At 45.6% G+C, this 56,992-nt stretch carries 59 protein-coding genes, 1 tRNA gene and 1 pseudogene (2 of these 61 only partly in view); 39 read left to right on the forward strand and 22 right to left on the reverse strand.

What is annotated here, in order from left to right; all coding sequences use genetic code 11:
* The 12 genes from ACVS9P_RS00290 to ACVS9P_RS00345 all read right to left on the reverse strand — a co-directional run.
* Nucleotides 1-617: the 5' portion of a sugar kinase gene (locus ACVS9P_RS00290; RefSeq protein ID WP_452103662.1), read on the reverse strand. Its footprint begins 340 nt before the window's first position; only the first 617 of its 957 coding nucleotides appear in the window; the start codon lies at nt 615-617; its stop codon lies off the left edge, out of view.
* Nucleotides 618-706: 89 nt separating this feature from the next.
* A complete protein-coding gene (gene kduI, locus ACVS9P_RS00295) occupies nt 707-1,549 on the reverse strand; it encodes a 5-dehydro-4-deoxy-D-glucuronate isomerase (RefSeq protein WP_452104650.1) in 843 nt (280 codons plus the stop codon).
* A gap of 22 nt (nt 1,550-1,571) precedes the next feature.
* Nucleotides 1,572-1,931, reverse strand: a complete 360-nt coding sequence (locus ACVS9P_RS00300; protein ID WP_180341800.1) for a VOC family protein — start codon at nt 1,929-1,931, stop codon at nt 1,572-1,574.
* A gap of 12 nt (nt 1,932-1,943) precedes the next feature.
* On the reverse strand, nt 1,944-2,705 hold the full coding sequence (locus tag ACVS9P_RS00305) for an SDR family oxidoreductase (protein WP_452103663.1): 762 nt from the start codon (nt 2,703-2,705) through the stop codon (nt 1,944-1,946).
* 12 nt (nt 2,706-2,717) lie between these two features.
* The gene (locus ACVS9P_RS00310; RefSeq protein WP_452103664.1) at nt 2,718-3,734 is read right to left on the reverse strand and encodes a zinc-dependent alcohol dehydrogenase; all 1,017 of its coding nucleotides are present in this window, start codon (nt 3,732-3,734) and stop codon (nt 2,718-2,720) included.
* A gap of 32 nt (nt 3,735-3,766) precedes the next feature.
* Entirely contained in the window at nt 3,767-4,738 is a 972-nt protein-coding gene (locus tag ACVS9P_RS00315) for a C-terminal binding protein (protein WP_452103665.1), read from the reverse strand.
* Between the two features lie 25 nt (nt 4,739-4,763).
* The gene (locus tag ACVS9P_RS00320; protein WP_452103666.1) at nt 4,764-6,071 is read right to left on the reverse strand and encodes a TRAP transporter large permease; all 1,308 of its coding nucleotides are present in this window, start codon (nt 6,069-6,071) and stop codon (nt 4,764-4,766) included.
* Nucleotides 6,068-6,601, reverse strand: coding sequence for a TRAP transporter small permease (locus tag ACVS9P_RS00325; RefSeq protein WP_452103667.1), 534 nt, complete (start codon nt 6,599-6,601; stop codon nt 6,068-6,070). Before ACVS9P_RS00325 ends, ACVS9P_RS00320 begins: the two co-directional genes overlap by 4 nt.
* An 87-nt stretch (nt 6,602-6,688) precedes the next feature.
* On the reverse strand, nt 6,689-7,774 hold the full coding sequence (locus ACVS9P_RS00330) for a TRAP transporter substrate-binding protein (RefSeq protein ID WP_452103668.1): 1,086 nt from the start codon (nt 7,772-7,774) through the stop codon (nt 6,689-6,691).
* A gap of 130 nt (nt 7,775-7,904) precedes the next feature.
* Nucleotides 7,905-8,984: a LacI family DNA-binding transcriptional regulator gene (locus ACVS9P_RS00335; RefSeq protein WP_452103669.1), complete on the reverse strand. Its 1,080-nt coding sequence runs from the start codon at nt 8,982-8,984 to the stop codon at nt 7,905-7,907.
* Nucleotides 8,985-9,161: 177 nt separating this feature from the next.
* Nucleotides 9,162-9,848: a FadR/GntR family transcriptional regulator gene (locus ACVS9P_RS00340; RefSeq protein ID WP_452103670.1), complete on the reverse strand. Its 687-nt coding sequence runs from the start codon at nt 9,846-9,848 to the stop codon at nt 9,162-9,164.
* Nucleotides 9,849-9,875: 27 nt separating this feature from the next.
* On the reverse strand, nt 9,876-10,565 hold the full coding sequence (locus ACVS9P_RS00345) for a hypothetical protein (RefSeq protein WP_452103671.1): 690 nt from the start codon (nt 10,563-10,565) through the stop codon (nt 9,876-9,878).
* A 259-nt stretch (nt 10,566-10,824) separates the two neighbouring features.
* Between ACVS9P_RS00345 and ACVS9P_RS00350 the strand changes: the two genes are divergently transcribed.
* Both ACVS9P_RS00350 and ACVS9P_RS00355 read left to right on the forward strand, forming a co-directional pair.
* Nucleotides 10,825-11,259, forward strand: a complete 435-nt coding sequence (locus ACVS9P_RS00350; protein ID WP_452103672.1) for a hypothetical protein — start codon at nt 10,825-10,827, stop codon at nt 11,257-11,259.
* Nucleotides 11,260-11,408: 149 nt separating this feature from the next.
* Nucleotides 11,409-11,485: transfer RNA gene (locus ACVS9P_RS00355), tRNA-Arg, on the forward strand.
* 168 nt (nt 11,486-11,653) lie between these two features.
* Here the strand turns inward: ACVS9P_RS00355 and ACVS9P_RS00360 are convergent.
* On the reverse strand, nt 11,654-13,357 hold the full coding sequence (locus ACVS9P_RS00360; RefSeq protein ID WP_452103673.1) for a two-component system response regulator: 1,704 nt from the start codon (nt 13,355-13,357) through the stop codon (nt 11,654-11,656).
* Nucleotides 13,358-13,869: 512 nt separating this feature from the next.
* Here ACVS9P_RS00360 and feoB point away from each other — a divergent pair.
* From feoB to rpe, 8 genes and pseudogenes are all read left to right on the forward strand, one after another.
* Nucleotides 13,870-15,750 (forward strand): annotated as a pseudogene (gene feoB, locus ACVS9P_RS00365) (ferrous iron transport protein B); the annotation flags it as partial.
* 28 nt (nt 15,751-15,778) lie between these two features.
* The gene (locus tag ACVS9P_RS00370; RefSeq protein ID WP_452103674.1) at nt 15,779-15,961 is read left to right on the forward strand and encodes a FeoB-associated Cys-rich membrane protein; all 183 of its coding nucleotides are present in this window, start codon (nt 15,779-15,781) and stop codon (nt 15,959-15,961) included.
* Nucleotides 15,962-16,145: 184 nt separating this feature from the next.
* Nucleotides 16,146-16,361 carry a DUF3793 family protein gene (locus ACVS9P_RS00375; protein ID WP_452103675.1) on the forward strand — a complete coding sequence of 72 codons (216 nt, stop codon included), beginning with the start codon at nt 16,146-16,148 and terminating at the stop codon, nt 16,359-16,361.
* A 407-nt stretch (nt 16,362-16,768) separates the two neighbouring features.
* On the forward strand, nt 16,769-17,197 hold the full coding sequence (rplM, locus tag ACVS9P_RS00380; protein ID WP_452103676.1) for a 50S ribosomal protein L13: 429 nt from the start codon (nt 16,769-16,771) through the stop codon (nt 17,195-17,197).
* 17 nt (nt 17,198-17,214) lie between these two features.
* Entirely contained in the window at nt 17,215-17,616 is a 402-nt protein-coding gene (gene rpsI, locus ACVS9P_RS00385; RefSeq protein WP_452103677.1) for a 30S ribosomal protein S9, read from the forward strand.
* A gap of 1,038 nt (nt 17,617-18,654) precedes the next feature.
* A complete protein-coding gene (locus tag ACVS9P_RS00390; RefSeq protein ID WP_452103678.1) occupies nt 18,655-19,860 on the forward strand; it encodes a G5 domain-containing protein in 1,206 nt (401 codons plus the stop codon).
* A gap of 193 nt (nt 19,861-20,053) precedes the next feature.
* Entirely contained in the window at nt 20,054-20,434 is a 381-nt protein-coding gene (locus ACVS9P_RS00395) for a hypothetical protein (protein ID WP_452103679.1), read from the forward strand.
* A gap of 221 nt (nt 20,435-20,655) precedes the next feature.
* Nucleotides 20,656-21,306, forward strand: coding sequence for a ribulose-phosphate 3-epimerase (gene rpe, locus ACVS9P_RS00400; protein ID WP_452103680.1), 651 nt, complete (start codon nt 20,656-20,658; stop codon nt 21,304-21,306).
* Between the two features lie 120 nt (nt 21,307-21,426).
* Here the strand turns inward: rpe and ACVS9P_RS00405 are convergent, their stop codons facing one another.
* Nucleotides 21,427-21,894 carry a hypothetical protein gene (locus ACVS9P_RS00405; RefSeq protein ID WP_452103681.1) on the reverse strand — a complete coding sequence of 156 codons (468 nt, stop codon included), beginning with the start codon at nt 21,892-21,894 and terminating at the stop codon, nt 21,427-21,429.
* Nucleotides 21,895-22,161: 267 nt separating this feature from the next.
* Between ACVS9P_RS00405 and ACVS9P_RS00410 the strand changes: the two genes are divergently transcribed.
* From ACVS9P_RS00410 to ACVS9P_RS00465, 12 genes are all read left to right on the forward strand, one after another.
* Nucleotides 22,162-22,692 carry a stage V sporulation T C-terminal domain-containing protein gene (locus ACVS9P_RS00410; protein WP_452103682.1) on the forward strand — a complete coding sequence of 177 codons (531 nt, stop codon included), beginning with the start codon at nt 22,162-22,164 and terminating at the stop codon, nt 22,690-22,692.
* Between the two features lie 189 nt (nt 22,693-22,881).
* On the forward strand, nt 22,882-23,370 hold the full coding sequence (locus ACVS9P_RS00415; RefSeq protein WP_452103683.1) for a ribosome maturation factor RimP: 489 nt from the start codon (nt 22,882-22,884) through the stop codon (nt 23,368-23,370).
* Between the two features lie 3 nt (nt 23,371-23,373).
* The gene (nusA, locus tag ACVS9P_RS00420; RefSeq protein ID WP_452103684.1) at nt 23,374-24,474 is read left to right on the forward strand and encodes a transcription termination factor NusA; all 1,101 of its coding nucleotides are present in this window, start codon (nt 23,374-23,376) and stop codon (nt 24,472-24,474) included.
* 54 nt (nt 24,475-24,528) lie between these two features.
* Nucleotides 24,529-24,798 carry an RNase P modulator RnpM gene (gene rnpM, locus ACVS9P_RS00425; protein WP_180341774.1) on the forward strand — a complete coding sequence of 90 codons (270 nt, stop codon included), beginning with the start codon at nt 24,529-24,531 and terminating at the stop codon, nt 24,796-24,798.
* Complete coding sequence (locus ACVS9P_RS00430) at nt 24,791-25,114, forward strand: L7Ae/L30e/S12e/Gadd45 family ribosomal protein (RefSeq protein WP_452103685.1); 324 nt, start codon at nt 24,791-24,793, stop codon at nt 25,112-25,114. Before rnpM ends, ACVS9P_RS00430 begins: the two co-directional genes overlap by 8 nt.
* Nucleotides 25,111-27,684 carry a translation initiation factor IF-2 gene (gene infB / locus ACVS9P_RS00435; RefSeq protein ID WP_452103686.1) on the forward strand — a complete coding sequence of 858 codons (2,574 nt, stop codon included), beginning with the start codon at nt 25,111-25,113 and terminating at the stop codon, nt 27,682-27,684. The genes ACVS9P_RS00430 and infB overlap by 4 nt, the downstream gene beginning before the upstream one ends.
* Nucleotides 27,685-27,776: 92 nt before the next feature.
* A complete protein-coding gene (rbfA, locus tag ACVS9P_RS00440) occupies nt 27,777-28,142 on the forward strand; it encodes a 30S ribosome-binding factor RbfA (RefSeq protein ID WP_452103687.1) in 366 nt (121 codons plus the stop codon).
* Nucleotides 28,123-29,079 (forward strand): DHH family phosphoesterase, encoded by a 957-nt coding sequence (locus tag ACVS9P_RS00445; RefSeq protein WP_452103688.1) that lies wholly within the window; start codon nt 28,123-28,125, stop codon nt 29,077-29,079. Before rbfA ends, ACVS9P_RS00445 begins: the two co-directional genes overlap by 20 nt.
* Complete coding sequence (gene truB, locus ACVS9P_RS00450; RefSeq protein WP_452103689.1) at nt 29,076-29,984, forward strand: tRNA pseudouridine(55) synthase TruB; 909 nt, start codon at nt 29,076-29,078, stop codon at nt 29,982-29,984. The genes ACVS9P_RS00445 and truB overlap by 4 nt, the downstream gene beginning before the upstream one ends.
* On the forward strand, nt 29,981-30,901 hold the full coding sequence (ribF, locus tag ACVS9P_RS00455; RefSeq protein ID WP_452103690.1) for a riboflavin biosynthesis protein RibF: 921 nt from the start codon (nt 29,981-29,983) through the stop codon (nt 30,899-30,901). Before truB ends, ribF begins: the two co-directional genes overlap by 4 nt.
* Before the next feature lie 129 nt (nt 30,902-31,030).
* Nucleotides 31,031-31,294, forward strand: coding sequence for a 30S ribosomal protein S15 (rpsO, locus tag ACVS9P_RS00460; protein ID WP_452103691.1), 264 nt, complete (start codon nt 31,031-31,033; stop codon nt 31,292-31,294).
* Between the two features lie 236 nt (nt 31,295-31,530).
* Nucleotides 31,531-33,741, forward strand: coding sequence for a polyribonucleotide nucleotidyltransferase (locus ACVS9P_RS00465; RefSeq protein ID WP_452103692.1), 2,211 nt, complete (start codon nt 31,531-31,533; stop codon nt 33,739-33,741).
* A gap of 53 nt (nt 33,742-33,794) precedes the next feature.
* On the opposite strand, the gene ACVS9P_RS00470 is transcribed toward ACVS9P_RS00465, so the two are convergent.
* Entirely contained in the window at nt 33,795-34,016 is a 222-nt protein-coding gene (locus ACVS9P_RS00470) for a DUF378 domain-containing protein (RefSeq protein WP_452103693.1), read from the reverse strand.
* 172 nt (nt 34,017-34,188) lie between these two features.
* On the opposite strand from ACVS9P_RS00470, the gene proB reads away from it, so the two are divergent.
* Nucleotides 34,189-34,995, forward strand: coding sequence for a glutamate 5-kinase (proB, locus tag ACVS9P_RS00475; RefSeq protein ID WP_452103694.1), 807 nt, complete (start codon nt 34,189-34,191; stop codon nt 34,993-34,995).
* On the forward strand, nt 34,973-36,238 hold the full coding sequence (locus ACVS9P_RS00480) for a glutamate-5-semialdehyde dehydrogenase (protein ID WP_452103695.1): 1,266 nt from the start codon (nt 34,973-34,975) through the stop codon (nt 36,236-36,238). Before proB ends, ACVS9P_RS00480 begins: the two co-directional genes overlap by 23 nt.
* 4 nt (nt 36,239-36,242) lie before the next feature.
* On the opposite strand, the gene ACVS9P_RS00485 is transcribed toward ACVS9P_RS00480, so the two are convergent.
* The 3 genes from ACVS9P_RS00485 to ACVS9P_RS00495 are packed head-to-tail and all read right to left on the reverse strand — an operon-like array spanning nt 36,243 to nt 37,380.
* Entirely contained in the window at nt 36,243-36,656 is a 414-nt protein-coding gene (locus ACVS9P_RS00485; RefSeq protein WP_452103696.1) for a hypothetical protein, read from the reverse strand.
* 36 nt (nt 36,657-36,692) lie between these two features.
* Nucleotides 36,693-37,169, reverse strand: a complete 477-nt coding sequence (locus tag ACVS9P_RS00490) for a hypothetical protein (RefSeq protein ID WP_452103697.1) — start codon at nt 37,167-37,169, stop codon at nt 36,693-36,695.
* Nucleotide 37,170: 1 nt separating this feature from the next.
* On the reverse strand, nt 37,171-37,380 hold the full coding sequence (locus ACVS9P_RS00495) for a hypothetical protein (RefSeq protein ID WP_452103698.1): 210 nt from the start codon (nt 37,378-37,380) through the stop codon (nt 37,171-37,173).
* A 79-nt stretch (nt 37,381-37,459) separates the two neighbouring features.
* Between ACVS9P_RS00495 and ACVS9P_RS00500 the strand changes: the two genes are divergently transcribed.
* From ACVS9P_RS00500 to ACVS9P_RS00520, 5 genes are all read left to right on the forward strand, one after another.
* Nucleotides 37,460-37,924, forward strand: a complete 465-nt coding sequence (locus ACVS9P_RS00500; RefSeq protein ID WP_452103699.1) for a metallophosphoesterase family protein — start codon at nt 37,460-37,462, stop codon at nt 37,922-37,924.
* A 108-nt stretch (nt 37,925-38,032) separates the two neighbouring features.
* Complete coding sequence (locus ACVS9P_RS00505) at nt 38,033-39,727, forward strand: phospho-sugar mutase (RefSeq protein WP_452103700.1); 1,695 nt, start codon at nt 38,033-38,035, stop codon at nt 39,725-39,727.
* 310 nt (nt 39,728-40,037) lie between these two features.
* Nucleotides 40,038-40,394: a stage V sporulation protein AE gene (gene spoVAE / locus ACVS9P_RS00510; RefSeq protein WP_452103701.1), complete on the forward strand. Its 357-nt coding sequence runs from the start codon at nt 40,038-40,040 to the stop codon at nt 40,392-40,394.
* Between the two features lie 159 nt (nt 40,395-40,553).
* Nucleotides 40,554-41,942 carry a sugar transferase gene (locus ACVS9P_RS00515; RefSeq protein WP_452103702.1) on the forward strand — a complete coding sequence of 463 codons (1,389 nt, stop codon included), beginning with the start codon at nt 40,554-40,556 and terminating at the stop codon, nt 41,940-41,942.
* Nucleotides 41,935-42,978 (forward strand): LCP family protein, encoded by a 1,044-nt coding sequence (locus ACVS9P_RS00520; protein ID WP_452103703.1) that lies wholly within the window; start codon nt 41,935-41,937, stop codon nt 42,976-42,978. The genes ACVS9P_RS00515 and ACVS9P_RS00520 overlap by 8 nt, the downstream gene beginning before the upstream one ends.
* A 128-nt stretch (nt 42,979-43,106) precedes the next feature.
* On the opposite strand, the gene ACVS9P_RS00525 is transcribed toward ACVS9P_RS00520, so the two are convergent.
* Both ACVS9P_RS00525 and rpsT read right to left on the reverse strand, forming a co-directional pair.
* Nucleotides 43,107-43,259 carry a hypothetical protein gene (locus ACVS9P_RS00525; RefSeq protein ID WP_452103704.1) on the reverse strand — a complete coding sequence of 51 codons (153 nt, stop codon included), beginning with the start codon at nt 43,257-43,259 and terminating at the stop codon, nt 43,107-43,109.
* Between the two features lie 135 nt (nt 43,260-43,394).
* Nucleotides 43,395-43,658 carry a 30S ribosomal protein S20 gene (rpsT, locus tag ACVS9P_RS00530; protein WP_266162407.1) on the reverse strand — a complete coding sequence of 88 codons (264 nt, stop codon included), beginning with the start codon at nt 43,656-43,658 and terminating at the stop codon, nt 43,395-43,397.
* 155 nt (nt 43,659-43,813) lie between these two features.
* On the opposite strand from rpsT, the gene gpr reads away from it, so the two are divergent.
* A complete protein-coding gene (gene gpr, locus ACVS9P_RS00535) occupies nt 43,814-44,611 on the forward strand; it encodes a GPR endopeptidase (RefSeq protein WP_452103705.1) in 798 nt (265 codons plus the stop codon).
* A gap of 14 nt (nt 44,612-44,625) precedes the next feature.
* On the opposite strand, the gene spoIIP is transcribed toward gpr, so the two are convergent.
* Nucleotides 44,626-45,696 carry a stage II sporulation protein P gene (gene spoIIP / locus ACVS9P_RS00540; RefSeq protein WP_452103706.1) on the reverse strand — a complete coding sequence of 357 codons (1,071 nt, stop codon included), beginning with the start codon at nt 45,694-45,696 and terminating at the stop codon, nt 44,626-44,628.
* A 74-nt stretch (nt 45,697-45,770) separates the two neighbouring features.
* On the opposite strand from spoIIP, the gene ACVS9P_RS00545 reads away from it, so the two are divergent.
* The 3 genes from ACVS9P_RS00545 (at nt 45,771) to lepA (ending at nt 48,218) form a co-directional block, all read left to right on the forward strand.
* Nucleotides 45,771-46,013 (forward strand): hypothetical protein, encoded by a 243-nt coding sequence (locus tag ACVS9P_RS00545; protein WP_452103707.1) that lies wholly within the window; start codon nt 45,771-45,773, stop codon nt 46,011-46,013.
* A gap of 18 nt (nt 46,014-46,031) precedes the next feature.
* Entirely contained in the window at nt 46,032-46,295 is a 264-nt protein-coding gene (locus ACVS9P_RS00550; RefSeq protein ID WP_452103708.1) for a hypothetical protein, read from the forward strand.
* Between the two features lie 111 nt (nt 46,296-46,406).
* A complete protein-coding gene (lepA, locus tag ACVS9P_RS00555; RefSeq protein ID WP_452103709.1) occupies nt 46,407-48,218 on the forward strand; it encodes a translation elongation factor 4 in 1,812 nt (603 codons plus the stop codon).
* Nucleotides 48,219-48,391: 173 nt separating this feature from the next.
* Here the strand turns inward: lepA and ACVS9P_RS00560 are convergent, their stop codons facing one another.
* The gene (locus ACVS9P_RS00560; RefSeq protein ID WP_452103710.1) at nt 48,392-49,750 is read right to left on the reverse strand and encodes a sodium-dependent transporter; all 1,359 of its coding nucleotides are present in this window, start codon (nt 49,748-49,750) and stop codon (nt 48,392-48,394) included.
* Between the two features lie 144 nt (nt 49,751-49,894).
* On the opposite strand from ACVS9P_RS00560, the gene mfd reads away from it, so the two are divergent.
* The 6 genes from mfd to ACVS9P_RS00590 form a co-directional block, all read left to right on the forward strand.
* Nucleotides 49,895-53,359 carry a transcription-repair coupling factor gene (gene mfd, locus ACVS9P_RS00565; protein WP_452103711.1) on the forward strand — a complete coding sequence of 1,155 codons (3,465 nt, stop codon included), beginning with the start codon at nt 49,895-49,897 and terminating at the stop codon, nt 53,357-53,359.
* A gap of 145 nt (nt 53,360-53,504) precedes the next feature.
* Complete coding sequence (locus ACVS9P_RS00570) at nt 53,505-54,011, forward strand: cell division protein ZapA (RefSeq protein WP_452103712.1); 507 nt, start codon at nt 53,505-53,507, stop codon at nt 54,009-54,011.
* Nucleotides 53,998-56,070 carry a DUF3656 domain-containing U32 family peptidase gene (locus ACVS9P_RS00575; RefSeq protein WP_452103713.1) on the forward strand — a complete coding sequence of 691 codons (2,073 nt, stop codon included), beginning with the start codon at nt 53,998-54,000 and terminating at the stop codon, nt 56,068-56,070. Before ACVS9P_RS00570 ends, ACVS9P_RS00575 begins: the two co-directional genes overlap by 14 nt.
* Nucleotides 56,067-56,507, forward strand: a complete 441-nt coding sequence (gene dut / locus ACVS9P_RS00580; RefSeq protein WP_452103714.1) for a dUTP diphosphatase — start codon at nt 56,067-56,069, stop codon at nt 56,505-56,507. Before ACVS9P_RS00575 ends, dut begins: the two co-directional genes overlap by 4 nt.
* 53 nt (nt 56,508-56,560) lie before the next feature.
* Entirely contained in the window at nt 56,561-56,827 is a 267-nt protein-coding gene (locus ACVS9P_RS00585; RefSeq protein WP_452103715.1) for a DUF4321 domain-containing protein, read from the forward strand.
* A 127-nt stretch (nt 56,828-56,954) separates the two neighbouring features.
* Nucleotides 56,955-56,992: the start of a Maf family protein gene (locus tag ACVS9P_RS00590; protein ID WP_452103716.1), read on the forward strand. It continues 529 nt past the right edge of the window; 38 of the gene's 567 nt are visible here — the first part of the coding sequence; it begins with the start codon at nt 56,955-56,957; its stop codon lies off the right edge, out of view.

A 56,992-nucleotide genomic window follows, 5' to 3' on the forward strand; every position in this document is an offset into this window, starting at 1 on the left:
CTGCCGCAGAGAATTTTCCCCTCATTCTCTCCCGGCATCACATAGTCTGCCATCGAAGCAAGGCGATTGATGCTTTGCACCATTGTTTCACGGTCTTTCCATAGCTGCTCACGCAGATTCGGGTCGAAAAAGATCGGGATACCGGCTTCTTTTGCCTTTTTCATGAGGCAAAGCGTCGTTTGGTGGGCAGATTCCGAAATTGCCGGAAGAATGCCGGTCAAATGGATTGCGTCCCACTCTTTTAAGTCGAGTCCTTTTATGTCGTCAGGGCAGATAGTGGAAGCCGCTGAGTTTTTGCGGTAATAATAAATATCCGGGTCACCATGGATGGTCTTGCTTTTGAGCATAAATCCGGTAGCATGATCGTCCGAAGTTACCGTCAGAGAGGTATCAATGCCGTTCTGATTCATGACTTTGATAATCTGACGGCCAAATGGATCACGGCCGAGCTTTGTAAGATAACCAACGGTATGCCCTAACCTGGTAAGACCTACGGCTACGTTAAATTCCGCACCGGCAACCGATGTGGAAAAATGCCTGACATCTTCAAGAAGCGCTTCTTCCTCGGCGATAAAAAGCCCCATTGGCTCCCCAGAAGTCAGAATTTTTTTGTTCATTCGATGAAAACACCTCACAAGCAGAATCTCAAAAATGAAATGACTGCTTTAAATTGCAGGAAATCGCTTCGTTCTTTTTATCAGAAAAATTATCGCATATCTGGAATCGCAATATCATCCATATCATCGAACGCTTTGTTTTCGCCGCCCATTGCCCAAATAAAGGTATAATTAGAGGTTCCACAGCCAGCGTGAATCGACCATGCGGGAGAGATCACAGCATCATAATTCTGCATGACGATATGGCGGGTTTCCTGCGGCTGTCCCATCATGTGAAAAACGACGTTGTCTTTTGGAATGTTAAAGTAGGTATAAACCTCCATGCGGCGCTCATGCGTATGGGCGGGCATAGTGTTCCAGACACTGCCGGGCGCTAACTGGGTAAGACCCATCGAAAGCTGGCAGGTTTCCAGAACATCAGGATGAATAAACTGATTGATTACGCGCTTGTTGGCAGTTTCTTCACTGCCGCAGGGACGCTTGTTTGCTTGGTCAAAAGAAATAAAAGTTGTTTTGCAGGGCTTATGTGCCGGAGCGGAAACCAGATAAAATCTTGCGGGATCTTTCGGATCAGCGCTCTGGAAGGTCACTTCTTTTGTTCCCATAGTGATGTAGAGGCAGTCCTCAAATCCCATGGGATAGTTTTTGCCGTCGGCAGTGATCGAGCCTTTGCCGCCCAAATTAAAGACACCGGCTTCACGGCGCTCCAGAAAATAATGGGTGCCGAAATTTTTCCAAATATCGATGCCCTGATCAATGGAGACTTTCTGATTGACAGGGTAGATCCCCAGGACGACCATGCGGTCAACGTGGGAATAAGTAGCCGTAACCTGATCCGGGACATAAAGATTTTGAATCAAAAATTCATTCCGCAGTTCGTCGGTCGTATAGCGTTTGACGTCGCGCGGATTTGTGCTGTAACGAATATCCATCATAAATAACCTCCTTGATCTATTATTTTCTGCGAACAAGGTGGAAGGCAAATCCGGCAATATCCTCTGCAAAATAGATGGTATTGAGCTTGCCGTCGGGGCCGTAGTTCGCGCTGCTTTCGTTAAATTTGATGCCCTTTTCTTCGAGATATTTGCGTGCTTTTTCCGGGTCATCCGTGCGGATCGCGATGTGTCCAAGCTTCCCGAGGAAGGGGGACTTCATCACTTCAAACTGCTCATTGACAAAGATAGAGCCGTCTGTTTCCCTTGTGGGAAATCCAAAAAGAGCGTTTAAAAGAGCAGCTGTTTTTTTTGCTTCTTCGGCATTTTCCTGATTGATGCCGATATGTGCCATTTCAAAATTAAAATCTTTCGCTTCCATTTAAAGTCCTCCTTATTTTGCCAGATAACCGCCATCCAGCGGAATCACGGCGCCGCTTATATAATTGGAGGCGTCGCTTGCTAAGAATACCGCAAGACCTTTCATATCTTCGGGGGTTCCCCAGCGGCCGGCCGGGATTCGGGCCAAAATTTCAGCATTGCGGCCGTTGTCATTAATGAGGGCAGTATTCATTTCGGTTGCCATATAACCGGGAGCAATGGCGTTTACCTGAATATTTTTGCCTGCCCATTCATTGGAAAGCGCTTTTGTCAGCTGAGCAACAGCGCCCTTGCTGGCAGCATAGGCTGGAACCGTAAATCCGCCGAAGAAGCTCAGCATAGAAGCCATATTGATAATTTTTCCGCTGCCCTGTTTGAGCATTTCACGCCCTGAGAGCTGACAGAGCACAAAGACAGCGTTCAAGTTTACATTAATGACGGTATCCCAGTCTTCCAGGGTAAAGTCTTCACAGTGATTTCTGCGCTGAACACCGGCGTCGTTTAAAAGAATATCAATTTTCCCGCCGAGCATTTTTAATGCTTCCTGAAACATGGCAGGGATTTTGTCGCGCTGACCTAAATCCGCACGGATTCCTGCAACGTCAAGTCCTTTTGCGCGCAGTTCTTCGGCAGTTTTTAAAACGCCTGCGGAAGAGCCGACGATTACGACTTTTGCACCTGCTTCGGCAAGGCCTTCCGCCATGCCGCGGCCCAACCCTCTGGTACCACCGGTAACCAGAGCGGTTTTTCCGCTCAAATCAAACATATTTTTCATGATAGCCTCCACTTAGTCAAAACAGAACATTACTTTAATCGCACCGCTGCCCTTGGTGGTAACGAGGTCAAACCCTTTTTGTGCCTCGCTTACCGGAAGAACATGAGTGATGATTTTTTCAAACCCGGGATCTTCCGCTACAATCTTTGCCGCAATAGCAAAATCTTTTTTGCGGTAGACCCGTGTGAACTGAATGTTTGTCTCTTTAAACATGCCTTTAATAAGCGGCAAAGTGGCAGGCTTTGCATAAGCGGCGATAATCAAAATGGTGCCGCGTACCTTTACTGCATCAAGAAGAAGGCTTGCGACCGGCTGCACACCGGCACAGTCGATTACCCAGTCAAAGCCGTTTCCATCGGTGCGGTCTTTACAGTAAGCTTCCATCTCTTTCGGAAGCTTTGTCGGATCGACCACTTCGAATCCCATCGAGCGGGCGTGTTCGGCGCGCAGAGAATCGGTTTCCATCATCAGAATGGAAGAGGCACCAAATACGCGCAGAGTCATAGCGGTAGCAAGACCGATAGTGCCGCAGCCAAAGACGAGAGCGTTGTCTCCGGGACGGAAATCGCGTTCCCGCAAAGCGTGAACACAGACAGCTACCGGTTCTACAAAGGCGCCCATCTTATTGGAAACTTTATCGGAAAGAGGAATAATACTTTCTTTCGGAGCTTCTACATATTCGGCAAAGCCGCCGTCACAGTCGATTCCAACAAGCCCCAGTGTGTTGCAGACGTGCATATTGCCGGTTTTGCAGGGTTCACATTTGCCGCAGGAAAGCAGCGGATAAACGGTGACCCGTGTTCCTTTTTTGATTCCGGGTACGTCGTCGCTTTCGAGCGTGCCGGAAAATTCATGACCCATAATCAGCGGTGCTTTTGCACGGGGATGGGTGCCGTGATAAATATTTTGATCGGTGCCGCAGATTCCTGCGTGCGAAACTTTTATAAGGGCCCAACCTTCGCGGGGCTGAGGTTTTGGTACATCGCGGACGCTAATGGTATTGGCTCCTTCATAAACGATTGCTTTCATTTTAGAACGTGTACTCCTTTCGAGAGAGATACTTAAATGTGATTGATCGGATAACGAACCGGCTCTCCGTTTAAGAAGCGAACGGCCTCTTCGGCGCATTTGCGTTTAAGCTCCAGAGCAGCCTCTTCTGAATACCATGCCATATGGGGGGTGATAATCAGATTCGGGTGTTTAAAGAGCGGACTATTGTGATCGAGCGGTTCCTGATTGACAACGTCGATTCCGGCGCCGGCGAGTTTTTTGGAAGTGAGCGCTTCGTTTAGCGCATCTTCATCCACAAGCCCTCCGCGGGAGACGTTGATAAAATAGGAACCATCTTTCATTTTTGCAAATGCTTCTTTGTTCATCATGTGGTGATTCCCAGCGTTTAACGAGCAGTGCATCGAGATAACGTCGGACTGCTTTAAGAGTTCGTCAAGAGAAGCACAGTAGGTAATATCCTGCGGAAAATGACGGCTGAGACTCTTATAATTAGGGTCAAAAGCAATGATCTTGCAGCCCAGAGCTTTTACTCTTTTGGCAAATTCAGAGCCGATCCGGCCGGTGCCGACGATGCCGACCGTTAATGTTGAGAGACGGTGTACCGGAATGGATTCTGCATAATTCCAGGCACCTTCCTTTGTACGGTTGCCGAGAAGCCATGCTTTGCGCACACAGGCGAGCATCAAGGTCAGTGCGTGATCGGCAACTTCATTCATGCCGTAATCCGGCACGTTGCAGATTTGAACGCCGTATTTGTCGGCGTCTTCCAGGTTGACATTATCAACGCCGACGCCGTAACGTACGATCATCTTCAGCGACGGAACGCCTTTAAAAACTTTTTCATTCATCGGTGCGTATTGGTTTAGAAAACATACGGCACCCTGACATTCTTTAATTACTTCATCTTCGGTGTGGCAGTGCAGCCATTTAAAACCGCAGCCGGCCTTATCGAAAACGGATTTTTCCATATCGACATTGTTGTGATCACAGTCACAAATGATAATTTTAGGATTTTGTTCCATGATACTGTTCCTTTCCAAAAAGAGATTACGCGATCAGACCGAGTGCAGAGGGGATCGCCAGAGACAATCCCGGAATGAAGGTGACCATCATCAGCGTGATCACGACGACCGCGAAGAACGGCAGCAGCAGACGGATAACCTGTTCGATCTTGACATTGCCGATCTTGCAGCCTGCGAACAGGATTGCACCGACCGGAGGAGTGATCGTGCCGACACAAAGGTTCATAACCATCATCAGTCCGAAATGGACCACACTCATACCCCAGCCCTGTACGATTGGCAGGAAGATTGGGGTAAAGATCAGAACGGCCGGGGTCGGATCCATGAAGGTACCGACAATCAGAAGGATGAAGTTCATGATAAGCAGAATGACGACCGGATTGTTGCTGACCCCTAAAAGTCCATGAGCAATCATCTGGGGAATCTTGGTGAAGGACATAACCCATGACATAATGGAGGAGACGCAGACCAAAAATTCTACGATTGCAGTGGTCTTAACAGAATCCAGCAAGATTTTGGGAAGGTCACGGATTTTCAGGTTGCGATAAATAAAGCTTAAAAGCAAAGAATAGACAACAGCGATTGCGGAGCCTTCGGTTGCGGTGAATACACCGCCGAGGATACCGCCGATAACAATAACAATCAGAAGCAAACTTGGAATGCCCTCCCAGAGGGTTTTGAGAACTTCTTTAACATTATAACGTTCCGTATCGATATAGCCGCGCTTTTTCGCCATAAATCCGGTAAGGATCATGCAGGCGACGCCCCAGAGAATACCGGGAATGTAGCCTGCCATAAAGAGGGCGGCGATCGAGACAGAGCCGGCAACGGTGGAATAAACGATCATGATATTGCTTGGAGGAATCATCATGCCCGTAGGGCCGGAAGCAATGTTAACGGCTGCGGAGAATTCTTTGGAATAGCCTTCTTTTTCTTCCATTGGCCCGAGGATAGAGCCCATAGCGGAAGCAGCGGCAACGCCGGAACCGGAAATTGCGCCGAAGAGCATGTTTGCGACGATGTTGGTTTGTGCAAGGCTGCCGGGCAGACGATGTGCAATTAGCTTTGCACAGCCGATCAGTCGCTTGGCAATACCGCCGTTGTTCATGATATTGCCCGCTAAGACAAAGAATGGAATGGCGAGCAGAGAGAATGAATTGGCGCCGGTAAACATTCGCTGCGAAGCGGTGATCATTGCCTTATCAAAGGGAAGAATTACCAGGATGGCAGCAGCGGAGCTGACTCCGATGGAAAGGCCAATCGGGAAGCCGAGACAGAGGGTAATGACGATGCCGACGACCATAATCAGTGCGGCAAGTGTAGCGCTGTTCATGTATCAGATTCCCCCTTTCCTGTGGTTGGTGCTGGTTTTGCGGCAACTTTTTGATGATATTCGACAACTGCAAGGCAGATGTTATAGATTGCATAAAACAGCATTACAAAGCCGCAGATCGGAATTGCTATGTAAATGATTCCCATGGGGATCTGCAAAGAAGCATCTACTGTGGTCATCTGTTTGAGTGCGCCCTGATAACCGCCGACAATCATAATGCCCCATGAAAAGATGAGCAAAACAAAATTGGTAATAATTTCGACGATTAGATAAGGTATCGGGGATAATTTGTCTTTAATTACCGTAATGTTTAGATGTTCACGCAGACCAAAAACATAGGCACTGCCAAACATGATCATCCAAACGAAAAGGTACTGCGCGAGTCCTTCGGAAATAGCACTTGGCTTGTTGAAAAAGTAGCGTGTGATTACCTGATAGGTAACAAGGATTGTCATAATGGCAAGAATGATAATGTTGCACCATTCCATAATCTTGTCAATGACCCTTTTTACCGCTGTAAAAGCATGCATTGATGTAGAACCTCCTGTTCTCTTTTCCCTCTTTAGTAAAAAAGACCCGCAGGAGCCTGCGGGCCTCTTTTGACATTCTCAAAAGGGTTATTTCAGCTTCTGAATTTCTTGATAGATGGATTTTGTCATATCACTGCGGTTGGAAACGCTGTCAATCAGGGGCTTCATAGCATCCTGGAAAGGTTTAATATCAACGGTGGTGATGGTGACATTCAGTTCATTCTTGCACTTTGTGAGATACTCATCGCGGAGTTTTGCAGAAAGGCTGAACATCGTATCAACGGATTCTTTAGAAACTTTCTTCAGAGCTTTTGCATCATCTTCGGTCATACCTTTGAGAAGACTGGAGCTGATGATCAGTTCATCGGGGATCATCAGGTGGTTTGTCTCAGAGAAAAACGGCGCAACTTCGTATTGTTTCAGATCAACATAAGTAATGATATTGTTCTCAGCGCCGTCCAAAGTACCTGCCTGAATTGCAGAGTAAACATCGCCCTGGCTCATCGGGGTTCCTACGCCGCCCATGTATTTGAGCATCTGAACCATAGTATCGGACTGCATAACACGAATCTTTTTACCGGAGAGATCAGCTGGGGTTTTTACCGGAGCACTCTTTGTGTAGATGCAGCGAGCTCCAAGGCTGTAAGCTGCAAGAACATCAAATCCTGCACTCTCGGTTGTCGCATACAGATCATCAAGTGCACCGGACTGGAACAGTTTCTTCTGATGATCGATAGAATCAAACATGTAAGGGCAGCCGATAACCGCAAAGTCCGGATTTACGTTTTCTACCATGGAGTTTGCGACGATTGCCATATCGATCGCACCATTTTCGACCAGTTCCAAAGAATCTTTCTGGCTGCCGAGCAGCTCATTCGGATAAACTTCAATGGAATAACGGCCATCAGTTGCATCATAGAGCTTATCGCTCATCTCAACAACAGTCTTAGCCTCTGGGTTTTCAGCCGACTGGTTGAAAGAACACTTGAGGACGGTCTTGCCGACCTTAGTGCCGGTCGCAGCGCCGGAAGCACTGGACGAAGTAGCGGCCGCTTTAGAAGCGGTACCGGAAGCTGCTGCAGAAGAACTGCTGGAGCTTCCGCCGCAGCCTGCAAGACTAAATGTCATGCCTGCTGCCAACGCAAGAGCAAGGATCGATTTTCTTTTGAACATTCTGTATTCCTCCCATAAATAAATGATTTATGCTGACTGGTACGTTACCAGTAAACAACCATTGAAAAGCCACTATGGAACCGGTTCCATAAAACTCTAAAAAAAATCCAACAAAGAATTTTTTATTTTTTTAAGAAGAAACCGTAGAACCTCTGATTTCAAGTTTATTGGGAAGCTCTTCATAAACCGGATCTTTGGGGCCTTTTCCAGCAATCCGTTGGAGGAGAAGCTGAGCGGCGTGTTCTCCGACCAATCTGGAATCCTGGGTAATTGTGGTGATCCCCGGTGGAATTAAATCAGCCCAGCCCCAATTATCAAATCCGCAGACGCCAAAATCGGCGCCAATCGAAATTTTCAAAGTTTGTACAGCGTTAAGAACACGCAAAAGCGTTACACCGTTTACTGCAAAGAGCGCGATCCGTTGTTTCGGATATTTAGCGCGAAACTGCTGAACCTTCTCGGTACAGTCCGCCTCTTTTTCCAGAGAAAAAGTATAAGTGTTTTCCTTACCGGAATATCCAAATATTTCATGGAGCGCATCGCAGAATCCTTGATAACGAAGGATTCGAGGAGCAATCATTCCGTTGCCTGGAGTGAAAAAGGCAACCTGCTCATAGCCTAGCTGTTTTAAATAAGAAATGCAGTCATATGTAATATGGTAATTCTCAGTGGCAACGGTATCGATGATACCGGGTGCCGAAAGGCATCGATCGGCGAGAACCAGAGGAACTTTTTGTCGTTTTAATTCCAAAAGATACGGATCGTTTTGTCCGGTGGTGTTGACAATCAACCCATCCACCTGGTTTTCCAAAAGATTTTGAATCGCACGGCGTTCATTTTCCGGATCATCGCCGCTGTCCACAAGGAGCAGTTGATAGCCAACTTGTGTGCAGACACTGTTGATCCCTTTTACCAGAATGGAAGAAAAAGGGCTGCTGATATCACTGACGAGGCAACCGAGCATTTTACTATTGCGGGATTTTAAGCTTTGGGCAATTCGATTTGGACGGTAATTGAGTTCTTGAATCACCTTTGCAATCCGAACCCTGGTTTCATCGGACAAAGCATCGTATCGACCGTTAAGATAGCGGGAGACAGTCGTTTTAGAAACGCCTGCTAAAGAAGCAACATGATCAATGGTGACTTTTTTCCCGTCTGTTGTCACTTTTGCTTCCTTCTTTCTGCTCTCCTGTACTTTCAAATTCATCATATATTGATGAAACCGGTTTGTCAATGTATTTTATGCAAATTAACTTAAAATCGTCAAATAAACAAGATATTAATAAAAATATTGTGCAGTTTTAACACGAAAGGTTGGCCCACTCGGAGACAAGTTGTCCTACCAATTAAAGAGGCATAAAAAGACTCTGACCAAAAATGTCAGAGTTTAAGGGGTTGGCTCATTTGGAAATAGATATTGACGATTTGTCGCTAGATGTAAAATCATAGCATAGCGGGCACCATATGGATCATGGCGAGAAATTGCGTTTGCCAGTGCTCGATGATACCGAATCGTATCTCCTTTGAGGCTGTTTTTGGTCAAATCGATATTTAGAATCGCTGACGAATGAATCACTGGAACCAATGTACTGACTACTTGATTGTGACTGGCCTGAGCAATTCGTCGGTGAAATTCTACATCGGCTTGCTGGTATGGTTCTTCATTTTTAATCAGTTCCTGTACCGTATCACATTGCTGCTCGATCATCCGCAGTTCCCGAGAAGTGGCACGCGTTGCCGCAAGTTCAGCAATGCTCGGTTCCAACATCAGACGAACATCTAAAAGATCCAAAGCGAGCTGCTGATCGTGCTTTAAAAAAGTAAGCCCGAGAGGATCGCTTGAGACTCCTTGTTGGGGCGAAATAAATGTGCCGGATCCTTGCCGAACGACCAGAACGTTTTGGGAGATCAGCGCTTTTACGGCCTCACGAACAGTGCCGCGGCCAACATTAAGTCTGCGGCAAAGCTCCGATTCGGTGGGCAGACGGTCGCCGGGTTTCATGTCGTTTTTCAGAATCATATCGACAATTTGTTTTTGTACAGCCGCACTAAGCGGCGGGGTTCCCTGTTTCAATCATTTTCCTTCTTTCGATGATGACCTTCAGATTATTTTTTCCACAGTCAGTATGGAAGTAGGTCGAAAAATATGCAGTAAAGGTTTTAAATCCTTATCTTTTAATTTAGCTCGGTTTTCCATCATGATGCAGCAGTCCATCCAAAATAGATAGAGGCATTTTTCAAAAGGTGTGCAGAGAAATGCCGGCGTAAATTCAGCAGGAATCAAATAAAAAGAAAGTTTACGCTTTTTAAAACCATGAAAAGAACTTTCTATCCGTTTGTTTCCATAGATGACCTGCAGCGGCGGTGGAAATCCGGGAAGAGGGCATACAAAGATTTCAGTTCCTTTTTCAGGGATAGACGGCTCTGCGGCTGTGGAATTATAATGAAACGGAGAATCATGGAAGGAAAGGTCACCGGAAAGTCCGCGGGTAAGATCTTTTGAAATAAAAACCCGTCGCTCTTTTCCAAGGGAGTCTTGTCGGAACCAATCAAAAAGCTTTTTCTGGTCAAAATGAAAAATAATGTTTCCACCATGAAAACTGCATGGAACCGGAAAAATCGCCTCCGCATTTTCTGGGAGCATATTTTTTTCACTGCGGACATTTGTACGCAGAATTCGGTGCCATTTGTTGCGAAATTCTTCCGCAAAGCTGCAGTTCTGCATCCATTTTGAAGAAAAAAGTTCCGTTGCCGATTGAAATGCATCTTCATAATTTTGCTGGATTTCCATTTTTATCTCCTCGTTTTTATAACTTGTATAATAGGATAATGTATCACAACTTTCAAAAAATTTCTACAAGTTTGCTGAAAATTCAAGGATAAAATCATTTTTTTCTAAAATGATAATACATTCCATCAAAATGGATTCGATTAAAATTCCAACAAAATCATGTTTTTTGGGAAATGCTCTTTCTTGCTTTTCTTCTGAAAAATCATTATAATGAAACTATTCTCCATATGAGTAGTAAGTTTTAAAGGAGAGACTTTCTATGACAAAATCACCACGACAGATTCGCATCGCAGCGGCTGTCTTTGAAGCTGCTTTTTTGGTCTTCCTTTTTGTACCGGCTGCTTTTCAAAAAAACAGTACATTGACAACACCGGAAATTGCAGTCTACGCTCTGGCAAATCGTTTTTTTGAGTGCGATTTTTTTCTGTTTATTGCATTTACGATTCCGGTTGTAATCTGGCTGATTTTATTTTTAGTGAAACCTTTACGCAGGGCATTTGGGATCTGTGTTTTTTTATCTGCTTTTCAGGGGATTTTTATGGCCTGCTTTTTTAGCTCTATTCGGTTGATCGTTCCACAAGTAAATTGGATTCAGTATGTTCTTTCTTATCTGCCGATTGCTTGTATGATCCTGCTGATTTTGGGCTTTTTACTGTCATGGGAGGGAAAGCCCGTTGACAAAAAACAAATTTGAGCCGTATAATTAATATTGAATGAAAAAGCCATCTGGATCATTTGGCTTTTTTCCTAAGTCCTATTTTCAAAAATAGTGAACGGGTAAAAATGCTTTTACAGCGAAAATGGGTAAATCATTCGAATGACTTTGCCTTTAATAATGTATTTGTCTTCGTAGCTCAGCTGGATAGAGCGACCGCCTCCTAAGCGGTAGGCCAGCGGTTCAAATCCGCTCGAGGACGCCAAAGAAATACCGCGATAGATAGCAAATTGTTGCTTTCTACTGCGGCTTTTTTATGCTTATTTCGATATAAATATACGAAAATATACGGTTAAAATCTAAAAAGTGCAAGTCAAAATGCAAGTCAAAATTTAGACCATTTATAAAACGTGAAAAATATTCACATAAAAATTTACTGGTAACTGGAAGAAATCAATGGGATTTCTATATCTGAATTGTTTAAAAGTTTGGTAAATTCATCGACCGGCATAGGTTTTGCGTAATAATATCCCTGCACATAGTCGCATCCCAGTTTTCGTAAAAAATCAACCTGCTCTTTTTTTTCAACACCCTCTGCAACGACCTGTAAATTGATCCATTTTGCAAGGCTGATAATAAATTCCAAAATATTATGTTTGTTTTTTTGTAAGGCACCTTTTTTAATGGAATTCATAAAGCGCATATCGAGCTTTAAAATATCAATCGGAAGTTCCGAGAGCATATTTAAAGAAGAATATCCGGTCCCAAAATCGTCCATTTCAATAAAAAATCCGATTTTTTTGAGCTTATTGACAACGCTTATTAATTGTTCAGCGTTTTCTGTATAGGCAGTTTCTGTGATTTCGAGATGAAGCTGACTCGGTTCAAGCCCATGCTTTTTAACGATATTCCAAATAATTTCCGGAAGGTTTTCTTGATAGATGTCTTTTCGGGAAACATTTACGGAAACCTGAATATGTGGCAAGCCTTTTTGGTTCCAGTTTTCCAAAATTTCGCAGGTGTGATTCCAGACGTATTCGTCTAGTTCTGTAATAAAACCGGTATGCTCAAAGAGCGGAATGAATTCGCTCGGGTTCAGTGCGCCCAGTTTTGGATGGGTCCAGCGCACCAGCGCTTCTGCACCAGCAATTTTTTCATTGGTCAGATCGTATTTTGGCTGCAAAAAGACTTGAAACCGATTCTTTTCCAAGGATGATTTCATTTCATCTATAATCTGCTGTTCCCGAAGAAGGCGCTGTCGTATAGAGTCGTCATAGTAAGCGTAAGACTTTTCATAATGCCCCTTTACACTTTCTGCCGCCAAAATAGCACGGTCACACATAATAGGGACAGGGGTTTGTAAATCTTTTATTAAGTACACCCCGAATTTCAGGGAAATTTTCATGTTCAAGGGAAATTGCTTTAATTCTTTTTGAGCTGCGTCGATAAATACATGCATATTTTCATCATCTGCGGATTTCGGAACCAAAATCATAAAGTGGTCTTCACTGTGGCGCGCGCAGATCCCATGGAGCTGAAGGGAATCGTGCTGTAAAATTTTTGCGATATATTGCAGAAGCTCATCGCCTGTAGTAGGCCCAAAGCTATCATTTACCAATTTAAAACGTTCAATGTCGGTGGCGACAAGAGTATAAGGCGCTGTTGGATCGGTACCCAAAATTTCTTCCGCATGGCGATAAAAAGCGTCTTTGGTATAAACACCGGTAAGTGTATCGCGTTCAATATGCCCAATACAAAGATTGGATTCATATAATTCAATCAGATTGGAAAGTCTGCGGCGCAGAATTTTTGGGTTATAAGGGGTGGAAATAAAATCTCTTGCGCCCATTTGCAGCGCTTTTATTTCGCTGTCCTCCTTGTTGTCCTGAGAAATTACGATGACAGGGATGGCAGCCAGTTCCGAATTCTTTGACATTTCTTTTAAAACATCATAACCATTCATAATTGGATCCAGAAGAACTGCAGAGATGGTTCCCTTTTGGGAACGTAGAGTCGCAAGAGCGGATCTGCCATTATCCGCTTCAATAATTTCGTAAAAGTCAGAAAGAAGCCTGCTTAAAATTTTGCGATTGATTTTTTGATTGTCTACAATCAGGATTTTCAATTTTGGTCTCATTTCTCTCTCTCCCGCTTTTTTATTCTGCTGTTCTTGTAAAAGCAGAAAATATTTCTTCCTAAATAGAAATCTTAGCTTTTTAATCTTATTAGCACAAGACACAAATTCCTGGCTTAAGATAGGAGATTTTTATGAAAAAAATAATTGTCTAATTGTATTATAATTTAATTTATAAAACGAATCAATCTTTTAGAAAACGTTTAACAGAGATCACTTTATAATTTGTATTTATTTTTATAAGCTAAGATTTACCCTTTTAAATTCCATATTTAGTATACTACTTTCTTTATTATGATTACAACACAATGACATTAAATGGAAATTTAAAAAGTATTGTAAAATTTAATGTTGCATAGTTCCAAAATTATAAAAACAAAGCTTAATTTTGAAAAAACTTCATTGACTTTTAAATTAGCATATGCTAATATAGCGCTTAGTTAGCAAGTGCTAATTATAGAAAATGGAAAGGGAGCGGTAAAAATGCCATTAACGCTCGCGAACATTGGAGAGCAGAACATGCGCTGGCTCATATTGAAGAGGCTGCTTTAAATAGTGTTCCGGCAGAACAGCAAAGATGGTATGCAATTAAGATTTTTGAGCGCGATGATAAAGTGCTTGCACAGCTGAAATTGGGGAAAGAAGTTCTGGACCATATCGAACAGGATATTAAGTCCGCAGAAAAAGAATGCGATGACGATGCCGAAAGTATTATCACGAACGAACGCTACTTGTACATTGCATCCATTCTAAAAGGCTGCTATCACAAGAAGAGCGCAGGAAAGCTTTCCATTTCCGATAAGATTGATAAAGTCGTTACGAACCGTTTTGCGGCGCTGCCAATTTTTGTAGTCGTCATGTTTCTTGTTTATTTTGTCTCTATTACAACGATCGGCGGCTGGGTAAATAACGGCGTCTTTGGAGACGGCTGGCATTTATTTGGGATTGGAACTTCCTCTTATGAAGAAGCAAAGGATGCTCATCAGGAATCGGGTGCTATGAAAGAAGCCTTTGAAGCAGCCGCGAAAGATGCAGGTCAAGATCCGCAGGAAGCAGTCGACTTGACAACGACCGCAGATCTTCGCAATGAGGATGACGGCAGTATCGACCAAGAAATTCCGGTAGATTATGATACTTATATGGCAGTCGCTGATGAAGAAGAGCCAGATCCGGCCGACTACGGAATTTGGGTACCGGGGCTTCCTTCACTGATCAAGGGCGGGCTGGACAGCGTAAATTGCGCGGACTGGCTGGAAGGACTGATTCTGAATGGAATTGTAGCCGGTGTTGGAGCGGTTTTGGGATTTGTTCCGCAAATGCTTGTTCTGTTTTTCTTCCTTGCTTTTCTGGAAGCCTGCGGATATATGTCCAGAATCGCGTTTGTGATGGACCGGATTTTTCGTAGATTTGGCCTTTCTGGCAAATCGTTTATTCCAATGCTGATTGGTACAGGCTGCGGTGTCCCGGAAATTATGGCTTCCCGCACGATCGAAAATGAAAGAGACCGCAGAATGACGATCATGACGACAATGTTTATTCCCTGCAGTGCAAAATTGCCGATTATTGCTTTGATTGCAGGTGCACTGTTTAATGGAGCGCCATGGGTGGCACCGAGTGCATATTTTGTCGGGATTTTTGCCATTGTTCTCTCCGGAATTATGCTGAAAAAGACGAAAATGTTTTCCGGCGATCCAGCTCCATTTGTTATGGAACTGCCAGCCTATCACTGGCCGACTGTTTCTAATCTGCTCCATTCTATGTGGGAGCGTGCTTCTTCCTTTATTAGAAAGGCCGGTACTGTGATCTTGCTGGCAACCATTTTAGTTTGGTTCACTTCGAATTTTGGTTGGGCCGATGGTTCTTTTGGAATGGTTGAAGAAGCCGACAGCATGCTTGCGGCATTTGGCTCTGTAATCTGTGTAATCTTTGCGCCGCTTGGATGGGGCAACTGGCAGGCAACCGTCGCAACATTGACCGGACTGATGGCGAAAGAAAACGTGGTCGGAACCATGGGCGTTTTGTTTGGAGGATTTGACGAAGTTGCAGAAAACGGCTGGCAGATTTGGAACAATATGCAGGCTACCTTTACTTCACTTTCTGCCTATTCGTTCTTAGCCTTCAACCTTCTTTGTGCCCCGTGCTTTGCAGCAATGGGCGCTATTAAACGCGAAATGAACAGTGCAAAATGGACCTTTTTCGCAATCGGATATCAATGTGTATTCGCCTATGCAGTATCACTTTGCATCTATCAGCTCGGAATGCTTTTCTCGGGATCTGGAAATTTGGCTGGCTCCGTTGCGGCGTTTGCGGTTGTGGCGTTTTTCCTTTATATGCTGATTCGCCCCTATCAGGAATCCAATACGCTTCGGCAGCCCAACGCACGGGTACACGCGTAAAATCAAAAAAAGACAGGAGGAATTTTATATGTTTGAGTGGTTTGTAAGCAATCTGGCGACCATCGTGATTTTAATGGTTTTGGTACTCGTTGTAGCAGTGATTATTTTTAGGATGATCAAAGATCACAAAAGGAAAAAATCCTTCTGTGGCTGTGGCTGTGCCAACTGCCCGATGAGCGGAGAATGTCACCGCAAAACAACGGAAAAGTAAAAAGTACGGAGTAAATCCTCCAATAAAAGCCCTCAAAACTCCAAAAGTCATAAAAAATGTCAAAATACGATTTTGTTTGTAAATCATAATTTCAAATTAAAACAGTAAATAGATATAAAATGCGAATTTATGATTTCAATTTTTACAAAAATCATCAGAAGAAAATAAGATGTCGTAAGAATTGATGATTCGATACTGCTTCCCCACACTTGTCGGTATCAAAACAGGAAATCTGTTTTCTTGTTTTGATTCTTCCCAAGATAAAATATTTGGGACGGTAAGAAAGTGGAACCAGCATCTTGTCCCAAAGGGACTGCGGGTGCTTCCGCTGTACTTTTCAGAAAAGCATGCCCTCATTTATTTGGCCCAAACAATTAAAAAGGGATCTTTCAAGAAATGAGTCAAAACTGTTTTTGAAAGAGCGCGGCTATGCAGTTGATCATTTGAATCAATGTTCCAACGGAAAAAGGATGGAACGGCTGGCAGGAGCTGATTGAAAAAGTCAAGGAAATCCGAATGGGAGCAGTTCGCTTTTAAAAGGAACTGCTCTCGTTTATTTTTAAAATGAAAGCATAGAATACTCATGTAAAAGGCTGAAAACGAGAGAAAATCAAAGAAAGTATGAAACTAAATAAAAAAATCAAGGAAATTGGCTTGACTTTCCGAAAATGCTGTGTTACTATCATAAATGCAATTCCTCTGCGCAGAATTTTCTGCGCGCTTTTTTACTTGATTTAAAAAAGAGCAAAGAGCAGCCCCGCTGGGGCGGGGCGATTGTAAATATAATTCTGAACTGGAGGTTCTGTTATGTCCACTTATATGCCGAAGGCAGAGGCTGTCGAGCGCAAGTGGTATGTGATTGATGCAGCGGGGAAACCCCTTGGCCGTGTTGCTTCGCAGGCAGCTCTTTTGCTGCGTGGAAAGCACAAGACGACTTTTGCTCCCCATGTAGACTGCGGTGATCACGTAATCATCGTTAACTGTGCAAAAACGGTGCTCACCGGAAACAAACTTGAGAAGAAACATTATTATCATCATACCGGCTATATCGGTCATCTGAGAGATGTCAAATATGATACCATGATGCGGGAAGAACCCTGCAAAGCCATGGAGCTGGCCGTTAAGGGAATGCTGCCGAAGAATACGATCGGTCGTACTTCCATCAACCGTCTTCGTCTGTTTGAAGGGGAACAGCACGAACATACCGCCCAGCAGCCAACTGCATGGGAATTTTAAGGGAGGAGGACTGAACTATGTACGAGAAAGCACCTTATTTTTATGGTACCGGTCGCCGCAAGAGCAGCGTTGCCCGCGTTCGTTTGTATAAGGGCACCGGAAAGGTCACAATCAATGACCGTAGCATTGATGATTATTTTGGCCTTGATACACTGAAGGCCATTGTTCGCCAGCCTCTCGCGCTGACAGAACTTAATGATAAATTTGATATCGTTTGCCGGGTTGCCGGCGGCGGTGTTTCCGGACAGGCCGGGGCAATCCGCCACGGCCTTGCCCGCGCATTGCTCCAGTATGAGGATGGAAGCCTTCGTTCTACTTTGAAAAAGGCTGGTTTCCTGACTCGTGATCCGAGAATGAAGGAACGTAAGAAGTACGGCTTGAAAGCAGCTCGTCGTGCTCCGCAGTTCTCAAAGAGATAAATTGCATATTCCAGCGCTGTTTTTACAGTGCAAAAAAATCCTTCCGAAAATATTCGGAAGGATTTTTTATTTTTCCTTTTTTCGCCATGTTATTCGAAAAGTTAGGATTAAAATGGGGCTGTAATTGATTCAGAGCAAATATTATTGGTAAAATCGTCAGCGTTTTTTCGAAAATTAAATTTGCTTATTAGAAGTAAAACTTAAGAAAATCCGCTGAAAAATAGAAGAAAACATCAAACAAAATTGCCCTATTGAAAGGTAAAAACAGAGAATCCTATCTCAAAAATTATGGAAGAATAAAGTCAAAAGTTAAAACAAAAGCAATAATAGCCGAAAAATCACCCACAATCAACAGACCTTTTTTGATCCATTGCGATAACTCTATTATTTTTTTTACATTATATATGTTTAAATACATATATATAATTACTTCGTAAAAAGTGAAGTTTAAAAGGGAAAAAATAGGAGGACAAATTGTAAAGGGATTGACTGTTTCCATAAAATGTAAGAAAAAATTTTCAAAATCAAGTGACAAGGGGTATGCCATTACAATTCTAGAAATAGTGGACAACCCCTATTTTAGCGGTATAGAGTGTGGAGGTTATGCCTTCATGTAAAGTGATTCACTTTACACTAAATCAGAAAGGACCTCTTATATTAGAAAGGTCTTCCCTTTTACTCGTAAAAATGAGAGATGGAAGAACAAGTAAAAAGCGGGGATCGAAATGCAATTTTTCCTCCACATCAGCCCCTAAAACCACAAGAATTTGGGATTGAAATAATTATGTTAACTTTATTACAAAATGGTTACAAGCAAATTCTTACATAATGCACAGAAAGTAAATCCAACAAATCCCATTTTAACCACTTTTCTTGAAGGAAAAGGAACCCTTTCGACTGGAAACGGGGGGGAGCCTTTGTACATAATGCTCAAATTTAGAACTTTTTGAAATTTGACAATGAGCATTTTTATTCGTATCATGAGACCCATAAACCTGTTGAGCAGTTGGTAAGTTATCAGAAAAGGGTGATTAGATAATGCTGAAACCAATCAAGATGATTGCTGCGCTGAGTGCGGCACTAGTAATATCAGGAACGGCGATGGCCGGTACGGTATTCGCGACAACTCACAATGCGGTCGTTACTGTGAATGGCCAAAGCACAACCCTCCGAATGCTGCAAAACGGAGAGACTCAGTCCATTCTACAGATGGCCGGCGTAGAACTTGGCCCAATGGATCGCGTAGACCGCGAGACAAACACAAGCGGCGACATTCTTTTGAATGTAATAAATGGGCGGGCTGTGAGTGTGCAGGACGGAAACAAATTTTCTTCTTTGGTGGTCAACGATGGAGCTACGGTAGAAGAGGTTTTGAATCAGTTGGGAGCGGATCCGATTGGCGAGTCCGATACGGTTACTCCTGGATTGCAAGAAAAAGTTCAGGACGATATGCAGATCACCGTCGAAAGACGACAGCATGTTTCAGTTGCCGTTGATGGTGAGACAAAAGATATTTTGGTTTTGAAAAATGAAACCGCGGTACAGGCACTTCGTGAGGCAGGCATTGATCTTGGAAAAGACGATGAGTTGAATTTACCATCCAATAAGCCTCTCGAAGAAAATGCACAAGTTGTTGTAAACCGGATTACATATCAGGAAACCACCGAGACCAGAGCACTGGACTTTACGACCTCGGAACAAGAGGACGCAAGTTTAACAAAGGGAACCAGAGAGGTTCAAACGGCAGGTCAAAAAGGCGAAGCCTCGGTAGTGGTTCGTACCAAGTATGTAAACGGACAACAGGATTCTCAACAGGAATTGTCCTCTACTGTGACCAAACAGCCGGTGAATGAAGTGGTTCTTGTAGGAACGAAAGTGCAGGTTTCTCAGCCAACACAAAACGCTTCTTATTCCGGAAACTCAGGAGGCAATACCATTGCGGGTCTCTCTTATTCAAGAGTGATCAGCGGCGTATGTACCGCTTATACAAACGATGGAATCTGCAGCACCGGAGTTCCCACGATGGTTGGACGGGTCGCAGTTAACCCAGCAGTGATTCCATACGGCACGCGGATGTATATTACTTCTGCAGACGGCAGTTATGTTTACGGTTATGCCGTGGCCGCAGATACTGGTGGATTTGTTTCTAACGGAAGCGGCGTGATGATTGACCTTTATATGAATACGATGGGCGACTGCACTAGTTTTGGCCGCAGATCGATGAACATCTATTTTCTCAATTAAATCACAGGCAGTAAGGCTTTGATAAAAAGCTTTACTGCCATTTTTATTAGTCAATCATAATATCGAAGGGACAGATTTGTCCCATGGAGAATAGAATTATAATAAAAAGATAAAAAACCTATTGCAGATTCAGAACATTTGTGCTAACATAAGAATCAAGGGTTTGAACAAATGTTTGAGGTGAAAAATGAAAATGTCTATATTTTTTGGCGGGATTTTGTTTTTGATATCATTGCAGTTGGCGCTGCATTATCATCCAAAGGGAAAAGTGGAACGGTTGATGATCGGGATGGTAGCAGCGATGTCGCTTTTGGCGTTCGCTTTCGGAGAGGGAAACTTTCTGTATTTTTTGATAGAAGGGACTTTTTCGGGAGTCGTAATTCTTTGCGCCAGAAAGGTTTTGAGGAACGAGGCTAAAATGCGTATGCACCGCTACTGCATCGAGCGGTATACAAAACAGGAGAAAACTCGGCAGGCACGCGTTGCTGTGCGCAGCAGGATGCAGGAAGATCGGGTTGCGGCAGCATACTTTGGAGGCCATTCCGAATTGACCTTTTTTGGACGTTGTGCCTAGCGTGTATTTGCACGCAATGGTGATTCCAGCATAGACTGAGGGTGCGGGAGGCAGCTGCCTTTTCCCCCGCTTATTATAGATGAAGCCCAGCTTTCGTACGGCGATTGGTACGAAGGCTGGGCTTTCTCATTTAGCGGATTGTCCTGATAGATCTTCCTTTTTGGGGAAAGATGGTGTATGATAAAAAGACAAATGCAGTAAAATTTTGGAGGAATCAAAGCATGCTGATAGCACCATCTATTTTGTCGGCTGATTTTGCAAAACTAGGAGAAGAAGTCGAAGCGATTACGAAAGGCGGAGCGGATTGGATTCATATTGATGTGATGGATGGACACTTTGTGTCGAATATCACAATTGGGCCATGTGTTGTGGGGGCGATCCGCTCTCATACGAATTTACATTTTGATACACACTTGATGATTGATCATCCTGAACGATATGTACCACAATTTTTAAAAGCCGGAAGTGACCGGATCTGTTTTCATTTGGAAGCGGCAGAAGATCCGGCAGCAGTCTTGGAAAAGATTCGTGAGGGCGGCGCAAAAACCGGAATTGCTTTAAAGCCCGGTACCCCGGTAGAAAAAGTGTATCCCTATTTGAATAAGACCGATATGGTGTTGATTATGACGGTCGAGCCTGGTTTTGGCGGGCAGAAATTCATGGCGGATATGATGGACAAAGTGAAAGCAATTAAAGAAAAATGTCCGCAGGTGTTGGTTCAAATTGATGGCGGGGTCAATTTGGAAACCATTGGTGCCGCAGCACGTGCCGGCGTCGATGTTTGCGTGGCGGGAACTGCAGTCTTTGGAAAAACAGATTATGCAGCTGCTATTTATGGATTAAAAGAGAAAGCACGTGAAGCACTTCTTTAAAGACAATGAAAAGCCGTTCTTTTCCGAGAAAAGAACGGCTTTTTTAGTTGTTTATCTTTTGCACAGTATTTTATCAATCAAAAAAGCTCCTTAACTTATCAGCAAGGAGCTTTTTGTAATTTAATATTTTGTGTTTTTAAAGAGCGTGTCTGCGGCGGCTTTATCTGAAATGGTTCCTTTGGCGTAAAGAACGGTACCGCTGATCCTTGAAAGCCGGTAGTAAAGATCGCCGCCCTGAGCAGTCATCGTGGTGTATGTATCGGAATTTGTCTCTTTAATTTCCAACCCGGCGCGGGAAGAATAAGCATCTCGCATCTGTGAATAAAAATCCTTTGCGTCGTTTTCTTCTTTAAACTGAACGAAAGCCATTTGCAGAGAAGAATCACTTTGCTGTGCGCCGACTAAGTAAGCATCCAGTTTGGAGGAAGACGAAATGTCTTGGCTGTTCACGGTATATCCGGCAGATTCTGCCGCTGATTGAACCGCATCAGATGAAAGTGCTGTTCGTGCGGAACCGCATCCGCTGAAAAGAAGAGCTACCGATAGAAAAAGCGGAGCCGCAATCTTAAAAAATGACTTTTTGATCATTGAGAAACCTCCAAGTTTTTTAAAATGAAATCCGAAACTCTAACTCTAAAAAGAATAATTTTATTTTATTCTTTTTTCGGCTGAAATGCAAGATAAGACGCGCTTTTGAAATGGAATCAAAGAGATTTGTCCGAATCGACATTTATTTCCAGATCATATAAGCAAAAATTCGGCATAGCAGGGAAAATATTGCAGATACTAGTTCCTGTAATAACCACAAACATTTCTTTTTCAATCTTGAAAAAGATTCATAGGAGGTAATCGTCGGTGAAAGCAACAGGAATTGTAAGAAGAATTGATGATCTGGGACGGGTGGTAATCCCAAAGGAAATCCGGCGTACGCTGCGGATTCGGGAAGGAGACGCATTAGAAATTTATACAGATAACACCGGTGGCGTAATCTTTCGCAAATATTCTCCAATAGGAGATCTTTCTCAGACGGCAGATCAATATGCCGAAGTCCTGTTTCAGACTTCTGCACATCCGGTCCTCATCTGTGACAGAGATCATGTGGTGGCGGCAGCGGGTGTTTCCCGCAGAGAGTTTTTGGAGCGCCGCGTTTCTGCAGAACTGGAGGACTGTATGCAGAACCGCCGCCCCTACCTTTCACAGTCAAAAGATGGAATCCGCCCAGTGGAAGGGATGGACTGCCACGCGGATACGGTATGTCCGATTCTTGTCCAGAGTGATGTAAATGGTGCAGTGGTACTTTTGGGAGGAGAGACCCCTGCGGATGATACAGAGAAAAAATTAACACAGACCGTGGCGGCGCTTCTTGCAAAACAGATGGAAGCGTAAAGAAAAGGAGAAAAAACCTGTTGTGCAGGAAAAATTATTAAAAACATGGATTTTCTAAGGCGGAATGCCTTTTCAAGGGTAAAAAAGCCTTGCTTTTTAAAGAAGGCTGTGCTATACTCAAAACGTAATATTTTGTAGGATGAAAGAGTGGGGCGACCCGCTCTTTTGTTTGCATTAGAGGTGTATCACTTGGCAGCAAAGAAAAAAGGCGGTATTGCACAACAGGTTCGTAGTTTTGTAGAGCCTTATGCCCACGAGTTAGGACTGACTGTCTGGGATGTTCGGTATTTAAAAGAGGGCGCAGATTGGTTTCTGCGTATCTTTATCGATAAGAAAGGCGGCGTTTCGATCGACGACTGCATTGGTCTGACCCATGCCATCAACGATCCTCTGGATGAATTGGACCCGGTATCGGATGCTTATACGCTGGAAGTGTGTTCCCCGGGAATTGACCGAGAGCTGACTCGCCCGGAGCATTTTGCAGCTTATCTGGGAGAACCGGTTCGCGTGCGTCTCTTTCATGCATTGCCTTCGGGGGAGAGAGAATTTTCCGGAATCTTAAAAGAATTCGGAGACGAAAATGTAACTCTGCAGCTTCCGGATGATACCGATTTTATATTTTCCAAAAAAGATGCTTCATGGGTGAAGCTCGACGATGACGCTATTGGAGGGAACTAAAGCATGAATAACGAGATCATGGAGGCTTTGAAAATTTTAGAAAAAGAACGGGGCCTCCCCATGGATTATATGCTGGATCGAATCGAAAAGGCAATTACCACAGCATGTAAAAACAGCTATGGCAACGAGAACGCGAAAGCGGTTCTTGATGAAAAAAGCGGCGAGTTTAAGGTGACTCTGCGTAAAACAGTTGTGGAAAACGTAGAGCAGCCAGGCACCCAGATCACATTGGAAAAAGCACGTGCAGTGGACCCTACAGTTGGAATCGGCGATGAAGTAGAAGTTTCTGTTAAAACAAAGGAATTTGGAAGAATTGCCGCCCAGACTGCCCGGAATATTATCCGGCAGGGAATCCGGGATGGAGAGCGCGGCCAAATGCTGCAGGAGTTTCAGTCAAAGCGGCAGGAACTTGTTACCGCTCTGGTAGACCGCGTGGATCCCCGCTCCGGCGGTGTCTCTCTGCGGATTGGTCGCAGTGAAGCGAATCTTCCCCGCAGTGAGATGGTTGGAAATGAGCAGTTCCGTGAAGGCGAGCACATTAAAGTGTATGTGGTGGATGTCCGTGATACGGAACGTGGACCGCGGGCGATTCTTTCCCGCACACACCCGGATCTTGTGAAACGCCTTTTTGAGATGGAAGTTCCGGAAATTTACGATGGAACCGTCGAAATCAAAGCGGTTTCCCGCGAAGCCGGTTCCCGTACGAAGTTGGCGGTCATGTCTCATAACCCCGATGTGGATGCGGTAGGTACCTGCATCGGCGCGAGAGGCGCCAGAGTCAATACAATTGTTGATGAGCTTTCCGGAGAAAAGATCGATATTGTCGAGTATAGTGATGATCCCCAGAAGTTTATTGCCAATGCACTTTCTCCGGCGAACGTTCTCAATGTCGAAATTGCAGAAGACGGTTCTCATTCTTGCCGCGTAACGGTGCCGGATGGCCAGCTTTCTTTGGCAATCGGCAATAAAGGGCAGAACGCCCGCCTTGCGGTAAAGTTGACCGGTTGGAAGATCGATATCAAGCCGGAAAGTGGATTCTATGGAGAGAATCCACTAGAGCATCAAGAGAAACCTGCAGAGGACGAAACTGCAGAGAATGAATAAAGAAAATTCTTAAAACATAAATGAGCGAATCGATTCCCCAAAAGGAGGTCTCCCATGCGTCCAAAAAAAATCCCCATGCGTATGTGTACTGGCTGCGGTGAGATGAAACCTAAAAAAGAGCTGGTACGTGTTGTAAAATCACCGGAGGGTGAAGTCTCTCTGGATCTCACCGGAAAAAAACCGGGTCGAGGCGCATATGTTTGCAAAAGTGCGGAGTGTCTGCGCAAGGCGAGAAAATCCCGGCGCTTTGAAAAGGCATTTTCCATGAAAATTCCGGATGAGATTTATGACGCAATGGAGAAGGAGTTGACGGAGAATGAGTAATAGGGTGCTCCCCTTTCTAGGGCTTGCCCGCCGCGCGGGAAAGCTGAGTTTGGGGCATGATCCGGCGTTGGATCAGATCCGTCATGGAAAGGCAAAGCTGATTCTTTTAGCATGCGATTTATCGGAAAGGACTGCAGCTAGCATTCGCCAAGAAGCGGATATGATGAAAATCAACGTTCGGCCTTTACGGGAGAATATGGATGAAATCGGCAGCGCGCTTGGCCGACGCACCGGTGTAATTGCAGTAAACGATGCCGGTTTTGCAAAGAAGTTAGAGACGCTGTGCGCAACCGATGAGGAGGAATGTAATTTATGATGATTAAATACAGAGTTCGCGAGGTAGCAAAAGACTTGAATGTTCCGAATAAGGATGTTCTGGACGTCCTTGAAAAATATACCGAGGGGCAGAAAAAATATATGACTGCCCTGACAGAACCGGAATTGGACATTGTGTTTGAATCTTTCACACAAAAACATTCCTCAGAAAATCTAGATGAATATTTTGCCCAGAGAGATCTGAAAAAATCGAAAGAACCCGAAAAAGAGGCGAAAAACGTGCAGCCAAAATCCAATGCACCACAGACAGAAGAAAAACCCACACCTCGTCCGGTCGCACCACAAACAGAAGAAAAAATCACACCTCGTCCGGTCGCACAGAAGCCGGGAAGGATCACACCGGTAGCTCCTCGTAATGATCATTTTGTCAACCGCAATAATCAGCAGAGCGGAAGACCGAGCCGCGAAGGAAATGATCGCCCGCCTTTCCGTAGCAATAACAACAATAGCTTTAACAACAATAGCAATAATAATAGACGTCGGGAACTTTCTCCTGCACAGAAAATGGCGCAGCAGACGCGCCCAATGCAGAACAACCCTTCTGTGAAGCCACAGTCGGATCAGCCGATTTCGCATCCTGAAGCGCGGATTGTAGATACCCGTGCCCATACGGTCGAACTGGATAAATACAACGAAAAGTATGATCGCCTGGCAAGCGACAGATTTAAGACTGATAACATGGTTCATAAACAAAAGCTTACCCAGCGCCGGAACCAGTATTATCGTAAACCCAGAGGGGCTCGTCGTGAGACAGAAGCGGAGCGTATGCGCCGAATCGCATTGGATCGCAAAAACAAACCGATCACCGTGCAGATTCCAGAAGAGATCACCGTTGGAGAGCTGGCAATGCGCCTGAAAGCGACCGCCGCAGAAGTGATTAAAAAACTGATTGGCTTAGGCGTTATGGCCAGCATCAATGATACCATTGATTTTGATACCGCTTCTCTTGCGGCATTGGAATTTCATGCGAAAGTGGAAAAAGAAGTTGTTGTCACGATCGAAGAGCAGATCATCGACGACAGCGAAGATAAAGATGATCAGTTGGTTCCCCGTGCGCCTGTTGTAGTCGTTATGGGGCATGTCGACCATGGTAAGACGAGCCTGTTGGATGCAATTCGTCATACTAACGTAACGGAAAGTGAAGCCGGCGGCATTACACAGCATATCGGTGCTTATCAGGTTAAATTGGGAAAACGGGATGTTACGTTCCTTGATACACCGGGCCATGAGGCATTTACAACCATGCGTGCCCGCGGTGCGCAGGTAACGGATATTGCAGTTTTGGTAGTCGCTGCAGATGATGGCATTATGCCGCAGACAATCGAAGCAATTCATCATGCGAAAGCAGCGAAAGTTTCGATCATTGTTGCGATCAATAAAATGGATAAACCCGGAGCTAATCCGGATCGAGTCCTCAAGCAGCTCACCGAATACGAACTGGTTCCGGAAGAGTGGGGCGGCGAAACCCCCTGCATTCGGGTTTCAGCAAAGGAGAAGACCGGGATTAAGGACCTTTTGGAGATGATCCTTCTCGTTGCCGATATGAAGGAACTCAAAGCGAATCCTGATCGTGCTGCGAAGGGAACTGTAATTGAAGCACGCTTGGATAAAGGGCGCGGACCGATCGCAACCATGCTGGTACAAAACGGTACGCTCCGTATTGGAGATATTATTGTTGCCGGAACAACAGTCGGCCGTGTGCGCGCGATGACTAACTTCTGCGGCAGACCGATTGAGCAGGCAGGACCCAGTGTCCCAGTGGAGATTACCGGTCTTGATGATGTTCCAACAGGCGGAGATATCTTTAACGCTGTTTCGGATGAACGGCTTGCCCGTCAGTTGGTGGAACAACGCCGTACTGCTCAAAAAGAAGATGTCTTTAATGCTCGGACCAAAGTTACACTGGATAATCTCTTTGAGCAGATGCAGGAAGGCGATATGAAAGAACTGCAGATCATTGTAAAAGCAGATGTACAGGGATCTGTAGAGGCGGTTCGCCAGTCATTAGAGAAGCTCGGCAACAGTGAAGTACGTGTGAATGTGATTCATGGCGGCGTCGGCGCAATCAACGAAAGCGATGTCATGCTTGCAACGGCCAGCAATGCAATTATTGTAGGCTTCAATGTCCGTCCGGATCCGGTGGCGGAGGAGAATGCAAAGCAGAACGGCGTAGAGATGCGGCTTTACCGCGTGATTTATGACTGTATTGCAGATGTGCAGTCTGCAATGAAAGGAATGCTTGCTCCGAAGGTACGCGAGATTCAGCTGGGCCGTGCCGAGTGCCGTGAGGTTTATAAGATCAGCAGTGTCGGCACTGTAATTGGCGCACATGTGATGAGTGGAAAGATTTTACGTTCGGCACAGATTCGTGTTGTCCGTGACGGAATCGTCATTACCGAGGATCAGATTTCCTCTCTGCGCCGTTTTAAAGATGATGTAAAAGAAGTAGCCGAAGGCTACGACTGCGGTATTTGCCTCGAGAAATTCAATGACGTAAAGGCCGGCGATATTCTTGAAGCTTTCCAGATGGAAGAATATCGCGAGGAATAAAAGGGAAAACCAACAAGAAGGGACCGCCCTGCGCCTTATTTGTGGTGCGGCGGATCCCTTTTTGCAAGAATAAGAAAGGAGGCTTTGCATCAATGCCAAGCCATCGTATGGGACGCACGACGGAGGATATCCGCCGGGAGCTGACTGCAATTTTTCGTGAACTCAAAGACCCGAGGGTAACTTCTACCCTCCTTTCAATTGTGCGGGTAGAAGTTACCTCTGATCTTTCATATTGTACGGTTTACGTCAGTGATATGGAAGGACTTCCCCGTACAAAACGTGCCGTTGAAGGACTAAAATCCGCCTCCGGATTTATTCGCCGGGAATTGGGAGAACGGCTCCATTTACGGCATGTTCCTGCACTACTTTTTAAAGCAACAGACTCGATTGAATACAGTGCGCATATTTCAAAAGTGCTCAATGATTTGGAGGAAAAAGATGACCATCACGCTGAATGAAGCTGCCGCTTTTTTGAAAAGCCGAGAGGATATTCTGATTCTTTGCCACTCTTCTCCTGATGGCGATACCTTGGGGTCTGGGGCAGCGCTTTGTCTTGCTCTGCGCAGCCTTGGAAAAAGAGCACAGGTTCGCTGCAGTGATAAGATCGGGAAAAAATTTGAATTTCTGTTTCAAGAACTTCCGGAGCAGGAATTTACCCCCAAAACCATTGTTGCGGTAGATGTGGCGGACGAAAAACTTTTGGAAGAACCGCTTTTGTCCCAGTGGGGCGGAAAAGTGGAGCTTTGCATTGATCATCATCCCAGCAATATGCACTATGCAAAGCAGTATTATGTGGATCCTAAAGCGGCGGCCACCTGCGAGATCATTTATGATCTGCTTAAATATTTGGAAGTTCCGCTTACGTTGCCGATCGCAACTGCAATTTATACCGGAATTTCTACCGATACCGGCTGTTTTCGGTATATTAATGTGACTCCGAAAACGCACCGCATTGCGGCAAAACTTTTGGAATGCCATGTAGAGGCTTCTACAATCAATCATTTGATGTTTGAAACAAAAAGCCGTGACCGAATTCGTTTGGAACAGCAGGTTTTGGGAACTTTGGAGTTTTTCTCTCAAAACAGAGTTGCAGTGATTGCCATTACCAGAAAAATGGTGGAAGCTTCGGGAATTTCAGAAGAAGAGACCGAAGGCCTAGCTTCTCTCCCGAGGCAGATCGAAGGAGTTCGTATCGGGGTTACTTTAAGGGAAAAGGCAGATGGCTCCGTTAAGATTTCTTTGCGTGCGCTGCACCCGCTCAATGCCTCCAATATCTGTGTGAAATTTGGCGGCGGCGGTCATCCGGGGGCTGCCGGCTGTTCGCTCCAGTGCTCTTTGGAAGAAGCGAAAAAACAGATTGTCAGTGCCTGCGAAGAAGCGTTGGATTCAGAATGAATGGTGTATTTATCCTTGATAAGCCGGAAACATTCACTTCATTTGATGCAGTTGCGGTGATGCGCCACCTTTTTGGAGAGCGGAAAATTGGGCATACCGGAACGCTTGATCCAATGGCAACCGGTGTTTTACCGCTGCTTTTGGGGAAAGGAACCCGGGCGATTCCTTTTTTAGAAGAACGGCCAAAAACCTATCGTGCAGAATTTTTGCTTGGAAAGCGAACCGACACGCTGGATCGCACCGGACAGCTTCTCGAAGAAGATGAAAAATCTGTGTCCGAAGAAGCTTTGCGGGAAACGATGCGAACTTTTGAGGGAGAAATTTTGCAGGTACCGCCAATGTACAGCGCAATTCGAAAAAACGGAGTGCGGCTTTATGATCTGGCAAGGCAAGGGGTCGAAGTGGAACGCTCTGCCCGCCCGGTTACGATCTATCGGCTAAAGCTTTTGGAATATGATGAGAAGACCCGGAGCGGCGCTCTGGAGCTCGCCTGCTCAAAAGGGACTTACGTCCGAACGCTGATTGATGATTTAGGGAAAAAATCCGGATGCTGCGGCGGAGTCATGACAAATCTGAGAAGGCTTGCGGCCGCCGGATTTTCAATAGATACGGCAGTTCCACTTTTAGAAGCGAAAGCAATGGAAAAAGAAGAACTTTTAAAAAAGGTACTGCCCATAGAAGCTCTTTTTGGGGAATATCCCAAAGTCGTTGTAAGTAAAGCGCAGGCAAAGCGCTTTTTAAACGGAGGCTGGCTTGACCCCAAACGTTTTGGGGAACAAAAATTTCCAAAAGATACTCCTCTTCGGATAAAAAGTCCCGAAGGACAGTTTCTAGGGCTGGGAGAATGGCAGGAAGACGCTCTTCGGGTGTTGAAAATTTTTATGGATCAGGAGGAACTTAAATGAAGGTATATGAATCGCTGAAAGAATCCCCGGTGGCTACTGCGGTGGCATTGGGCTCATTCGATGGGATTCATCTGGGGCATCAGAAGGTAATCGCCCAGACAATGGATTTGCCTGGATTATCGCCGACTGTGCTGACCTTTGCGGAAAATCCTCTTTGTGATCTGGGTGGACATGCCGGCGGAGAATTAATTACCAGACAGCAGAAAATTGAGATTTTGGAGTCTCTCGGCGTGGAACAGCTTTACATTTTAGAATTTCGGGATATCATGCACTTTTCTCCGGAAGAGTTCGTTGATGAAATCCTGCAAAAGGTCTGTCATGCAAAAAAAGTGTGCTGTGGCTTTAATTATACATTTGGCGCCGGAGGGCGCGGCACTGAAAAGACTCTGGAAATCCTCTGCGAAAAGCGCGGAATCGAAACTGCGGTGGTGCCGGCCGTGCTAGAGGGCGGCGAACCGATCAGCAGCACGAGAATTCGCAGCCTTGTGGCAAGGGGCAATATGGGAGAGGCCGCGAGGCTTTTGGGACGTCCCTATGGGTATTTCGGTACTGTTTGTCACGGAAGGCGTCTAGGACATTCTTTGGGAACGCCTACCCTCAATCAGAGGGTGCCCCAAAGCTTTGTTCTGCCTCGGTTTGGGGTTTATGTATCGCGGGTCTTGTTCGATGGAAAACATTACTGTGGCGTGACAAATGTAGGGATTAAACCGACTGTGGGCTCAAAAGAGGTGCTGGCGGAAACATGGATGCCGCTCTATGAAGGGCCCGATCTCTATGAAAAAGAGATTCAAACCGAACTATTGCATTTTCAGCGTCCGGAACAGAAATTTCCGAGTATTGAAGCCTTGAAGGAACAAATTCGGAGAGATGGAAAGACTGCGCTGGAGTTTTATGCTCGAAATCGGAATTTTTCTTGATAATCGAAAAACTCTGTGTTATACTAAATTCTGCACCCCATTTCCCGGAGAATCGCGTCTGCCCCAAAAAGGGAAGCCACATGGCGTTTCTCTGCGAATGCGGGAATTTAAAAAAAGGTGGAAAAAACAATGCTGAAAACAGAAAAACAGGAAATCATCAAAGAATATGCCGTCCATGAGGGCGACACGGGTTCTCCGGAAGTTCAGATCGCTGTTCTGACCAAGCGCATTAACGATCTTACTGAGCATCTGCGCACCCACAACAAGGATCACCATAGCCGCCGCGGCTTGCTGAAGATGGTCGGTCGTCGTCGTAATCTGCTCAATTATCTGCAGAAAAATGACATTGAGCGCTATCGTACCATCATTGCAAAACTCGGAATCCGTAAATAATTACAAGAATTAAAAAGCCTGCCTTTTAAAAAAGGCAGGCTTTTTTGTGTGTTTTACATGAAAAACAATTCTGTTAGATTAATTGAAAAAAATGAATGGTAAAAACGTCAAAAACAATCAGAAATTTTGCAAAATAGGCTATAAATTTTTTAAAATGTGTGCTAATATTATGAAATATAAATGAATAATCTATTAATTGGCGGCCTGAGGAAGCTGGCCGCGGGAAGGAAACGCACATGTTTGAAAATTATAAAGTTTTTGAAACCGAATTTGCCGGTCGCCCATTACGAGTAGAAACCGGAAAGATGGCTCAGCTTGCTAACGGTGCCTGCATGGTTCGTTATGGAGACACTGCAGTCCTTTGTACGGCAACCGCCAGCGCGAAACCCAGGGAAGGGATGGACTTTTTTCCGTTGTCTGTGGATTTTGAAGAAAAACTTTATTCGGTCGGCCGAATTCCGGGCTCGTTTTTGCGCCGGGAAAATAAACCCCCAGAGAAAGCAATCCTTGCAAGCCGCTTGATTGACCGCTCCATTCGTCCGCTTTTCCCGAAGGATATGCGCAATGATGTCACGGTCGTTTGCACCGTGATGAGTGTGGATCAGGATTATTCACCGGAAATTACTGCGCTGGTTGGGGCTTCAATTGCGCTTTCTATTTCCGATATCCCATGGAAAGGCCCGATTTCTGCTGTATCGGTGGGATTGATTGATGGGCAGTATGTTTTAAATCCGACCAGCACACAGCGCGAACAGAGCCGTATGGCGGTGACCGTTTCCTCCACCGCTGAGAGAATTCCCATGATTGAAGCAGGCGCCAAGATCGTTTCTGATGAAGAAATGTACGAGGGGATTGCTTTTGGTCATGAAGAGAATAAAAAGATGGTCACTTTTATTGAGTCAATTCAAGACGAAATTGGCAAAGCAAAATTTACATATGAAGCAGTTCATGCAAGCGATGAAATGCAAAATGACGTCATGAATTATGCCGGTGAAGCAGTAAAAGCTGCGCTGGATACCAATGATAAAAATGTGCGCGACGCTCGTTTGGAACCAATTTATGACGATGTTTTTGGGCATTTTGCAGAGAAATATCCGGACAGCGAAAAGCAGCTTGACGAATGCCTCTATAAAACACAAAAATATATCGTGCGGCGCTGGCTTTTGGATGAGCAGAAGCGTGTGGATGGACGTGGGATGGACGAAATGCGTCCGCTTAATGCCGAGATCGACCTTTTGCCGCGTGCTCATGGCAGCGGTATGTTTACCCGCGGTCAGACGCAAGTGCTGACTGCTCTGACGCTGGGCTCTGCGAGCGATGCACAGCTTCTGGACGATATCGGGGAAGAAAAAGAAAAGCGCTATATGCACCAATATAATTTCCCGAGTTACAGTACCGGCGAAACAAAGCCGAGCCGGGGTCCCGGACGTCGGGAAATCGGGCATGGCGCATTGGCGGAAAAAGCTCTTTTGCCTGTAATTCCTTCGCAGGACGAATTTCCGTATACCTATCGTTTGGTGAGTGAGGTGCTTTCGAGCAACGGCTCTACCAGTCAGGCGTCTATCTGTGCAAGCACATTGGCACTGATGGCGGCAGGCGTCCCAATTAAGGCGCCGGTTGCCGGAATCTCCTGCGGCCTTATTACGGAAGGCGAGCGTTGGATGACGATGGTGGATATTCAGGGGCTCGAAGATTTCTTTGGCGATATGGACTTTAAGGTAGCCGGAACCAAAGAAGGAATCACTGCCATTCAGATGGATCTTAAAATTAATGGGCTGACTCTCGCAATGGTAAAAGAGGCACTTTATAAGACCCATAAAGCGCGCAATTACATTATTGATGAAGTGATTTTGAAGGCGATTTCGGCGCCTAGAAAAGAACTTTCTCCTTATGCACCCAAGATGATGAGCACTCAGATTCCGGTGGATAAGATTCGCGAAGTAATCGGTAGTGGCGGAAAAGTGATCCATCAAATCTGCGACGAATGCAATGTGAAGATGGATGTACAGGAAGACGGCCATATCTATGTAACCGGCCTTAGCTATGATAATCTCAAGCGCGCGATGACGATCATTGATACGATCGTACATGATCCGGAACCCGGTGCTATCTATAACGGCAAGGTGACCCGACTAATGGATTTCGGCGCTTTTGTAGAAATTGCTCCCGGAAAAGAGGGGCTTGTGCATATTTCACAGCTTGATGTAAAACATACGGATAAAGTCACGGATGTCGTAAAGGTTGGAGACGTTGTGATGGTAAAAGTAATCGGCACCGATGACCGCGGCAGACTGAATCTATCGCGCAGAGAGGCGCTGATTGAGGTCGAGGGACTTGTTCCGGAAAATGATGTTTCAGAGGAACAGCAGAACCGGCGTCCACCCCGCCGTGATGACCATCGTCCCGGACGTCCGGGAGGCCGCCCATTTCACCGTGAACACGAATAAATAATGAAAAGCGGAGAACGTTTTGTTCCCCGCTTTTTTAGAAAAGATTAAGCTTAGGCTTGGTGTGCATGATGATATTCATCGACCTCAGAATGGCGATGAAATAAAAGAGAAATACAGTAAACTGCACACAGCGCAATCAGAATATAAACGGTTCTGGCAGGCCATGTTCCCGCGCCGCCGAAAAGCCATGCAACCAGGTCTATTCCAAAAATTCCAACGCTGCCCCAGTTGATACCGCCGATAATTACCAGGCAAAGCGCAAATGTTTCCATTGGTTTTTTACCTCCTTTATGGAAATAGATTTTCCAAAGATCAGAAAATTTATACATTCTTTTTAAAAAGAGGCCAATTTGTAAAAATATTTACAGACTAGATTTTTTTCAAACTGTAAAATGTGATATAATTATTATATAAATTCATTTAAAAAGAGGGGGTACCTCCAAAATGTCGAAGATTACACAGGCAAAACGAATTGTTCTGAAAGTCGGAACCAGCACGCTGACTTACGAAAACGGCAGCCTGAACCTTAGGCGCTTTGAAAGACTCTGTAAAGTACTGAGCGGACTTTGCAACGAGGGACGGGAGATCATTTTGGTCACCAGCGGAGCGATGGGAGTCGGCGTCGGTAAAATGGGACTTTCCAAGAAGCCGGAAGAGACGGAAAAACGTCAGGCGGTAGCGGCTGTTGGACAGTGTGAGCTGATGTTTATGTATGATAAATTTTTTGGGGAATATAATCATATTGTGGGGCAGGTCCTTTTAACCCGCGATGTGGTGGAGTATCCGCACAGCAAAAAGAATACGGAAAATACATTTGAAGCGCTGCTGCAGATGGGCGTGATTCCGATTGTAAATGAGAACGATTCAGTTGCGGTAGACGAATTGGTTGGCAAGAAATTTGGCGATAACGATACGCTTTCTGCTACGGTTGCGGTACTTACAAAAGCGGATCTTTTAATTATTTTAACCGATATAGACGGCCTTTATGACGCAAATCCTCAAACAAATCCGGATGCGAAGAAGATTCCGGTGGTAAAGGGTGTTACGCCGCAGATAGAGGTTCTCGCGGGCGGTGCAGGCAGCAATCGCGGCACGGGAGGTATGGCGACTAAAATTGCCGCAGCAAAAATTTCCACTGGGGAAAAGATTCCGTGCGTAGTAATGTCCGGCGGAGATCCGGAAGATATTTATCACCTGCTGGACGGAAAACCCTTGGGAACTGTCTTTTATGAGGAGGGAGCAGCAGAATGAGCAAAACGCTTCTCGAAATGGGAAAAGCTGCAAAAGAAGCAGCAAGAATCCTTGCCAATGCGGGTCCAAAAAAGATCAGGCGCTTTTAAAGATCGCGGACGCGCTGGAGAACAATCAGAAAAAGCTTTTAGAAGAGAACCAGAAAGATTTAAAGGCTGCAAAGGAAAGCGGTATGACAGATGCACTGCTTGATCGGCTTGCTTTAACGCCTCAACGAGTGCACGAAATGGCTGAGGGCGTGCGAAAAGTAGCGGCTCAGAAAGACCCGATCGGTTCGGTTATAGAAGGCGAAGTCCGTCCAAACGGTCTTGAGATTCGGCGGATAAGAGTGCCGTTAGGCGTGATCGGAATTATCTTTGAGGCACGTCCCAATGTGACTTCTGATGCGGCAGCACTTTGTTTAAAGGCCGGAAATGCTGTGATTCTGCGCGGAGGGCGCGAGGCAATCCACAGTAACCTATGTGTAGCCGATTTGATGAGAGAAGCGGTAAAAGAAGCAGGTTTGCCGCAGGACAGCATTCAAATGGTAGAGGATACCTCACATGAGAGTGCAAATGAGATGATGAATCTTACCGGCTATCTGGATGTCCTGATTCCCCGCGGAGGCAGAGGGCTGATTCAAATGGTGGTAAAAAATGCGCGGGTTCCGGTGATCGAAACCGGCGCCGGAAACTGCCATGTTTATGTAGATGATTCCGCTGATCTCGATATGGCAGCCAATATTATTTATAATGCGAAGACCAGCCGCCCCAGCGTCTGCAATGCGATTGAAACGATCCTTGTCCATGAAAAAGTGGCAGAGGAAGCGTTGCCAAAAATTAAGGCGCTGCTCGATCAAAAAAATGTGGAGCTGCGCGGCTGCCAAAAAACGAGAGAAATCCTCGGCGACAGTGTGATTCCTGCAACAGAAGAAGATTGGGATACCGAGTATGATGATTATATTTTGGCGGTTAAAGTGGTAAAAAATATGGAAGAAGCACTTTCCCATATTGCACGCTATAGTACCGGCCACAGCGAATGTATCGTAACCAAAAGCTATGAACATGCCCGGGAGTTCACGCAGCGGGTCGATAGTGCCGCTGTTTATGTAAATGCTTCTACCCGTTTTACCGACGGCGGAGAGTTTGGACTGGGTGCGGAAATTGGCATCAGTACGCAAAAACTCCACGCCCGAGGACCTATGGGCGTGGAGCAGTTGACAAGTACGAAGTTTTTGATTTTTGGAAATGGGCAGGTTCGTTAAAGTTTTATAACAGCATATAAAGAAATGCCAAAAGAAGACTCGGATCACTTTTTTCTTCCATCAGGAGGAGAAGAATGGATAAGAGAAGATTTCGTTCCCCATCCTTTAAAATAGCTGAGAAGGCGCTTTCCTGCGGTTCAGAAGGCATATCTAAGTTTGGAGGTTCCGCAGACGCAGAGGAATGCTCAGAAACGTGAGAGACAGGATTTTTTTGCTGAGGGACGTTTCCTGTGGGCTCTGCTGCCCTTTGCTGCGGATATGACTGCCCGGAATTATTGTTATTATTATGAGTGGAAGCGACAGGAGTAGGAGCGGGAGCAGAAAATTGAGCATTTTGGATGCGGCTTGCTTGCCGCTGCATTTCCTGCGCACGCCGGATCGCTTCCTGTTGAAGTCTTTGAAAGTTATCCGTTTCCAAATCCGCCGTCTCCTTTTTTTGAAAATTTTTTGAATTTTACGACATTCCACCTAGATTGCCTAGATTCCCTAGATTTCCTAGGATGCCGGAACTCTTCAGTACCGGGAGCATGCGCATCATTTGCAGAAGGCGAACTGCTTCATCCAGCTTTTTTTGGCGCGCTTCTGAGAGCATGGGGCGCAGTGCATGCAATAGACGAGTGCTGTTGTCTTCGGTCTGAAAACTCTGCATCATGGGGGCAAGTTTTGCGATGAGTCCCAGCGTGTTCATATCGAGTCCGCCTAAGATTCCCGCAAGATTTCCAAAGGAGGGTCCACTCGCTGGGGGTCCGCTGGTGCCGGATGAAGGGGCAGGATTTGAGGAAACAGGAGGGGCAGTAGAAACTGGATTTGACTGTGAGGACTGCTGCGAAGCAGAGTTTCCTCCTCCCATGGAATTAAGGACACTCTGCACTTGTGCCATTATATTGGGGTCTTTCAGCATGGCAGAGAGCTTTTGCGAGAGATCATCCATTTTATTTGCCTCCGAATTTTTTCATGAGTTCCTTCGCTTGCGGCGTAGAGAGCAGTTGTTCCAAAGCAACTTTATTATGCAGAATGCTTTGCACTTTTTGTGCGTCTTCTTTAGAGAGCTGCTGCATCATCTGCTGTACTTTTTGCTGGCCATTGACATTATTTCCGGCAGAATTGTTTTGATTGGGGCGGTTTTGGTTATTTCGATTCATTTCTTCAACCCCTTTCCTGTAGAATATATATGAACCTGCATGATAAAATATGATGAATTACGAAGGAGGGTTCGGGCGGATGAGAATTCTTGTCGTTTCTGATACACACCGCGACAGTTGGTCTTTGCAGGAGGCAATTTTGAGGCAGCCAAAGGCCGAAGTGGTGATCCATTTGGGAGACGGCGCAGACGAAGCAGAAATGATAAAGCATAAATTCCCTGAAAAACAGTTTTATATGGTGCGCGGAAATTGCGATTGGAGCTGCAATCTTCCGATGGAGCAGATCGTAACACTTGAAGGGAAACGTATCTTTTTTACCCACGGCTATGCGCAGAATGTAAAGTACGGATTATATCAATTAAAGAGCGAAGCAAGAGAACAGGGTGCAGATGTGGCCCTGTTTGGACATACACACGAAAGCATGATCGATTATGAGGACGGGCTTTATTTAATGAATCCCGGCTCTTTACATGGAATGGATGCGACTTATGGGATTCTTGACTTGACTCCCGAGGGAATCGTAACCAATATCGTTCGGCTGTAACGCCGGTTTCGTTGACAGAAACACGCAATCATGCTATTCTTTTGGAAAAATCAAGAATTAAAAACTCTTTTAATTTAATAATTTAAATGAAAACGGGAGGAATCGACCATGAAGGAATATGATAGATGGCTCAGCCGGAATCTGGAAGATCCCGATTTGACAGAGGAACTAAAAAAAATTAAAAATCAGCCGGAAGAAATCAACGACCGGTTTTACCGGGATTTGGAATTTGGGACCGCGGGTCTGCGGGGCGTTTTAGGCGCAGGAACGAACCGTATGAACATCTATACGGTCCGTAAAGCGACACAGGGGCTTGCAAATTATCTTTTAAAACACGATGGAAAATCCGCCGCAATCGCTTATGACAGCCGTATTAAGAGCACGCTTTTTGCAAAAGAGACTGCATCTGTACTCGCGGCAAACGGAATCAAAGCTTATATCTATCCATGGCTTTCCCCCACCCCGACCCTTTCCTTTGCAGTGCGCTATCTTTACTGTGACGCCGGCGTCTGCGTGACCGCAAGTCACAACCCTGCCAAATATAACGGCTATAAGGTATATGGTGCTGATGGATGCCAGATTACAGCACAGATGGCGGACGACGTGATGAACGAGATCGAAGCGCTCGATCTTTTTGAAGATCCCAAGACCATGAACTTTGAAGATGGATTAAAAGAGGGACGCATCAGCTATATGGGCGATGATGTGATTGAATCATTCCTGCAAAGGGTGGAAGCAGAGCGAATCCTTTCGGATGACTGCGATAATCTGAAAGTTGTTTACACACCGCTTAACGGAACCGGGCTTGTCTGCGTAAAGGAGATTCTGCGCCGTATCGGGGTGAAAGACGTCACGGTTGTTCCGGAGCAGGAAAAACCAGACGGCAACTTCCCTACTTGCCCGTTCCCGAATCCGGAGATCCGCGAGGCGCTTGCGACCGGACTAACACTTTGTGAAAAAGTGCAGCCGGATCTGCTCGTTGCTACAGACCCGGATTGTGACCGCTGCGGGATTGCAGTCAATCAGCACGGGGAGTTCCATCTGATGAGTGGAAACGAAGTCGGTGTTTTGCTGCTTGACTTTATTGCCCGTGTGAAAAAAGAACGCGGAATTTTGCCGAAAAATCCGGTGGCGGTCACTACGATCGTCAGCACAGATATGGTAGACCCCGTTGCGAAAAAATATGGCATTGAGCTGCATCGCGTGCTTACCGGATTTAAAAATATCGGGGATCAGATTGCCTCTTTGGAAGAAAAAGGCGAAGAAGATCGGTATCTTCTTGGCTTCGAAGAGAGCTATGGGTATCTTTCGGGCGGATATGTGCGTGATAAGGATGCCGTTAATGCAAGCATGCTGATCTGCGAAATGGCAAGTTGGTATAAGAAAAAGAATATGACGCTTTTGGATGCGATGGAAGCACTCTATCGCGAGCATGGCTTCTATCGAAATGATTTGCTCAACTTTGCCTTCGAAGGCGAAGACGGCATGAAGCAGATGAAGAAAATCATGGATCACCTGCGGGAAGATCCGCCAAAATCACTGGGAGGATTCCCGGTATTTTGCTGGAGCGATTATGAGACTCGTATGCGCCATGACAAAGATGGGGAAACTCTCATTGACTTGCCAAAATCAAATGTGTTGGAGTTCCGCATGGAAGGCGACAGCAAGATTATCGTGCGTCCTTCTGGTACAGAACCGAAGATCAAAGTTTATCTTTCTGCAAAAGGAAAAGACTTGCGGGAGGGGATCAAACTGATTGAAATTTTGAAAAAAGCGGGAACAGATTTGATCCAATCAAAATAGTTCGGTAGAAATGATATAAATTGTGTACGAAATAATAAATTTCTGTGAATTATACGCGCTACGATTGACATAATTGTTTGAACGAGATATAATCAAAAACAGTACAGGACTGGGCCAACGGGGCTCGCGTGATATATTTGAATGAACGCCGTGCTTTTTTTGCACATTCTGCTTTCTAGGGAGCAGAAAGGATCTGTATGAGACGAGAGGCTGAGGGTTTTTTCTCTCAGTCTCTTTTTCTGTAAAAAAGAATTTTGGTTTTAGGATAAGCGAAAACACCTTGGCAAATACTAAGGCTGAGGTGAATAAAATGGATATTTTGCGTGCTTTTTTAGTAGGCGGTTTGATCTGTGTTGTTGGACAGCTTCTCATTGATTTTACCAAACTGACACCGGCAAGAATTTTAGTCAGCTTTGTTGTAGCGGGCATTGTGCTGGGTGGATTGGGAATTTATGAGCCGCTTGTTAATTGGGCGGGCGCCGGAGCGACAGTGCCGCTCACTGGGTTCGGATATTTGATGGCAAAAGGAACGCTTCAGGCGGTACGGCTTTATGGTCCGCTTGGAATTATTACCGGAGGATTGACAGCTGGTGCCGCAGGAATTGCGGGCGCAGTTATATGTGGTTTTTTGGCAGCGCTCTTTGCACGATCCGGAGATAAAAGCTGAAAATGTGTGGGAAAGTGGGGCTAGAAGTAAATGGCAAATTGAATTTTCAGATAAATATATTGTAAAACTTTGTCGTGTTTGGTATAATAAAAAATGTTTATTAGTTGTCGGCCCCATTTATAGATGGGCCGGACTCGTTTCTTTTAGGGAGGTTTTCCTTTGCGAATCCTGAAAAAATGCGAGGCCACCATTGTACTTCTGTTGAAGCTTTTGCTGTTTGCAGCACTGTTTTTAATTTTCTTTGTAATTTTTGGAAAAGAAAATCCGTGGCTTTGGCACCCTTCCCGTACAGCGGCTGTAACGATGATTACATTTACGCTTTTTGGCGGATTAATGATTGTAATTTACGGCGGCTTTCGGATTGGCGAACAAAAGAGCAAAGAGCTTGCACGTTCGATGGTACTGGCTGCCCTGATGACAGATTTGGTGACCCATTTAATGCTTTGCATTATGAATACAAATGACGGAAATAATTCTTCATTTGTATATGAGACCCCACAGCTTTTGCTTTTGGTGTTTCTTTTACAGATCCCCGTAATTGTTCTCTGGACTTATTTTGGCAACTTTATTTATTTTACCATCAATCCTACAGAAAATTGCTGTGTCATAACCGGTGCAGAGGGTGTAAGGGATTTATTGCCAAAAATTGGGCGCTATCATAAAAGATACCGTATTAATCAGGTGATCTCGTTCAACAATCCGGATGTGCTGCAGCTTATTGACCAGAATGATACGGTGTTTCTCTACCAGGTTCCCGCAGAGGAACGAGCTTATTTGGTGGAATACTGTTATGCTGCCAATAAAAACATCTATTATGATTTTGAAATTCGTGATATTGTTTCTTTGGGAGCAAAAGCCACCACTATGGACGATACGCCGATGGTCATGTTCCAGGTAAAAACACTTACCTTGGAACAGCGCTTTGTCAAAAGAACCATGGATTTGATCCTTTCGATTATCGCGATGATCATCACGAGTCCTTTGATGCTCGGAAGTGCGATTGCAATTAAAGCCTATGACGGTGGTCATATTATTTTTAAACAGAAAAGAATGACAAAAGATGGCAGAGTTTTTTCTGTTTATAAATTTCGTACCATGCGGGAGGAAAATTCTGTAAATCGTTCTGTAACAGAGGACGATAAGCGCATTACCCCGCCCGGAAGGTTTTTGCGCAAAACCAGAATGGACGAATTGCCGCAGATTTTTAATATTATTAAAGGGGATATGAGTATTGTCGGGCCGCGGCCTGAGATGCTGGAGAATGTTGAAAAATATACGAATGCTTTACCGGAGTTTCAATATCGGCTGCGTGTAAAAGCCGGGTTGACCGGACTTGCACAGATTCAGGGAAAGTATAATACTTCGCCCAAAGATAAACTGATGATGGATCTTATGTATATTCAGCAGTATAGCATTTGGCAGGATCTGAAGCTGGTTTTTCAGACACTGACGATTTTTCTAAAAGCGTCTGAAAGTACGGAGGCTTTTAAAAAGTCACCGCAAATGACGAAACCCAAAAAAGAGAAAAAAGGTGAAAAAGATGAGTAAGAATCGCAATAATCGGTCTTATCGGCCCGATACATACGAATCCCATTCTTCATCAAAGCGAAAAAAGATGCCGGTTTCGGCGGGTAGAGCAGTGCTTTTAACGCTTTCAATTTTGTTTGTTGCGTTGGGTGCTTTTACCGTGGTTGCTTACCAGTATATGTTTGCGCCGCTTAAGGTAAAGGCGATTGACCGCAGTGCTTCGGCATTGGGCATTGCCTCAAATGCGCAGGACGATATGAAAGAAACCGGTGTAACGAATATCGCTTTATTTGGGGTGGATTCCAGAGATGAAGGTTCCGACGATGGCCGTTCGGATTCGATAATCATTCTCTCCATCGATAAAACACATTCTAAAGTGAAACTAACCTCTGTTTTGCGCGATAGCTATGTGCCGATTGATGGGCATGGAAAAGAGAAGATTACGCATGCTTATGCTTATGGCGGGGCTCCTCTTGCACTTCGCACCTTGAATGAGAATTACAATATGGATCTTCAGGATTATGTGACGGTTAATTTTGCACAATTTGCAGGTCTGATCGATTCCGTCGGGGGAATTGATATGGATATCTCTGATGAAGAGATGAAGGAAATGAATGATGTAATCTGGGGTTCAGAGACCGAACAGGCGAGAGATGCCCAGATGATTAAAACGACAGGCATGCAGCATCTAAACGGCAACCAAGCAGTTGTTTATGCTCGTATCCGTGACGATGATAATGATAGTTTCCGTGCGGGCCGTCAGCAAAAAGTGCTCAGTTATCTTTTAGATAAGGTAGAAGCAATGCCAATGACGGAATATCCAGCACTGGTGCGCACCGTTATGGGAATGTGCGAGACTAGCCTTTCTCAGGATACGATTCTGGGTTATGTGCCGTTCTTGAGCAGTAAACCTTCAATGGAGCAAATTACGGTTCCAGATATTAAGTACGAGACTGACGTACAGGATGGTATTTATGGGAATGCCGGATGGGTTTGGCGCTATAATTTGAGCAATGCCGGCAAACGAATTCGTTCTTTTATTTATAACGAGACATAAAAAAGAAAAAGCTGCTGCTCCAAAATTGGAGTGGCAGCTTTTTTTGTAAACGTTTTCGTAAGAATGAAAAAGGCCCTGCATCGAAATTTTCTCGATACAGGGCCAAAATTGAAAAATACTGATTAAAATTACTGAATGGAGCAGTCTAAATAATGGTCCAACTCTTCTTCGTCTTTTTTCTTTTTTTCAAAGAAGAGGACCACTGCGACAGTGGCAGCGGCAATCGCTGAAACTGCTGAGATAATCGCGATCAGTACAGAGCATTTATTTTCTATTCTCATAATGGACACCTCCCGATAGTCGATTCATTTCTTTTATCATATCCATTTGATGGAGAAAAGTCAAGTGTTCGTTGTCGAGGGAAAAAAGCAAAAAGAAAAAGCAGAGCAAAAGCTCTGCTTTTAGATTCTTTTAAATCAAGCATTTACAGCATTCAGCTTGCGATTCAAGCTGGACTTTTTGCGGGCAGCAGTATTCTTTTTCAAAATGCCCTTTGCAGCTGCTTGGTCGATAGCTTTAACGGCGACACGCACAGCCTCGGCACGATCTTCTGCTTTGGCGTCAACGGCGGCATTTGCTTTCTTTATATCGGTCTTAAGTTCAGAATTAATCGACTTGTTAATCATCGTTTTTGTAGCGATAACTTTTACGCGCTTCTTTGCGGATTTAATGTTCGGCATAGTTGCACCTCCTTTTACGGTCGTCACATATTATTAATGATAGCATTGTGACTATGAAAAAGCAAGTAAATTTCTCGAAAAACATTGGCTTTTGAAAAAATAATCTGCAAAAATCCGCACAGACTATAAAAAACAAAGACAGGAGGAAGATTTTAATGGCATATCGAACAGATCTTGCGATGGAACGCAGTGGAAAAACAACGCAAAAAGAAAATTTGCGTGGATTTCCGGTACGCAGATCCAAAGAGGGAGAAGTATGTTATGTGACGATTGAAGCACCGCGAATTGGCGGCGGAGATGATGAAGAAGCGTCTCTAAGACGGCTGGTAACGGACGAGCTGCAGAAGCTTTTGCCTTCCAAAGGAGAAATTTTGGTAGCGGGTCTCGGAAATGCGGATATGACACCGGATGCACTTGGCCCTATTTGTGCAGATCAAGTTTTTGCGACCCGTCATATTAAAGGGACAGTTGCACATGAAGTCGGTTTAGGAGAGCTGCGCTCGGTAGCGGTGGTAAAGCCCGGTGTTTTGGGCACTACGGGAATTGAAACAGCAGAGCTTCTGCGTGCGCTGGTACAAAAAATTCACCCGGTGGCGGTAATTGCGGTGGATGCACTGGCAGCGGGCAGACTGCATCGGCTTTGCAAAACCATACAGATTTCTACCGGCGGAATCGCGCCTGGTTCCGGTGTGCGCAATGACCGGCCGCGCCTTGATGAAGAAACAATAGGGGCTCCGGTAATTGGGATTGGCGTGCCGACCGTTGTGGATGCAGCTACACTTTGCGAAGATCTTTGCAGCGGAGAGGTAGAAGGTGCCGGTACCATGATGGTAACGCCCCGTGGAATCGATTCGCTTGTTTCGCGTGCGGCAGGACTTTTGGCCCTTGCGATCAACTGTGCGGCAAATGATTCGATTGACCCCGAAACGTATGAGCAGCTGATGCTTGCTTAAAATCATTCTGCATTCTATGCTAATTTTGAAAGTTCCTGTGAAAGCACTTGGCCAAAGAGGTGGCCGGAATAAACCGCTTCATCGAGTGTGTTTACCTCTGTGCCAAATTCACAGAGCAGAGAACCTTTGGTAAGCTCTTCGTTATAGCGGCGGTCGATAAAGTCGAGCGGGCGCATTAATTTTGGAAATTGTGTGCCGCCTGACTGTAGACGAACCGCTAACTTGAGATTTTCCGCCCAGTTTGGAAAGTCCAGTGTGCCGTCGTCGCAGCCCGAAATGATCATAACCTGTGCGGCTCGTTTTCCGTTAACGATGGCGGTGGGTTTATAGCGGATTCCATCCTTTGTTGTCATGGAATCTCGATGAATGTCTAGTGTTACCTGAATGCTGGGATACTGCGCAAGATTTTTTTGAACGGTAGCGCAGCTGCGGTCATAACAGCCATTGTAATTGGGGCTGTCGTGGATTGTTGTATCGTGGATGACGCCGATTCCCGCTGCCTTTAATTCTTCGGAAATGGCATCCCCTACCGCTACGACGCTGAGGCTGGGATCATCGCTGCTGGTAACGCCTGCATAGGCTTCGCAGGTGTGTGTGTGGTAGATCAGTACCATCGGACTGCCGTCTTTGTGGATTTCCAGAGGCGGCGTCTGCGAAAGAACATCTGCTGCATCAACGGAATGCCCGGCAGTTGCATTTTTGATAAAGATTCCATTTTGCTCTGTTCCACCCTGAGAAAGATCAGTTTCGAGAATGTTTCCGTCTAAAAGAGAATCAGAAAGCGAATCGGAAGGAAGACTCCCCGAAGCAGCTTCAGAAGATCCAGTGGTTGCTGATGATGATTTGGTCGAAGAAATGCCGGAATCCGAGGAAACCGGCGGAATGTAAACGGATTGTGGCAAAGAATTAAGTGCCTCCGGTTCATTTGGATTGACGACTTCATGATAAAAGCCCAGCGGCAGAGCTGTATCTGCAGCGGCGACAGCAGCCTGCTGAGCGGAAAATTCCGGCAGCCTTGAAAACACACAGGCGAAGGAAAAAATAGCTAGGAGTGCGGTTCCGGCTGTACGAAGATATTTGCCCAATAAGAATCCCTCCCTGTCCTTGTTTTGTTGGAGTATATGGGAAAACTGGGGAAAATATGAATGGGGGAATGGAAATGCGGTCTACTTGGAAAATCGTTTTATGTTCTTGCGGGGCGACACTTTTGGTGCTGGGAACAGGACTTTTGCTGATGACGGTGGACGTAAATTGTCGATGGATTGGCTTTGGGGATGCACATACGCTTTATCTTGATCAGGTGCGTCCCATGACAAAACGCCTCGGACCCCTTTCTTTCGCAACAGATGTATGGTATGATCAATTCGTTGAATTGATCTGTCCGGAATCACTGGAATCCTGAAAGAAAGAAGGCAGCAGAATGAAAAAGCAGGCGGAAATTGGTGCTTTGGCTTTTTGCACTTTTATGACGCCGTCTTTTTCTGCTGCGGCTGCCAATCTCGAGGTACCGAAAGATAGCTCTAGGGATCTGCTTTTAAATACGTTGGGGATTTTAGGCTGGATTTTGCTTTTGGTGATTTTGGTCGGAACGATGTTGGTAGCGGTTAAAAACCCGTTGAGCCGTCAGAGGTTTGTTGCTCGCCGCCGTTATCACCGTCCGCAGAAAAAAATCCGTAGAAAATAAAAAGAGGACGGAACTGCAAGAAAAGAAAAGCAGTTCCGTTTTTTTAAGGTTTATGGTATAATAAAATTTACTTTAAGAATTGATTTTAAAAAGGAAAAGGAGCGGTGATCTTTGAAAATCCCACGGGAAAGAATCCGCAATTTCAGCATTATCGCACATATTGACCATGGCAAAAGCACGCTTGCCGATCGAATTCTGGAGCAGACAAAATCGGTTCCTCTGCGTGAGATGGAAGATCAGATTTTGGATGATATGGATCTGGAGCGTGAGCGCGGGATTACCATTAAGGCACATGCGGTCACGCTGGTCTATACGGCAAAAGACGGGCTTGATTATGTTTTTAATCTGATTGACACCCCCGGCCATGTAGACTTTAATTATGAGGTCAGCCGATCTTTGACTGCCTGCGAAGGCGCAGTCCTTGTTGTGGACGCTTCACAGGGGATTGAGGCACAAACACTTGCCAATACTTATCTCGCCGTAGACGCCGGATTAGAGATCGTGCCGGTCATCAACAAGATTGATTTGCCGAGCGCCGATCCGGAACGGGTGAAAGCTGAAATCGAGGATGTGATCGGAATCCCCGCACAAGATGCACCCTGTATCAGCGCAAAGTTGGGGACAAACATTCCCGCGGTCATGGAGCAGATCGTTTCGCTGATTCCACCGCCGCAGGGAGATGAAAAAGCACCTCTGCAGGCGCTGATCTTCGATAGCTATTACGATGCATATAAAGGGGTGGTAGCGCATATCCGTATCTTGTCCGGCACCGTAAAGAACGGCGATGTGATTCGCGTGATGTCTACCGGCAGCGAATTCACTGTGGTGGAATGCGGCTATATGCACGCCACTTCTTTTGAAAATGCAGGAGAGCTGCAGGCAGGCGAAGTGGGATACCTGACCGCTTCTATTAAAGAAGTGCGTGAAGCGAGGGTAGGCGATACCATTACGCTGCGGGATAATCCTGCAAAAGAGCCGCTGCCTGGCTACCGTGCGGCGCAGCCGATGGTTTTCTGCGGCATTTATCCCGCAGACGGCGCAAAATATCCGGATTTGCGGGATGCGCTCGAAAAGCTGCAGCTCAACGATGCCGCGCTTTCATTTGAACCAGAGACCAGTGTTGCGCTTGGCTTTGGATTTCGGTGCGGCTTTTTAGGGCTCCTGCATATGGAGATTATTCAGGAACGGCTGGAGCGGGAATATCATCTGGAGTTGGTCACGACAGCACCCAGCGTTATCTATGAAATTGTCAAAACGGACGGGCAGACAGTTTATATCGACAATCCGACGAACTATCCCGATCCTTCCCTGATCGCCGAAGCACGCGAGCCTATGACGGATTCACATATTTATTCGCCCAGCGAGTATGTAGGCAATATTATGGAACTATGCCAAGAACGGCGCGGTGTCTTTCTGGATATGCAGTATCTGGATACGGATCGGGTCGATATCCATTACATTTTGCCATTAAATGAAATTATCTATGACTTTTTTGACGCGCTTAAAAGTAAAACCCGTGGTTATGCGAGCTTTGACTATGAGGTAAAGGGCTATCAGAAGAGCAACCTTGTCAAACTTGATATTATGCTCAATGGCGAAGTCGTCGATGCACTCTCCTTTATTATCCATGCCGACAAAGCTTATTCACGCGCACGGAGAATGGCGGAAAAGCTCAAGGATAAAATTCCTCGCCAACTTTTCGAAATCCCGATTCAGGCTTGTATTGGCGGGCGTATTATCGCAAGAGAAACGGTTAAGGCAATGCGCAAAGATGTTCTTGCAAAATGCTACGGCGGTGATATCAGCCGTAAGAAGAAGCTTCTGGAAAAGCAGAAGGAAGGCAAGAAGAAGATGCGTAAACTTGGCACAGTAGAAGTTCCGCAGGAAGCATTTATGGCAGTCTTAAAATTGGATGATGACTAAAAGTTACCTGACGGAGAAATCCTACACAATCAATCATAAGTAAAAAAGCCCTGCATGTAAAAATGCGGGGCGCTTGTGTTGCCTTTTTAATCCTTTGTTTCATTAGGCGACAAAAAGCCGCCCCCAATTACGGGGACGGCTCAAATCAACAAATATGCGATTGTGAGAAAAAATTAGATCGTGATGATTCCCAGAGCGCTCATAACGCTGGAAATAAGAATGGCAACAATGCAGACCGGAGCGATCCAGCGAATTGTCACACCATACATTTTCTTTTCACGAAATTTTCCGGAGAGACTGATTTCATCTTCCACAAACTTGGGACCGACAATATGACCAATGCAGATGCAGGTAAGCAGAGCAACGATTGGCATCAGGACACTGTTGCTGATAAAATCAAAGAAGTCCAGAATATCCATACCGATGATCTGAACCATTGACCAAGGCCCAAATCCCAGAGAAGACGGAATCCCAATGGCGATCGAGCCCAACAGGACAATCAAGCAGGTTCCGCGACGTTCCCACCCGAGTTTATCCTGGAAGATGGAAACGACAGTCTCCATCAATGAGATCGAAGAAGTCAATGCAGCAAATAAAACCAACAGGAAGAATAGAATACCGGCAACAGTACCAAAGCCCATATTCGCAAAAACCTGCGGAAGAGCCTGGAACATTAAACCAGGGCCTGCTTTTTGAGGAGCTTCTCCTGTAAAGGCAAAGACCGCCGGAATAATCATCAGGCCGGCGATAAAAGCAATGCCGGTATCAAAAATATCGATCTGGCGGGCGGACTGCACAAGGTCTACGTCCCGCTTCATATAAGAGCCGTAAGTAATCATGATGCCCATAGCAAGGCTCAAAGAATAGAAAAGCTGTCCCATGGCACCGAGAACGGTGTTAACGGAGAATTTGCTGAAATCGGGCAGCAGATAATATTTAACGCCCTCCATGGCACCGGGCAGGGTGATAGAGTAGACTGCCACTGCAACCGACAGAACGACCAGGACCGGCATCAGAATCCGGCTGACTTTTTCAATGCCTTTCTGTACACCAAACAGAACGACGATTGCGGTGAGCCCGATAAAGAACAAGAACCATAGAACCGGTTCGATCGGCTCGCTGATAAAGTTGCCGAAAAATTTGGCCCCGGCAGCTTCGCTCCCTTGACCAGCAATGTAGACCGCCAGATATTTCATAACCCAGCCGCCGATTACGCTGTAGTAAGGCAGAATAATAATCGGCACCAAAGAAGTAAGAACACCGAGGAACTTAAACTTCTTGTTGATGGCACCATAGGCTTCAATTGCAGAAAGACCGGTTTTCCGCCCGATTGCAATTTCTGTAATCATCAGCACAAAACCAAAGGTTACCGCAAGAATAATGTAAACGAATAGGAAAATACCGCCGCCGTATTTTGCGGCAAGATATGGGAAACGCCAAATGTTCCCCAGGCCGACTGCGCTGCCCGCTGCGGCTAGTACAAATCCGACTTTACCGGAAAAGCTGCTGCGGGTTTTTGTTTCTTGATTCATAACTCTATTTACCCCCTCATTTGAAAAAAAAATTAAAATGCTAATTTAGCACTTTAAATTTTTGAACAGATAAAATTATTATATCATTTATTTTGACAAAAAACAATGTATTCTTCCTAAAAATGCAAAACAGGAGCAAATTTTATGAAACTTTTAACCAATGCTTTTCAAAATCTTCCCGAATACACGGCTCTGATAACAGCTTTAAGGGAGAAAAGGACCCCGATTGCCTGTACGGGGCTTACCGGAATTCACAAGGCGGCACTGATTAGTGCCCTCTGTGAACAGAGTGAAAAACCGGCAATCGTCGTTTGCGGAGATGAAAGTGAAGGAAATCGTCTACAGTCCGATTTGGTATCATTGGGGATCGAGACTCTTTTTTATCCTGCAAGAGATTTTACATTTCTCAGCGGAACTGCTTCTCACGAATATGAGCATCAGAGGATCGGGGTGCTTTCTCGCTTTGCAGAAGGTTCCTGTAAGGTTTTGGTCTGCAGCATCGAGGGGGCTTTGCAGCTTACCTTGCCGCCGGAAGTTTTAAAAAATCATACAAAAGAATTTTGTTCCGGAGAGGACGTTTCTCCGGAATCTTTGGAATCTTTGCTTTTGTCCTGCGGATATGAACGGGCAGAACAGGTGGATGGCTCAGGGCAATTTTCCCGCCGCGGCGGAATCCTGGATCTTTATCCGCCGGAGTCTGCTTCTCCGCTGCGAATTGAATTTTGGGGAGACCAAATTGATACCATCTCTCATTTTGATGCGGTTACTCAAAGACGTACGGATTCTGTTGAACGGGTGAAAGTTGTGCCGGCGGTAGAAGCTTTAACCGACCATCCGAAAATTTTTGCGAAAACTCTGCAAAAATTGATGTCGTCTCTGCGCGGAAAAGCAGCGCCAAAACAAAAGGAAGTTTTAAAAGAACAGATTGACGGGCTTTTGAATGGAATCCGACTTTCCTGCATGGATAAATTTCTGCCGATTCTGTATCCGCAGAAAGCAACGCTGCTTTCTTATCTCCCGCAGGATGGCTTTCTCTTTTTAAGCGAGCCGGCGCGGCAAAAGGAGCGGCTGCGCGCGCTTACCACACAGTGGGGAGAAGATTTGAAAGCATATCTCGCAGAAGGAACGCTCTGCCGCACCCTTGACTCATTTTCCATTTCCTATGAAGATCTGCTTTTTAAAGCGGAGAACAGCAGTTCCGTATTCTTGGATGTTTTTGCTCATGGCAGCTATGATGTGCCGCTTCGCGTCCTTTTGAATTTTACAGCGCGTCAGCTGGCGGCTTGGGGCGGCTCTATGGAGCTTTTGCAGGAGGACCTTTCGGCGATGCTTCATCAAGGGGAGGCATGTTTAATCCTAGCGGGTACCGAGCGCAGCGCAAAAACAGTTGCTTCTGATTTGGCAGCACTTAACATGCCGGCTTATTATTCCGAAGAACCAACAGAAGTTCAAAAAAATATGATTACAGTGATGCCGGGAACTCTCTCTGCGGGCATGGAATGGCCCGGGATCGCGTTGGGAATCATCACCCACGGAAAACTGATGCAGGGAAATCGGCAGCGCGTAAGCACCAAAAAAGATCCGAACCGGCAGGCAATCAGTTCTCTTTCAGAGCTTTCAGTAGGGGATTATGTAGTACACGATATCCACGGAATCGGCGTCTTTGACGGAATCCATAAAATTGATACGCATGGAATTGTCAAAGATTATATCAAAATCCGCTATGCTAAAAATGATATTCTCTATGTGCCTGTTACGCAGCTCGATTTGGTGAGCCGATACATCGGGCCCAGAGAGGATTCCACGGTAAAGCTCAGCCGGTTGGGCGGCAGTGATTGGCAAAAAGCCAAGACGCGAGTGCGCAGTGCCGTAAAAGATATGGCAAAAGAGCTGATCAAGCTTTATGCCCAGAGAATGCAGGCCAAAGGGCATGCTTTTTCCAAAGATACCGACTGGCAGCGGGATTTTGAATCCCATTTTGAATTTGATGAGACGCAGGACCAGCTGCGCTGCATTGAAGAAATCAAAGAGGATATGGAACGCCCTATGCCGATGGATCGGCTGCTCTGCGGGGATGTGGGATTCGGAAAGACCGAAGTGGCATTGCGCGCAGCGTTCAAATGTGTTACAGATGGGAAGCAATGCGCCCTTTTGGTGCCGACTACGATCCTTGCGTGGCAGCATTATCAAACGGTGACCAGACGGATGGAAGGGTTCCCTATCACGATAGAACTGCTGTCACGTTTTCGCACATCGAAGCAGCAGGAAGAAATTTTACAGAAATTAAAGCGCGGAGAAGTCGACCTGATTATCGGAACGCATAGATTGATCAGCAAAGATGTAAAATTCCGAGATTTGGGGCTGGTCATTATTGATGAGGAACAGCGTTTTGGTGTCGCACAGAAAGAGAAGCTAAAAAAACTTTGCAACAATGTCGATGTGCTGACCCTTTCGGCAACGCCGATTCCCCGTACCCTCAATATGGCGATGTCTGGAATACGGGATATGAGTGTGATCGAAGAAGCCCCTCATGACCGTCACCCGGTACAGACTTATGTGATGGAATATGATGCGGGAGTACTCGGAGAAGCGGTGCGCCGGGAGCTTCGCCGCGGCGGGCAGGTTTATTGGCTGCATAATGACGTGGCTTCAATCACTCGGGTGGCAGCTTCTTTAAAGCAGCGGATCCCCGAAGCTAGAATTGGGATCGGGCACGGAAAGATGAGTGAGCAGGAGCTTTCGGAGCAATGGCGTCAACTGATTGACCATGAAATTGATGTGTTGGTCTGCACAACCATTATTGAGACCGGTGTAGATGTGCCGAATGTCAATACCCTGATTATTGATAATGCAGATCGAATGGGGCTTTCGCAGCTGCACCAGATTCGCGGCAGAGTCGGAAGATCAAATAGGCGCGCCTATGCTTATCTGACCTTCCGGAAAAATAAAGTTCTCTCAGAGATTGCGCAGAAGCGGCTTTCGGCCATTCGGGAATTTACAGAATTTGGTTCCGGATTTAAAATTGCCATGCGGGATCTGGAAATTCGCGGAGCGGGCTCCATTCTTGGCGGAGAACAGCATGGGCATATGGAAGCGGTAGGCTATGATATGTATTTAAAGCTGCTTTCGGACGCAATCGCGGCTGAAAAGGGAGAAGCACCTCAGACAGACGAAGAATGCGTGGTCGATTTGCAGGTGGAGGCACATATCCCGGAAAGCTATATCGAAAGTCTTTCCGGCAGATTGGAAATGTACCGCCGCATTGCGGATATCCGCAGTGAGGAGGACGCGATGGATGTGACGGACGAGTTGATCGACCGTTACGGGGATGCGCCAAAGAGTGTCGGCGGATTGATACAAGTGGCACTTTTGCGCAATCAAGCAGGAAAAATGGGCTTTTCGGAGATTAAACAACAAAATGGCAGCTTGTATTTTTACAGCAAAACGCTCAATATGAAGTGGATCGGAGAAATCTCTGATCTCTTTAAGGGAAGAGTGCTGGTTGGTGCCGGCGAAAAGCCGTATGTCAGCTTGAAATTGCAGCCCGGAGACGAAATTCTGGAGGTCCTTAAAAAGGCCCTTTTTGCAGAGAAAAAAACAGAAAATTGAAATTCATGCAGACTAGACGGAGGGAACGATCCGTGATACAATTAAACCATCCGTAGGCAGTGAAAATCTGATTTTTCTGCAAATCTTTTTGTAAGGATTTTTTCTTTGCAAAGGAGTAGGATTTTTGGGAAAGGAGAGCCTTCTCATGAGCAAAAACAGTGTCCGGTTAAATATTTGCGGAATTGAATGTGTGGTTGGAGCGATGGACAGCGAAACCTATGTAAAAGGAATCGCAAAGGAAGTTGCCGATACGATCGAACATCTTTCGCAAGAAAATGAACACGCTTCCGCAACGGTAACCGCAACGGTGGCGGCGCTTTCGTACTGTGATGACTATAAAAAAGCTGCGGCTGATGCAGAAAAGCTGCGCGCTCAGATTAAGGACTATCTGGCAGATACTTCCCGTGCCCGCCTAGAAGCGGAAGAAGCTCAAAAAGAGATTGGACGGCTGAAAAAAGAGGTTGCATCTCTGCGCGCCCGTTTGGGCGAAAAACCGATTGACCAGCCCGCTCCTCGAGCCAATGCCCCGATTCAGCGAACCGGGGCCTATACAAAGACAAATGAGGAGACACCGGAGCAGGAAGGCTTTGTAAACCTGTTCCAAAAAACAGACTCTAAAGATAGTAAAGAGGACAAGCATGATAAAACCTGAGGTTCTTGCACCCGCCGGAAAAATGGAAACCCTGATTGCCGCAGTACGAGGCGGCGCCGATGCGGTATATCTTGGTGCGCAGAGCTTTTCTGCGCGGGCAGGCGCTCAGAATTTTACAAAAGATGAACTCTCAGAAGCGGTTAAACTTTGTCATCAGCGAGGAGTACGAGTTCATTTAACCGTCAATACATTGCTACAGGAAGAAGAATTGCCGCAGGCGCTGGAACTTGTGGAGTTTGCTTGCTCTTTGCCGGTAGATGCCGTTTTGGTGCAGGATTTGGGGCTTCTTTATCTTCTTAGAAGATGCTGTCCCAATTTGCCGCTTCATGCGAGTACGCAGATGAGTATCCATACTCCCGCGGGAGTCCGATTCTGTAAAAAGATTGGATTTGAGCGAGTGGTGCTCTCGAGAGAAATGAGCCTTTCGGAAATTGTCGCCTGTAAAAAAGAAAATCCGCAGATCGATCTGGAGGCATTTGTGCATGGTGCCCTGTGCATGAGTGTTTCCGGACAGTGCTATTTCAGTGCCATGCTTGGTTCCCGCAGCGGAAACCGAGGACAGTGCGCACAAACCTGCCGGCTGCCGTTTTCTGCACCGGGTGGAACCGGACACGATTTGAGTTTAAAAGATCTTTCCATGATTTCGCGGGTCTCTGATTTAACAAAAGCCGGTGTGATGAGCCTTAAAATAGAAGGACGCATGAAGCGCCCTGAATATGTTGCGGCCTCTTCCCGTGCCTGCCGATTGGCAGCAGACGGAGAGAAAATTCCGCAGGAGCTCCAAACTGATTTGGAGCAGGTCTTTTCGAGAGGTGGTTTTACAACCGGATTTCCGGATGGCAGGCGTGACCGTTCCATGTTCGGAACAAGGCAGCCGGAAGATTCCCAAAAAGCAAAGGCAGTTTTTCCAGAACTGCATGAGCTTTATAAAGGGGAATATCCGCGCGTGCCGGTTTCTTTTTCTCTTCAAATCAAGAAGAACTTTCCGATGACTCTTTTAGCAGAGGATGAAAATGGGCATCGGGCAAAAGTGGATGGGCCTATCCCGGAAGATGCAAAGATAAAAGCAATTTCTGAAGAACGCTGCAAAGAGCAGCTTTGTAAAACGGGCGGTTCCCCCTTCTTTGTTAAAAAGATTTCCACCGAGATTGAGGATGGCCTTTCCGTCCCAATGAAAGAGCTCAATGCTTTGCGGCGGCAAACCCTTGAAATTTTACTTGATGAGAGAGCGGATGTTCCTAAAATTCCGTTTGAATATAGATTTCCTCAAAAAACGCCCCATCACGCGGAAAAGGTTTCTTTTCGGGCACATTTTCCGACCGGTGAAGTTCCGCAGGAAGCAGATTGCTGTGAATTGATCTATGTTCCGTGCGGTGTGCCGCAGGAGACACTTACTGCTCTGCAAAAACGGGGCTTTCGAGTGGGGATTGAGCTTCCCCGGGGAATGTTCGGGATCGAAGAACAGTTGAGAAAAGAATTACAGAAAGCGAAAGAAATCGGAATTCCGGATGTCTTTGCGGGAACACTCAATGCAGTGGCATTGGCACAAGAAGAAGGAATGAGAATTCACGGCGGATATTCGCTGAATGTTTTTAATACACAAGCACTCAACTTTTTGGAAGAAGAGGGGCTCTGCGATACGGAATTGAGCTTTGAGCTTTCTTTGCAGCAGGCATGCAGCTTAGGGGGACAACTTCCCCGGGGAACGATGGTTTACGGACGGCAGCCACTGATGCTGACTCGGTGCTGCCCAATCGCAAACGGCGGCTGTCCGGGAAGAAAAAATCCGTGGGGTGGCTGCGGAAACCCGCGGACACTTGTTGACCGCAAAGAAATCGAGTTTCCGGTCAGCTGTGTAGGAGCATGCAGTGAAGTTTATAATTCGGTCCCGCTTTCGCTTCTTGGCAGGCAAAAAGAGCTTTCCAATTTGGATTTTGTTTCTGTACGTTTTACAACGGAAACTTTAGAGGAAGAATGCAACATTTTGGCGCATTTAAAAGAGGATAAGCCGATTTTGGGTGCGCTGACCCGTGGATTATCTTATCGAGGTGTTTTATGAAACTGGTATTTAAAAAATTAAACGAACAGGCGATCTTGCCTACCAGAGGAACCAAAGATTCTGCAGGGCTGGATCTTTATGCCTGTATGGAAGAACCGGTCACGATTGCGCCGGGAGCGCTTTGCCGGATTTCTACAGGTGTAGCGGTAGCTTTGCCGGAAAATAGTGTTGGTTTGATCTGCGGGCGCAGCGGATTAGGCGTTCGTCATGGGATTACCCCCTCCAACAGTGTTGGTGTCATTGATTCCGACTATCGCGGAGAGCTGATCGTCGGGCTTTGTAATGTTGGCAGCGAGCCGTGGACCATCGCACCGAATGAGCGCTTTGCACAGCTTTTAGTGCTCCCGGTTTTGATGCTCGAGCCGGAATTTAGAGAGAAACTAGACGAGACCGTCCGCGGAGATCATGGGTTTGGTTCTACGGGAACTTCTGTCTGAAAATACGGTTTTGGCAGATTTTAATCATATTTTAAGGAGTTCCATCATTTGTTATGAAGAAAAAATTATTACGCACAATCCTTTTGATAGTGATATTGCTTTTGGCGATCGTACTCGGAAAAGTCGGCGGAGATTCAGCACTTGCCATTCCGTGGATTTCCTTTCTTGGGGCCGGAGCCAGCTTTGGATTGGAACCGACGGTTGTTGATCTTTATGTTTTAAAGTTTACCTTTGGACTTACCGTCAACATTAATGTTTTACAGGCAATTTTGATTTTGGTTGGAATTCTTGTTTACTCGCATATTAAGATTCGAGAATAAAGAATAAAATAGAAAGATAAAATAGAAAATATTCGACCGGATTTTCGATTTTTATCATTTAGAATAAAAACGAATTGTAAAGGAAAAAATTCTTTTTACAATTTCATCCTGAAAGGAGTACTTTTTGATGTTCATACTGGCCTCTTCTTCTCCAAGACGTTCTGA

This window comes from Caproicibacterium sp. NSD3 (genome assembly GCF_053613275.1).

Coding starts and splice junctions, on each gene's coding strand:
- kduI (WP_452104650.1), bottom strand. CDS start 1,549: ATGGATATTCGTTACAGCACAAATCCGCGCGACGTCAAACGCTATACG.
- ACVS9P_RS00300 (WP_180341800.1), bottom strand. CDS start 1,931: ATGGAAGCGAAAGATTTTAATTTTGAAATGGCACATATCGGCATCAAT.
- ACVS9P_RS00305 (WP_452103663.1), bottom strand. CDS start 2,705: ATGAAAAATATGTTTGATTTGAGCGGAAAAACCGCTCTGGTTACCGGT.
- ACVS9P_RS00310 (WP_452103664.1), bottom strand. CDS start 3,734: ATGAAAGCAATCGTTTATGAAGGAGCCAATACCATTAGCGTCCGCGAT.
- ACVS9P_RS00315 (WP_452103665.1), bottom strand. CDS start 4,738: ATGGAACAAAATCCTAAAATTATCATTTGTGACTGTGATCACAACAAT.
- ACVS9P_RS00320 (WP_452103666.1), bottom strand. CDS start 6,071: ATGAACAGCGCTACACTTGCCGCACTGATTATGGTCGTCGGCATCGTC.
- ACVS9P_RS00325 (WP_452103667.1), bottom strand. CDS start 6,601: ATGCATGCTTTTACAGCGGTAAAAAGGGTCATTGACAAGATTATGGAA.
- ACVS9P_RS00330 (WP_452103668.1), bottom strand. CDS start 7,774: ATGTTCAAAAGAAAATCGATCCTTGCTCTTGCGTTGGCAGCAGGCATG.
- ACVS9P_RS00335 (WP_452103669.1), bottom strand. CDS start 8,984: ATGATGAATTTGAAAGTACAGGAGAGCAGAAAGAAGGAAGCAAAAGTG.
- ACVS9P_RS00345 (WP_452103671.1), bottom strand. CDS start 10,565: ATGGAAATCCAGCAAAATTATGAAGATGCATTTCAATCGGCAACGGAA.
- ACVS9P_RS00350 (WP_452103672.1), top strand. CDS start 10,825: ATGACAAAATCACCACGACAGATTCGCATCGCAGCGGCTGTCTTTGAA.
- ACVS9P_RS00360 (WP_452103673.1), bottom strand. CDS start 13,357: ATGAGACCAAAATTGAAAATCCTGATTGTAGACAATCAAAAAATCAAT.
- ACVS9P_RS00370 (WP_452103674.1), top strand. CDS start 15,779: ATGTTTGAGTGGTTTGTAAGCAATCTGGCGACCATCGTGATTTTAATG.
- ACVS9P_RS00375 (WP_452103675.1), top strand. CDS start 16,146: ATGATTCGATACTGCTTCCCCACACTTGTCGGTATCAAAACAGGAAAT.
- rplM (WP_452103676.1), top strand. CDS start 16,769: ATGTCCACTTATATGCCGAAGGCAGAGGCTGTCGAGCGCAAGTGGTAT.
- rpsI (WP_452103677.1), top strand. CDS start 17,215: ATGTACGAGAAAGCACCTTATTTTTATGGTACCGGTCGCCGCAAGAGC.
- ACVS9P_RS00390 (WP_452103678.1), top strand. CDS start 18,655: ATGCTGAAACCAATCAAGATGATTGCTGCGCTGAGTGCGGCACTAGTA.
- ACVS9P_RS00395 (WP_452103679.1), top strand. CDS start 20,054: ATGTCTATATTTTTTGGCGGGATTTTGTTTTTGATATCATTGCAGTTG.
- rpe (WP_452103680.1), top strand. CDS start 20,656: ATGCTGATAGCACCATCTATTTTGTCGGCTGATTTTGCAAAACTAGGA.
- ACVS9P_RS00405 (WP_452103681.1), bottom strand. CDS start 21,894: ATGATCAAAAAGTCATTTTTTAAGATTGCGGCTCCGCTTTTTCTATCG.
- nusA (WP_452103684.1), top strand. CDS start 23,374: ATGAATAACGAGATCATGGAGGCTTTGAAAATTTTAGAAAAAGAACGG.
- rnpM (WP_180341774.1), top strand. CDS start 24,529: ATGCGTCCAAAAAAAATCCCCATGCGTATGTGTACTGGCTGCGGTGAG.
- ACVS9P_RS00430 (WP_452103685.1), top strand. CDS start 24,791: ATGAGTAATAGGGTGCTCCCCTTTCTAGGGCTTGCCCGCCGCGCGGGA.
- infB (WP_452103686.1), top strand. CDS start 25,111: ATGATGATTAAATACAGAGTTCGCGAGGTAGCAAAAGACTTGAATGTT.
- rbfA (WP_452103687.1), top strand. CDS start 27,777: ATGCCAAGCCATCGTATGGGACGCACGACGGAGGATATCCGCCGGGAG.
- ACVS9P_RS00445 (WP_452103688.1), top strand. CDS start 28,123: ATGACCATCACGCTGAATGAAGCTGCCGCTTTTTTGAAAAGCCGAGAG.
- truB (WP_452103689.1), top strand. CDS start 29,076: ATGAATGGTGTATTTATCCTTGATAAGCCGGAAACATTCACTTCATTT.
- ribF (WP_452103690.1), top strand. CDS start 29,981: ATGAAGGTATATGAATCGCTGAAAGAATCCCCGGTGGCTACTGCGGTG.
- rpsO (WP_452103691.1), top strand. CDS start 31,031: ATGCTGAAAACAGAAAAACAGGAAATCATCAAAGAATATGCCGTCCAT.
- ACVS9P_RS00465 (WP_452103692.1), top strand. CDS start 31,531: ATGTTTGAAAATTATAAAGTTTTTGAAACCGAATTTGCCGGTCGCCCA.
- ACVS9P_RS00470 (WP_452103693.1), bottom strand. CDS start 34,016: ATGGAAACATTTGCGCTTTGCCTGGTAATTATCGGCGGTATCAACTGG.
- proB (WP_452103694.1), top strand. CDS start 34,189: ATGTCGAAGATTACACAGGCAAAACGAATTGTTCTGAAAGTCGGAACC.
- ACVS9P_RS00480 (WP_452103695.1), top strand. CDS start 34,973: ATGAGGAGGGAGCAGCAGAATGAGCAAAACGCTTCTCGAAATGGGAAA.
- ACVS9P_RS00490 (WP_452103697.1), bottom strand. CDS start 37,169: ATGGATGATCTCTCGCAAAAGCTCTCTGCCATGCTGAAAGACCCCAAT.
- ACVS9P_RS00495 (WP_452103698.1), bottom strand. CDS start 37,380: ATGAATCGAAATAACCAAAACCGCCCCAATCAAAACAATTCTGCCGGA.
- ACVS9P_RS00500 (WP_452103699.1), top strand. CDS start 37,460: ATGAGAATTCTTGTCGTTTCTGATACACACCGCGACAGTTGGTCTTTG.
- ACVS9P_RS00505 (WP_452103700.1), top strand. CDS start 38,033: ATGAAGGAATATGATAGATGGCTCAGCCGGAATCTGGAAGATCCCGAT.
- spoVAE (WP_452103701.1), top strand. CDS start 40,038: ATGGATATTTTGCGTGCTTTTTTAGTAGGCGGTTTGATCTGTGTTGTT.
- ACVS9P_RS00520 (WP_452103703.1), top strand. CDS start 41,935: ATGAGTAAGAATCGCAATAATCGGTCTTATCGGCCCGATACATACGAA.
- ACVS9P_RS00525 (WP_452103704.1), bottom strand. CDS start 43,259: ATGAGAATAGAAAATAAATGCTCTGTACTGATCGCGATTATCTCAGCA.
- rpsT (WP_266162407.1), bottom strand. CDS start 43,658: ATGCCGAACATTAAATCCGCAAAGAAGCGCGTAAAAGTTATCGCTACA.
- gpr (WP_452103705.1), top strand. CDS start 43,814: ATGGCATATCGAACAGATCTTGCGATGGAACGCAGTGGAAAAACAACG.
- ACVS9P_RS00545 (WP_452103707.1), top strand. CDS start 45,771: ATGCGGTCTACTTGGAAAATCGTTTTATGTTCTTGCGGGGCGACACTT.
- ACVS9P_RS00550 (WP_452103708.1), top strand. CDS start 46,032: ATGAAAAAGCAGGCGGAAATTGGTGCTTTGGCTTTTTGCACTTTTATG.
- ACVS9P_RS00560 (WP_452103710.1), bottom strand. CDS start 49,750: ATGAATCAAGAAACAAAAACCCGCAGCAGCTTTTCCGGTAAAGTCGGA.
- mfd (WP_452103711.1), top strand. CDS start 49,895: ATGAAACTTTTAACCAATGCTTTTCAAAATCTTCCCGAATACACGGCT.
- ACVS9P_RS00570 (WP_452103712.1), top strand. CDS start 53,505: ATGAGCAAAAACAGTGTCCGGTTAAATATTTGCGGAATTGAATGTGTG.
- ACVS9P_RS00575 (WP_452103713.1), top strand. CDS start 53,998: ATGATAAAACCTGAGGTTCTTGCACCCGCCGGAAAAATGGAAACCCTG.
- dut (WP_452103714.1), top strand. CDS start 56,067: ATGAAACTGGTATTTAAAAAATTAAACGAACAGGCGATCTTGCCTACC.
- ACVS9P_RS00585 (WP_452103715.1), top strand. CDS start 56,561: ATGAAGAAAAAATTATTACGCACAATCCTTTTGATAGTGATATTGCTT.